Genomic DNA, 50031 nt, shown 5'->3' on the forward strand with positions numbered 1-50031 from the left:
GATCAGGCACCGTTGCTTCGACTTCGTCGTTACGCAACGGCGCCTGATCGACGGGACGGCCGCGACCGCCGCTGACGCGGCGGGACCCTCCTCGGGGTCGGGTCGTGCGGGGCCGGGAATGCGGTCAGCTCGCGGGCCGGGTGTGCCGGTCAGGGGGCCGGTGTGCCGATGGACCACGCTCCGTGGACGCCGGTCTGTTCCTGGCCGGTCGCCGGGTCGGTGTAGATCATCGGCAGTTGCACCTCGAAACCGATGAGGCGCAGGTCCGGTGCGGGCTGGGTGTCGATGCTCAGGGCGCGGACGCCCTCGGGGAAGTCGAGCCAGCTCATGACCCGGTCCTCGCGCTCGCCGCTGGGGCGCTCGAAGCGCTGCAGCACCACCCACGGCGCCTCGGCGATCGCCGACGGCAGCGACACCTGGACCGGATCGCCGGAGGGGACGAGCAGGTAGTAGGTGTGCTCGAAGTTCTCGCAGGCGCCGGTGGCCAGGTTGCAGTAGCCGAAGGGCTCGGCCTCGACCGTCTTGCCGCCGCCGTACACGGTGACCATGGGCGCCGAGTCGGGCGCCTTCGACACCGCGTAGGCGACGATGGCCGCCGTCACGCCGACCACGGCCGCCAGGCCGACCGCGACCAGCGCGACCACCGTTCGTGCGTTGAGCTTGCTCACCAGCTGGGGTCTCCTGTCCCTCTCGGATGTGTGGGCACTTCCTGCTCGGCGTGCTGGGGGCGGTTGCCGCCGAGGCCCGGCAGCAGCGAGTGCCCGGTGTAGCTGACGAAGGTCTGGATCAGGCCGGCCAGCAGGATCACGCTGATCACCGCGAAACCCTTCCAGAACTCGATCGGCAGCAGCACACCGGCCGCGCCGCCGACCACCCAGCTCAGCTGCAACACCGTCTCCGACCTGCCGAAACCGGACGCGATCGACTCCGGCGGCAGATCGTCCTGGATCGCCGCGTCCAGCGACACCTTCGCCAGCGCGCTCGCCGCCGAGGCGACCAGGGTCGCGAACGCGGCGCCGAACAGATTGCCGGTGAACATGGCGAACACCGCGACGCCCGCGCAGGCGGCCGTGCAGCCGAGCACCACCAGCGACGGCCTGCCCAGCTGCAGCCTGGCCCCGGTCGCGTTGCCGCCGAAGTTGCCGAGACCGGCCGCCGCGCCGACCACGCCGAGCATCGCGGCCTGTTCGGTGGGGCTGCCGCCGGAACCCTTGGCGACGAAGGCGATGTAGAAGGTCAGGAAGCCGGTGAGCACGCGGATGGCGCTGTTGCCCCAGAGCCCGGTCACCACCGCCCGCCCCAGCGGTTGACGCCGCTTCTTGGCCGGAATCGAGGACTCCTGCCCCGGCACGAGCACCTCGGTGTGCGCGTCCGGGCCGTGGTAGGTGAGGGTCGCCGGCACCTCGCCCTCGGTCACCTCCACCCACGACGGGATGCGCAGACTCAGATAGGCGCCTGCCACCGCGATGCCGGTGGCGAACACGAGGGCGCCGGTGGAATCGGCGATCAGCGCGGCCAGCGCGGCCAGCGCGCCCGCGCCGATGGTGCCGCCGACCAGGCCGAACACTGTCAACCGGGAGTTGGTGCGGACGAGATCGATGTCGGGCGGGAGTACGCGTGGCGTCACCGCGCTCTTGAGCACCGCGAAGGACTTCGAGCCGACCATCATGCACAGGGCCAGCGGATACAGACCCCAGGTGTCGATGTTGAAGATCAACAGCACCGCGAAGACCGCGCGCAACGCGAAGGTCGTGGCCAGCGCCATCCGGCGGCCGCGCTGCAACCGGTCGAGCATCGGGCCGATCAGCGGCGCGATCACCGCGAACGGGGCGATGGTGATCAGCAGGTACAGCGCCACCTTGGTCTTGGACTCGGCGGTGGCGCTGGCGAAGAACAGGGTGTTGGCCAGCGAGACGGCGATCGCGGCGTCGAGCGCGAAGTTGGCCATCGTGGCGTAGGTGAGCGCGGTGAGGCCGGACTGGTCGGCGCCGTCGGCCTTGGCGGCGCGCTGGAAGGTCGCGAAGCCGCGCTCGGTGAGCTCCCTGCTGCGCATGGCGGCAACCCGGGTGACCGTGAGTTTGCGCGGGATCCGCTGCTTGACCTGGTCGGGTTCGTCCTCGTCGAGGGGCAGCGGGCGGGTGGCCGCCGGGCCGTTCACCGGCGGGTGCTGCGGCGCGGCCGGATGCGGCGGACCTGCTGGTTTGCGGGTGGGGACGGGAGTGGTCGGCGGTTCGTCCGGGCGGCCGCGACGGAAGACCCGCGACCGGACCGTCGGCTGATCCGGCACATCGGGACGGGGGAAGACCTTGCGCGGCCGCGGCGGTTCCTGGCTCGCGCGCGGCGGATAGTGCCCGAAGCCCGGATGACGGTCGGGTGGCGTGTCCGCGTGGTTGCCGCCCCGGCGACCACGGTCGGGACCGGAGGGATCGCGCGGCGTAGTCACAGGTCCAATTCTGTCGTACGCGCCGTCCCTGCGTTCACTCGCGGCGCCGCAGTGTTCGCCACATCGGCCTATTTCGGGACGAACCGCACCTCGAACAGGCGCGGCCAGTACTTGCCGGTGATCAGGAATCGGTCGGTGCCGGGCAGGTGCGCGATGCCGTTGAGCACATCGGTCCCGGCGCGCTCGGCGGGGGAGAGCAGCCCGCCCGCCTCGATCACCGCGAGCACCCGGCCGGTCGCCGGATCGATCCGCAGGATCTCGTCGGTGGGGTAGTTGTTGGCGTACACCGTGCCGTCGGGGGCGCAGTCGAGCTCGTTGGGCTTCGGCCCGTCGTAGCCGGTCACGGTCACCGAGCCGGTTTCGGCGAAGGTCACCGGATCGCGGAAGGTGAGCGTGGCGGTGCCGTCGCTCATGATCAGCCGGTCCGCCTGCGCGCACAGCCCCCAGCCCTCGCCCTCGTAGGCCGCGCGGCGGGTCTCGGCGAGCGTCACCGGGTCGCGCGCGATGGCGACGCCGTCCTTCCAGGTGATCTGCCAGACGGTGTCGCCCGCTCTCGTCATGCCCTCGCCGAACATCTCCTTCGGCAGCTCGACGCGCGCGGTCTCGGCGCCGGTGGCCTGGTCGGCGGTCCGCGCGGTCGACACGCCCCACATGCCGGTGCTCTCGTAGCGGACACCGTCGACCACCTCGAGGCCCTGGGTGAACGCCCGCGGATCGTGCGGTGACGAGCCGATCACCTCGACGCGCAGCCGCGGCGGTCCACCCTCCGCCGGACCGCCGCAGGCGCTCACGCCGAGCAGGCTGACCAGCACTCCGACAGCCAACGAACTCCGATTGCGCTTCATACGGCAAAATGTATGCCGTGAGCGCAGTATCTGTTTCGGAGTCCGGCGTGCGTCCTGTTCTGGCCGATGCGGCCGAAGTCGCACGTCGTGCGCTCGTCGAGTTGGAACCCGACGGGGTAGGAGTCCACCTGGGGGTGACCGCCGAGGACGAGACGGCGGCCACCCACCGGTTCGAGGCGACCCTGGCCGGCTATCGCGGCTGGCAGTGGGCCGTGGTGGTCGCGGCGCCGCCGGAAGCCACATATGCCACGGTCAGCGAGTCGGCGCTGCTGCCGGGGCCCGACGCCCTGATCGCGCCGGACTTCGTGCCGTGGGAGCAGCGGGTGCGTCCCGGCGACCTCGGCCCCGGCGATCTGCTCGCCCCGCCCGCCGACGATCCGCGCCTGGTCCCCGGCTATGTCGCCACCGGCGATCCGGTGGTCGACGAGGTGGCCCGCGAGGTCGGCCTCGGCCGCACCCAGGTGCTGAGTCTCGAAGGCCGCATCGAGGCCGCCGAGCGTTGGTATGCCGAATTCGGTCCGGACACGGAGATGGCGAAGGCCGCCCCCTCCACCTGCGGCCTGTGTGGCTTCTACCTCCCGCTGGCCGGTGCCCTGCGCGAGTCCTTCGGTGTCTGCGGCAATGCCATGGGCGCCGACGGCCACGTCGTCCACGTCGAATACGGCTGCGGCGCGCACTCCGACGTCGTCGCCCCCAGCGGCAACGGCTCGCCCCGCTACGAGGCCTTCGACGACGACGCCGTGGACTACGTCGAGATCACCCGCCCCGAACCGACCACCACGACCAACGGCGCACCCGAGTCCCCCGCCGAGCCCGCCGCCACCGGTGCGGCCGAGCCCGCCGGCGACACCACCGCCGCGCAGGAAACCGCCGAGGCCGAAGCCGTCGAGGCGGCCGCCGCCGAACGCGCCGCCCTCGCCGAGGGCGTACAGCCGGAATCAGCTGCCGAGGTCATCGCCGCGGAATCGGCGAGCCCCGAAGCAGGTACATCCGCGGCCACCGAAGCGCCGGCCGGCGACGCCGGTTCGGCCACCGATGCGGGTCGCGATGCCCGCTCGGCGATTGATGCGGCGCCTCCCGCTGAAGCCGCGGCGAAGTCTGAAGCTGGCCAGTCTCGGGCCACAGCCGAATCTGCATCGCCCGCAACGGATGCCGATGCGGATCGTGACACGGCGCCGACCGACACCCCAGCGGCTGGTGTTTCGGATGCCGATGCGCCCGCCCTTGATGTGGCATCCGAGTCGCCCGCGACAGACGCCGACGTGGATGTCCCCAGCGCGGTCGACACGCCTGGTACCGCCGAGGTGGGGGAGTCTTCGCCTGCGGTCGATGTGGTGTCAGCCCCTGCAATCGACAACGCGCCAGCCGCCGAGCACGGCGCTGACGCCACCACGGCCGAACGTGGTGTGGACGCTGCCGACACTGACACCACGGCAGCCGAACATGGTGTGGACGCTGGTGTCACGTCCGCCGACGCGGTTGCGGCCGAGCGCGGTGCGGACGTAGCCACGTCTGCTGGTGCCGAGGCGGCCGCGGGCGGCGCGGAGGCGGCCACGTCTGCCGCTGACGCCACCACGGCCGAGCGTGATGACGTGACCACGTCCGGTGGGGCGGAGGCTGTCGTGGGTGACGGTGCGGCCGTGGACGAGCGTGGATCGTCGGTGGCGCGCTGAACGGTTCGGCGGATCCCTTCGGGACGGCGGAGCTGCGGGCCGGGGTGCTCGCCGCCTGGCGGGATTCGCCTACGCGGCTGCGTGAGGACAGTGCCGGTGAGGCGGATCTGGTGGCCGCCGGCTATCGGGATCGGGTGCTCACCGAGCTCGCGCAGAACGCCGCCGACGCCGCCGCGAAGGCCGGGGTGGCGGGTGAGCTGAGTGTCCGGCTGGTCGACGGCCGGCTGCATGTCGCCAATACCGGTGTGCCGCTGGATGTTTCGGGGGTGCACGCGCTCACCGCGCTGCGCGCCTCCGGGAAGGCGGGCACGGAGCTGGTGGGGCGCTTCGGCGTCGGGTTCACGGCGGTGCGGTCGATCGGCGACGAGATCGAGGTCAGGTCGACCTCCGGGTCCATCCGCTTCTCCCGCGTCGCGACGCTGAACGCCCTGCACGACACCGGGATCGAGATCCCCGACGACTTGGCGACGATCGCGCCGCCGGTCCTGCGCCTGACCTGGCCGGTGCCGACCACCCCGGTCGCCGGGGCCGACACCGAGGTCGTCGTGCACCTGCGCCCGGACATCGACGGCGACGCCCTGCTCGCCGCGATGCGCGCCGAAGCGCCGGAGCTGCTCCTGGAACTGCCCGCCCTGCACCGCATCCGCATCGGTGCCGACGAATTCACCAGCGCGGCTACCGAACTGGCCGAAGGACTCGCCGAGCTGACCGTCACCCTGCCCGGCGGCGAGCACCGCCGGTGGTGGCAGTACCGCACGGCCCGCGCCCGCTGGCTGCTCCCCGTGCGCCACGGCCGTCCCGTCGCCGCCGCCCCGGATGTCCTGCGCGCCCCCACGCGTTCCGACGAGGAACTCTCGCTCCCCGCGATCCTGGTGGCCGACATCCCGATGCAGCCCGATCGCCGCCGCCTGCTCCCCGGCGCCCGCCTCACCGAGATCGCCGCGGGCTACGCCGATTTCGCCCGGGCACTGCCGCCCCGCGACCGCCTCGTCCTCGTCCCCACTCCGGGTTTCGCCCGCAGCGAGGCCGACGCCCTGCTCCGCGAAGCCGTCACCACCGAACTCCGCACGCACGCCTGGCTCCCCACCTGCCCCGTCACACCTGTGGACAACTCCGCACAGGCCACCGCGGCGTGGCTCACCGACGAGCCGACTCCGCTGGACGCCACCGCGCCCGGCCGTGCAGCCGATGCGCCCAGCTCCGCGCACCCCGGGCCGGACCATGGCGAGTCGGCCCACGATCGGTCTGCCGATGACTGGTCGAGTTCCTCCGCCAGGGCGGTCGACCAGCCTGCGACGGCCCACGGGCACCCGCCCGCCGGTGACGTCACCTCCGCGGCGCCGGGCGCGACCTCGCGGCCGGCTGAGCGAGCGGCATCGAGCGACACGTGGCCGGGCGGCGATGTCCCGGCGAGTCCGACCGCATCGGACTGCATCCCCACCCGCGCGAGCGTGTTCCCCGACCTCACCCCGGAACTGGCCGCCGTCCTGGTGGAATTCACCGGCCCGCTGGTGATCCCCGAACTCTCCGATCGCGCCGCGCAGGAGAAGCTCTCGGTCCTCGACGTGCACCGCCTCGGTCCGGCCGCGCTGGCTGACCTGTCGAGCGGCCTCGAGCGCGAACCGACCTGGTGGCGGCGGTTCTACGCGGCGGTGGAACCGTTCGTCGTCGACACCAGGACCGCCGAGGAGTTCGGCGCGCTGGCCGTGCCGCTGGCCGATGGCAGGCTCGTCACCGGGCCGCGCACGGTCGTCCTGGACGACCAGCTCACCGTCGCGGTGCCGGTGCACTGGGCCCGGCTGGTGCACCCCGACGCCACGCACGCGCTGCTCTCGCGGCTGGGCGCCCGCAGCGCCTCCGCCGAGGACCTGCTCACCGATCCGGGCCTGCGTGACCTGCTCGAGCACGATCCGGCCGACCCGGACACCGTCGACGCCGTCCTGCGCCTCGCCCCGTTCGCGCCCGACGAGTCGCTCCCCAGCTGGCTCGGACTGCTCGAACTACCCGACGACACCGGCGAATCGCGTCCCGCCGACGAACTGTTGCTGCCCGGCGCCCCGCTGGCGGAGGTGCTCGAGCCGGATTCGCCGTTCGGCACGGTCGCCGACTCGGTGGTCGAGGAGTACGGCGCCGAGGCCCTGCGCGCGATCGGCGTCGGCTGGGAGTTCGGCGTCGTCACCGATCCGGATCCGGTGGGCCCCGACCACGACCTCGACGACGAACCCGCCTGGTGGGAAAGCCTTTCCGAGGATCCCCGCGACCTGTCCGCCGTGCGCGACCTCGACCTGGTCGACGAAAACCGCTGGCCCACAGCGCTACGCCACCTGCTGGCCGTCCCGCGCACCCGCGCCCTGCTCGCCGACCGCGACGGCTACACGGCCTGGTGGCTGCACCGGCACGCGCACATCGACGGCGTCGCGCTGGGCAGGCTCCGGCACCCGGACGACGACGAGTTCGCCGGCCTGCTCCCGGCGATCACCGGCTTCGACGCCCGCGATCTCGAGGCCCTGCGCCCACTGCTCGTCCGGCCCGACATCATGTCGGCCGAGCTGGCCGAGGAACTCCTCGACGCACTGGCCGACCAGGCGAAAACCCCTGCGCCCGAAGTCATCGCACGCACGCACGCCCGCCTGGCCGCCGCGGTCGCCACCGGCGCGCTCGACCCGCGCGACCTGGACCTGCCCGAGCAGGTCAGGGCGCTCGACGGCAGTGTCGTCGACGCGGGTACGGCGCTGGTTCTCGACCAGCCCTGCTTCGGCCTGGTGGTCTCCGCGAACCGACTGGTGGCCGGCGAGACCACCCACGCGGAATCGCTGGCGACACTGCTGGATCTGCCGCTGGTGTCGGAGGAGGTCACCGCCGAGGTTCTCGGGACCGGTACCCGAACCACCTGGGCCGCCAGCCCGTTGGGCGTGGTGCTGCGGCAGCTGTGGTCACCGGCCGACACCGCCGGCGCGCTGATCCTGCACGACACGCTGGAAATCCACCTGCGTGGCGCGGTGACGGGTACTGTCACCGTCCCGTGGTGGCACACCCGCGACGCGACGCACGTGCAGGTGCCGCGCGCCTAACCGGCGTGCGCGACGACCATCTCGGCCAGCAGGTCGAGCTGCTTCTGCACCGACTCGCTGTCGTCGTCGACCAGCCAGCGCAGCACGATCCCGTCGATGACGTTGAGGATGAACCTGCTCAGCTCCGTGACCGGCGTGTTCCACTGCGTCCCCGTCGCTTCCCGGCAGTGGTCGATGACATCGGCGACGGTGTTGTCGTTGAACGTGTACTGCTCACGCGCGATCGCGATCTTGGCCGGGGTCGACTCGCCCTCGCGCAGCGCGTAGGTGGTGGTCTCGTAGGTGAGCAGCTGGCGTTCGGGGGTGGCCTCGATGTTGCGCCACATCAGTTCGAGTCCGTCGCGCACCAATTTGTGAAGTGCTTCTTTTCCGGTTCCGGCGTCGGCCCAGATCGAATCCTCGGCGTCGACGGAATCGCGCAATTCCATGGACAACGCTTTGACCAGCTCGGTCATCAGCGCGTCCTTGTTTTCGAAACAGTAATGCACCACACCGAGCGAGACACCGGCCGCTTGCGCGACATCGCGCGTGGTCACGCCCGCCACGCCCTTTTTCTCGGCGAGACCGATCGCTGCCTCGATCAGGTGGGCTCGTCGTTCTTCGACGCTCAATCGGGAGGACACGTGTGCGAGTTAAGCGCTCGCATGGCAAACAGTCAATTCGCCGATCCGCCAGAAATGCTGGACATGTGACCAGTTGATGTGGTTGTCTCCGAACCGGAAGTCGCGAAGGAGTCGTCTGATGTCCGTGTCCCGCCGTACCGTCCTGGCCGCCTCGGCGCTGGGTATGGCCGCTGTGCCCGTCGCCGCCACCCTGCCCGGCGGTAGCCCGGCCGCGCGCGCGAATCCGGGCGGATTCGAATTCGGCCTCGGCATCGCCGATCTCACCGGGCCCGCCGCGGAATGCGGGATGATGGGCTACTCGCAACTCGATCAGGCCACCGCGGGAATTCATCTGCGACCGCGCGCACGCGCCTTCGTGATCGGGTCGGGGGGAAATCGGATCGCGTATGTGGCGGTGGAGAACGGCGCGGTGTTCGGCTCGGTGCACCACGGTGTACTCGACGCGCTCGCGCGGCGATTCGGTGACCGCTATACCGAGCGAAATGTCGTCCTCACCTCCACGCACACCCATGCCAGTTGTGGTGGTTCCGCGCACGACTACGCCTACACGCTGGCGACCCTGGGATTTCAGCAGCAGGTCTACGACGCGGAGGTGAACGGCATCGTCGAGGCGATCGCCGCGGCCGACGCCGATTTCGCGCCAGGCGCCATCGCGCTCGGACGATCGACACTGCGCGATGCCAGCGTGAACCGCTCCCGCGTCGCCTTCGACCGCAATCCCGCGGCCGAGCGCGCCCTGTTCCCCGACGCGATCGACCCGGCGGTGACGACCCTGGTGTTCACCAGGGCGGGGCGCGAGGTCGGCGCGCTCACCTGGTTCGCCACCCACAACACCTCGATGACGAACGCGAACAGCCTGATCAGCTCGGATAACAAGGGCTACGCCAGCTACGCCGCCGAACAGCTCGAGCACGGCGTGCGGCACCTGGACGGCAAGCCGTCCTATCTCGCCGCGTTCGCGCAGACCAACGCCGGCGACATGTCGCCCAATCTCAATCTCGCGCCCGGCGACGGCCCTACCACCGACGAGTTCGAGAACACCAGGATCATCGGCGAACGTCAGTACGCGGCCTCGAAAGCGGCCGCCGCGCAGGCGGTATCGATGCCAGGCGCGGTCGACGCGCTGCTGTGCTACATCGACCTCGCCGACATCACCGTCGACGGCCGTTTCACCCCAGACGGCGCGCCGCGGCGCACCGCTCCCGCCGCGGCGGGCGTCTCCCTGGCGGCGGGCAGCGTCGAGGACGGACCCGGCCTGCCCGGCGGCCCGATCCCCGAGGGCGTGCGCAACCCGCTCGTCGAGTTCCTCGGCGGCATCGACCATCCGAACCCCGCCTGGCTGGCCGACGCGCAGGCGCCCAAGGCGGTCGCGGTGCCGCTCGGGCTGCTGCCGCCGGTGCCGTGGGTGCCGAACGTGGTGCCGATCCAGCTGGTCCGGATCGGAGAGCTCTACCTGGCGGCCGCGGGCGCGGAGTTCACCATCGTGGCCGGCCTGCGGGTGCGCCGCGCGGTGGCGGCGGTGCTCGGTGTCGACGCGGAACAGGTGCTGCTGCAGGGCTACGCGAACGCCTATCACGAGTACGTCACCACGCCGGAGGAGTACGACGCCCAGCAGTACGAGGGCGCCTCGACCCTGTTCGGCCGCTACACGCTCGGCGCCTACCAGCAGGAATTCAGCAGGTTGGCCGCGGCATTCGTGGCGGGCGGCGCGATCGGCCGCGGTCCGGCGCCGCGCGATGTCTCCGCGCTGCAACCGAATCTCGCCACCACACCGGGACCCGACGCGACACCGCCCGGACGTGCCTTCGGCGACGTGCTCGAGCAGCCGCCCGCCCGGTGTGCCGCGGGGACGCGGGTGGCGGTCGAGTTCGTCTCGGCGCATCCGAAGCACAATCCCCGCCGCGGTGACACCTTCCTCGAGGTGCAGCGCCGCAGCGGCGCCGACTGGGTGCGCGTGGCCAACGAGGGGGAGTGGGACGTGCGGTTCCACTGGCGCAAGGAGGGCGAGGCCGTCTCGATCGCGCGCTTCACCTGGGATGTGCCGGCGGGGACCAGCGGGACGCATCGCTTCGTGCACTACGTGGATGTCCTCGGCGCCGACGGCACGCTGCGTCCGGTCAGTGGGACCAGCGCCGAATTCGAGGTGACCGGCTAGTCGGTGGACAGACCCACCTGCGCGCCCTTGTCGCCGCGCCGGGCCGAACGCCGCTGCGCCAGCCAGATCGACACGCCGAGTACACCGACCACCAGGCCCATCACGCACACTGGTCTAGCCGCTGACCAGGCCGGATTCAGCCACGCCAGCGCCGCGGCGACGAGCCACGCGACGAAACCGGCCACCACCACCGGGCGCGGATCGACCAGCCCGCGAGGCAGCTCAGGGATCGATGTTCCGACGCGGCCGATATCCATACCCAAACAGTACCGACCTGAAACCCGTCAGGGTGCGCGGACGTACCGTAGAGTTCTGCACTGTGACAACGCCATCCGACGTCCGTGCCCTGGCCGGTGACCTCTCACTGGCCGTCGTACGGCTCACGCGACACCTGCGCGGCCGCCGTGCCGATGCGCAGATCTCGCTGACTCAGCTGTCGGCACTCGCGACGCTGGCGCGCGATGGCGCGATGACGCCCGGGGTGCTCGCGGGCAAGGAACGGGTGCAGCCCCCGTCGATGACCCGCGTCATCGCCTCGCTGTCCGACCTGGACCTGGTGCAGCGCCGCCCGCATCCGACCGACGGCAGGCAGATCATCGTCTCGCTCTCGCCCGCGGGCCGCGCGCTGATCGCCGACGAGACCCACGCCCGCGAGGCGTGGATGACCGAGCGGCTGGCCAGCCTGACCCCGGAGCAGATCGAGATCCTCGATCAGGCGGTCGCGATCATGAACCAGATCGTCGCCGAATCGGAGTGATCAGCCTGCGTCGGCGTCGACCACCTCGTGGCCGAGCGGGAACAGCGACAGCGGCACCAGCTTGAGGTTCGCCCAGGCGAACGGCAGGCCGATGATCGTCACCGCCAGCGCGAGACTTGTGGCGATATGGCCGATGGCGAGCCACCAACCGGCGAAGATGAACCAGATGATGTTCCCGATCAGCGAACCCGCGCCCGCGCTCGGCTTGTCCACCACCGTGCGGCCGAACGGCCACAGCACGTATCCGGCGAGGCGCAGCGAGGCGATGCCGAACGGGATGGTGATGATCAGGATGAAGCAGATCAGGGCGGCGAGCAGGTAGCCGAGTGCCATCCAGAAACCGCACAGCACCACCCACAGGATGTTCAAGATCAACTGTACGAGTTTCATGTATCCATCATGCCAGGATTGTCCGGTGGCCGAAGTGATCGACATCGACGACCCCGCCGACCCCCGCGTCGACGACTTCCGTGACCTGTCCGCCGCCGACCGCAGGCCCGACCTGCCCGGCCGCAAGGGCCTGGTCATCGCCGAGGGCGTGGTGGTCGTGCAGCGGATGCTGGACTCGCGGTTCACCCCGAGCGCGCTGCTCGGCGTGGCGAAGCGCTACGAGGCGCTCGCCGACGATCTGGCAGGCCGCGACATCCCCTACTACCGGGCGAGCGCCGAGGTGATGGCGGAGGTGGTGGGTTTCCATCTCAATCGCGGCGTGCTCGCGGTCGCGCCCAGGCCCGCCGCGCTGTCGGTCGAGGAGGCCCTCGCGGGTGCCCGCACGGTCGCGGTGCTCGAGGGCGTCAACGATCACGAGAATCTCGGCTCGATGTTCCGCAACGCCGCGGGCCTCGGCGCCGACGCCGTGCTGTTCGGCGACCGGTGCGCCGACCCGCTCTACCGCCGCGCGGTGCGGGTCTCGATGGGGCACGTGCTGCGGGTGCCGTTCGCGCAGCTGCCGCAGTGGCCGGGCGGGCTGGAGCTGCTGCGCGAGCGCGGGTTCCAGATCATCGCGCTGACGCCGAATCCGGCCGCGGTCACCCTCGCCACCGCGATGACGGGCGAGCGCGTCGCCCTGCTGCTCGGCGCCGAGGGGCCCGGCCTGACCGAGGAGGCCATGCGCGCCACCGATGTGCGCGCCAGGATCCCGATGTCGCCGGGCACCGATTCGCTCAACGTCGCGACAGCCGCGGCGATGGCCTTCTACGAACGGGTGCGATCGTCGTGAAGGAGGACGAGGCCGACGGTCCCTATCGCGCGCAACCGGATTCGGTGCCGTGGGCGGCGGGGCTCACGGTGGTGGTGCTGGTGGCCTGGCTCGGCGGCGTGGCGGTGTACGCCTTCGGCGCCGCGCTGGCCGCGGTGCATCCCCTGGTGGCGGTGGCGGTGAACGTGGTCGCGGCGGTCGGCGTGGCGCCCACGGCGTGGCGCTGGCGGTTCACGCCGGTGGTGCGGTGGGTGCTGGCCGGCGCGGCGCTCGGGGTCGTGTTCGGCTGGCTGGCGGTGCTGTTCGATCAGCTGGGCTGACTCACAGCACCCGGTCGGCGCCGCGCAGCCAACCCAGCAGGCCGCGCCTGCGCCGGGTGGCCGCGCCGGGACTGGCCGTCTGGACCGTGCGCTGCCGGGGCGCCTTGCCCTTCGGATACAGGGTGAAGCCGCAGACCGCGAGGTCGCCGGGGCCGGGGTGCCGTGGTTCGGTGTCGCGGTGGCCGAAGCCGAGCCAGGCCCTGTTGGCGGCGTCGGCGAACGCGGGCGGATCGAACGGCAAGGTCTGCGGGCCCGACGCGCCCTCGTGCCACGGCACCGGATGCTCACCGGCCCAGAACGGCCGCTCCCACACCATCGGCAGGCCCTCGTTCTCCAGGATGTCGACGCGCGTGGAACTGAACGAGCGCCGGAACTCCCCGCGCTCCCAGTGCGCGAACGCGCCCCAGTGGACGCGCGCGTCGAACGAGACCAGATAGGTGTGCTCCGACGCCAGCGGCCGCACCAGCAGATCCGGCAGCCGCGTCGGCCGCACCAGCGCGGCCTCGGCCGTGCACACGACCGTCAGCCCCGGATAGCAGCCGATGTACACCTCGTCGCGGTCCGGCGCCGCGCACCCGTTCAGCGTCCCGATCATGATCGGCAGCAGATCGTGGTCGGCGTAGAGCTGCCCGGCCAGCGCCGCCGCGGCGTCGGGATCGGGCTCGGGCCTGCTGCGCAGGACGGCGGCCGGGTCGTCCACATCGGAGTACCACAGTGTGGAAGCCGCCAGCACTCGAACCACCTCCCGCGAACTGATCACGCAAGAACATGGGTAACTCGTCGGGTACGGGCCGACTCGACGCGACCGCCGACGCTTCGTCTACCCGCGCTCGGGTCCGGCCGGAAGACGCGCAGCAGCGGGCGGGGGCTCAGTGTCCGGAGCTGCGCACGCCAAGCAGGACGTCTTCCCAGGACGGCATGGGCGCCTTGCCCCGCTTGGCCCGCGTCTGCTTCGCCGCGGGCTTCTCCGGCGCGGCTTCCTTCGGCTTCGCCTCCGGCTCCGGTTCCTGCTTGGCCGCGGGCTGACTCGGCGTCGCGGGGACGGCCGGAATCGGTGCGGCGGGCGCGGCCGGGATCGCGGCCGCGCCACCACCGGCGGCGACGGCGCGCTGCTCGTAGTACTCGTCCAGGGTGGGCTGGGCGGGCCGGGCCGTCGGGCGCGCGGTCGGCGCGGGCTGCTCACGCGGACGCGGCTCCACCGGGGTCGGCGGTTCCACGACCGGCGCGGCCTGCTGCGCCGGGGTGGGCAGGATGGTGGCAAGGCCGCGCAGCGCACGGCCGAAATCGGGGTCGATCAGGTCGTTGGCCGGATCGTCGAGCGGGGACACCGAGCCGCCGTGCGCGTCGGGCTGATACCGCCAGTGCGCCGCGATCTCGGAGTGTCCGTGCCGCCACTGCAATTGGGCGACCCAGAATCCCTTCTCGTCCTTCCAGGCGTCCCATTCGGCCTGTTCGATGGTGTGGCCGCGCTCGGCGAAGGCCGCGGTGACGATCTCGTGCAGCGTTTCCACGGCCGGCCCGTCGGGGCGCACGGGATGCGCCTTCTGCGCCAGTTCGGCGGCCCGGGCACGTTCCAGCAACACCGGATAGGCGAAACGTTCGACTTTGCTCGCAGGCATGCCGGATTCCGCCGTGACCTGCTCGACGGACGCTCCGGCTCGAATGCGGGCCTGGATATCGCGAGGACGCATAGACGCCTCCGTTTCGATCTCGATCTGGCCGAATCGTGCGAGGTCGCCGCGCGCCGCCGCGCGGAGCTTGTCATCGGCGGGCAACCGGAACTTGGTGCCGGACTCGGTGTCACTGCACACGATGTGCGTGGAGTCGGGCGTCACCCCGATCACTCGAAGTTCACGCACCGTTACCTCCCTATCGCGTCGGCTACGACACCGCCCACTTTCCTAGACAGTAGTGCACATTACTTGCCCGCGGCAGCAGACACGCACGACCGAAATCGCGCACCGAGCGGGCAGGTACCGCTAATCTGATCGGCTTACCGCACGAATCCCACACGTGTGCAGGCGTTTTGGTGATGGATCAACATCAATTGTCCGGGCCGGAACCGCCCGTGTGATGCGAATATTGCGAATCCGTGGCGCGCCTACGCAAAGGGCCGGTGCGCCGCGAACCGGAAATAGTTCGCCGCGCACCGGCCCGATGACCGAATTGTGTCAGAGCTGGCCGACGACCCAGTCGATCGAACGGGTCAGCTGCGAAACGTCTTCCGGATCGATGGCCGGGAACATGCCGACGCGCAGCTGGTTACGACCCAGCTTCCGGTACGGCTCGGTGTCGACGATGCCGTTGGCCCGCAGGATCTTCGCCACCTGGGCGGCGTCGACGGCGTCGTCGAAGTCGATGGTGCCCACGACCTGCGAGCGATGCGCCGGGTCGGTGACGTACGGGGTGGCGAAGGAGCTCGACTCGGCCCACGAGTACAGCCGCGAGGACGAATCCAGGGTGCGCTTCACGGTCCAGTCGAGGCCGCCGTTGGCGTTCATCCACTCGATCTGGTCGGCGAACAGCAGCAGGGTGGCCAGCGCCGGGGTGTTGTAGGTCTGGTCCTTGGTGGAGTTGTCGATGGCGATCGGCAGCGACAGGAACTCCGGGGTCCAGCGGCCCGAGGCCTTGATCTCCTCGACGCGGGCCAGCGCGGCCGGGCTCATGATCGCGATCCACAGGCCACCGTCGGCGGCGAAGCACTTCTGCGGCGCGAAGTAGTACACGTCGGAGTCGGCGATGTTCACCGGCAGACCGCCCGCGCCCGAGGTGGCGTCGATGGCGATCAGGGCGTTCTCCGAGCCGGCCGGGCGCGACACCGGGATGGAGACACCGGTGGAGGTCTCGTTGTGGGCCCAGCCGATGAGGTCGACGGTCGGGTCCGAGACCGGCTCGGGCGCGCTGCCCGGCTCCGACGAGACGACGATCGGGTCACCGATGAACGGGTTGCCCTTGGCGACCGAGGCGAACTTCGAGGAGAACTCGCCGTTGGTCAGGTGCAGCGAGCGCTCACGGATCAGGCCGAAGGCGGCGGCGTCCCAGAACGCGGTGGTGCCGCCGTTGCCGAGCACCACCTCGTAGCCCTCGGGCAGGGAGAACAGCTCACGCAGGCCGTTGCGCACCCGCGCCACCACGTCCTTGACCGGCTTCTGGCGATGCGAGGTGCCGAACACGGAGGCGCCCACAGTCACCAGGGACTGCAGCTGCTCCGGGCGGACCTTGGACGGGCCGCAGCCGAACCGTCCGTCGGCGGGCTTGAGGTCGGCGGGAATGGTCGGGAACGCACTGGTCATGGGGGCGAGTTTAGTGGTGCGCGGATGGTCCGGCGCGCACGGGGGCGGGGTCGCTGAGGCGCTGTGAGGCGGCCCACTCGGGCTGGACACTCGCCCAGCGAGCGCGCGTTGTCGCGGTGGGTCATGGACGCACCGTGGGTGCGGCGGTCCGTGCTGCTCGCGACCCGCACGCTGCGGCGCCCGGGGGAAGTGCGGGGAATTCGCCCTTGCCCGTACGGTGTTCGCATTACTCTTTCGCTATGAGCCTCGCCGCGGCCGACTCGGGTCGGACCCTGCTCGACCGGTTCGTGTGGACGTTCGGGAGGCGGCCGGGATTGCTGGCCGAGAGCTCCCGGCGGGAACTGCTGATCAGGGGCTTGCCCGCCACCGCGACGGTGTTGTCGGTGCGGTCGCGCCGTGGCGAAGGCGGCTACCGCTTCGCGGTGCGGGTGCAGGTGCCCGGCGAACTGGCCTACGACGCGCGGGTGCGGCAGCGGGTTCGTAGCCAGGACCTGGAATGGATGCAGCCCGGCGACACCGTGGGCTGCCGGGTCGACCCCGGCGACCGCGACCGCGTGGCGCTGTATGTCCCCGACGTGCCGCAGTCCGGCCGCAGCGCCGCCGCCAAGATCCTGGCCAACGGCCGCCGCGCCGAGGCCACCGTCCTCGCCGTCGCCCCCATCGCCGCCGACTACACCGGCCGCGACGACCCGATCCTGCGCCTCGATCTGGAACTGCGGGCCTGGGACGAACCCACCCCGTGGCGAGTCCGCCTCATCCAGCCCGTCCCCCTCGCGGCCGTCGGCCAGATCGACCTCGGCACCCGCCTGAACGCCGCCTTCTTCACCGTCGACCGAGGAACCTCCGTCGCCATCGATTTCTCGACCCTGACCTGACCTCGCGGCCTGGTCACCGCCGACGGGCGCCGGCGGCTCGGAGCAGTCGACGCCCGGTCGGATGTCCTTGTGCGCAGGGCCCTCAGTCGGCCGGTTGGGGTGCGAGCGCCGAGGGGCGGGATCGGTGTTGCGGTGTGGGGACCGGGCGGGGCGGCATCTTGTGGTGCACGCTGTGCAGGGCGTGTTTGACCACGCCGGGGACGAGCAGATTCAGCCAGGCGCCCGCGATACCGAGCAGGTCCTGGACATCGTCGGGGCGGCGGATGATGGCGTCGACCATCATGTCGACCGCGGTCTCGACGGGGAGCTTGGTGTAGGCGTGCAGGCCCTCGGGCGCGGCCATGGCGGTGTCGATCATCGGCAGGTGCACGCGGGTGAAAACCACTCCGTCGGAGAGGGTTTCGATCGCCGCGATCCGCATGACCGCGTCCAGGGCGGTCTTCGATCCGACATAGGCGGCGAACTGCGGCGGGAAGGTGAGGGTGCCGACCGACGAACTGGTGATGATCTGGGCGCCGCGCCGCTCGCGCATGTCGGGCAGCAACCGGAGGATCAGCCCGACAGCGCCGAAGTAGTTGACGCGCATGGTGCGTTCGAAATCGTGGAGTCGGTCCGCGGACCGGTCCAGCGGCCGCCGGATCGAGCGGCCCGCGTTGTTGACCAGGATGTGCGGTGCGCCGAATTCGACGAGCACGTCGTCGGCCAGCTTCTCGATGCCCTCCGCCGTCGACAGGTCCGAGGTGATGGCGAAGGCGCTGCCGCCCTTGCCGCGGATCTCGGCGACCAGCTGATCCAGCTCCGCCGTCCGCCGCGCGGTGACGACGGTGATCGCCCCGGCCGCGGCGACGCGCGCGGCGAGCCCCCGCCCGATCCCGCTGGACGCGCCGGTGATCAGCACGGTCTTGCCCGCGACCTGCTCGCGCAGGCTGGGACGGAACGGGTTGGGGAGCCGAACGGGTCCGGTCAACGCGTTGCTGACGAGCCGCATGAGCTCGAATTCGGCCCTCTGCAGAGCCTTACCGGTATCAATCATCGTCGAGCGACCCTTCGGTTATCCAGCCAGAGCCCAACTGACCATACCGTGAGTCAGAATCCACTGCCTGGCAATGGATTCCGACATATCGGGTCGTTCACATCGAGGATTCGCCGAATCAGCTCCCGGCGATGGTGGACCAGCCGGCGACTTCCTCCGGCTTGCGGGGGCCGGGGCCGGTGTAGATGGCGGCGGGGCGGACGAGCTTGCCCAGCTGCTTCTGCTCGAGGATGTGGGCGCACCAGCCCGCGGTACGGCCGCAGGTGAACATGGCGGGCATCATGTGGGCGGGGACCTCGGCGAAGTCCAGGATCACGGCGGCCCAGAACTCGACGTTGGTCTCGATGGCGCGGTCGGGGCGACGCTCGCGCAGCTCGGCGAGCGCGGCCTGCTCCAGCGCGGCGGCGACCTCGTAGCGCGGGGCGTCGAGGCGCTTGGCGGTGGCGCGCAGCACGCGGGCGCGCGGGTCCTCGGCGCGGTAGACGCGGTGGCCGAAGCCCATCAGCTTCTCTTTGCGGTCCAGGATGCCCTTGACCAGGGCGCGCGCGTCACCGGACTGCTCGACGGCCTCGATCATCGGCAGCACGCGAGCGGGGGCGCCGCCGTGCAGCGGGCCCGACATGGCGCCGATCGCGCCGGACAGCGAGGCCGCGACGTCGGCGCCGGTGGAGGCGATGACGCGGGCGGTGAAGGTGGAGGCGTTCATGCCGTGCTCGGCGGCCGAGACCCAGTAGGCGTCGATGGCCTCGGTGTGGCGCGGGTCCGGGTCACCCTTCCAGCGGGTCATGAACCGCTCGGTGACGGTCTCGCACTCGTCGATCTTGCGCTGCGGAACGGCGGGCTGATAGATGCCGCGCGCCGACTGCGCCACGTAGGACAGTGCCATCACCGAGGCGCGCGCGAGGTTCTCGCGGGCGGTCTCGTCGTCGATGTCGAGCAGCGGCTCGTAGCCCCAGATGGGGGCGAGCATGGCCAGGCCGGCCTGCACGTCGACGCGCACGTCACCGGTGTGCACCGGCAGCGGGAAGGGCTCGGCGGGCGGGAGGCCGCGACCGAACTGACCGTCGACCAGCAGGGCCCACACGTCACCGAAGGTCACCCGGTTGGTGACCAGGTCCTCGATGTCGACGCCGCGGTAGCGCAGGGCGCCGCCGTCTTTGTCCGGCTCGGCGATGTCGGTGGTGAAGGCCACCACGCCTTCCAATCCGCTGACGAAATCCTGGGGTACCGAGCTGGTAGTCATGGTGACTCTCCTTGCGGGGGCATGCCGATCACCGCAACCATAGTCCCGCCGATACCCCGGAGTAACCTCGCCCCTATGCGTGACCAGGACCCTTCCACGGCCGCTTCGCCCGACCTCGCCCGCATGCGCGTCGACTACGGCGACCCGCTCTCGGCCCCCGCCGTCGAACCCGACCTGGACGAGACCTGGGTGGCCGGTGGCTGGGAACCGTTGCTGCGCAACTGGATCGAGCAGGCCACCATGCTCGGTGTCGCCGAGCCCAACGCGATGGTGCTTGCCACCGTCTCCCTGGCCGGTCCGGTGCCGCGACCGGTCGCGCGCACGGTCCTGTGCAAGGGTCTCTCGCCCGAGGGCGTGACGTTCTATACGAACTACGACTCGGCCAAGGGCGGCCAGCTCGCCGCCGACCCGTACGCGGCGGCGACCTTCGTCTGGCCCGCGCTGGCCAGGCAGGTGCACGTGCGCGGGGTGACCGAGCGGGTCCCCGCCGAGGTCACCGCCGCCTACTGGCAGGCGCGGCCGCGCGAATCGCGGCTCGGCGCCTGGGCCTCCACGCAGTCGAAGCCGGTCGCCTCGCGCGCCGAACTCGACCGCACGCTGGCCGAGACCACGGCCCGCTTCGCCGACGTCGACGACATCCCCGTGCCGCCGTTCTGGGGTGGCTACCTGTTGCGCCCCGACGAGGTCGAGTTCTGGCAGGGCAGGCGCGGGCGCCTGCACAACCGCATCGTGGTGCGGATCGACGGCGAGCACACCAGGGTGGAGCGGCTGCAGCCGTAGGTGGCCTATGTCACCAAAAAAATCGTGGGATCTTTCCGCGGCGATCGCTAGCGTCCCGTGAGTGAAACTGCTCGCCGACACCGAACCACTGCGGAATCCGGATTACCGCAGGCTCTGGACGACCAACATCGTCACCGTCATCGGCGCGCAGCTCTCGGTCGTCGCGGTGCCGCAGCAGATCTTCCAGATCACCGGCAGCTCGGGGTATGTCGGCCTGGCCGGGCTGTTCGGGCTGGTGCCGCTGATCGTGTTCGGGCTGTGGGGCGGCGCGCTCGCCGATGTGATGGACCGGCGCACGCTGCTGATCATCACCACCGCGGGCACCGGCGCCACGGCCGTCGCGTTCTGGGTCCAGGCCGCGCTCGGACTGAACAACGTGTGGCTGGTGCTCGGGCTCTTCGCCGCGCAGCAGGCCTTCTTCGCGGTCAACCAGCCCACCCGCAGCGCGGCCATCGCCCGCCTGCTGCCGCCGGAGCAGATCGCGGCGGCCAGCTCGCTGAGCATGACGGTGCAGAACGTCGGCATGATCGCCGGACCGGTCCTCGCGGGCATGTTGATCCCCGTGCTCGGGCTGCCGACGCTGTATCTGCTCGACGCGATCGCCCTGCTCGCGACGCTGTGGGCGGTGTGGAAACTGCCCGCCTTCCCGCCCGCCGGTGACCAGCGCAGGGCCGGTCTGCGCGCCGTGCTCGACGGCTTCCGCTATCTGACCGGCCAGCGGATCCTGCTCGCCTCGTTCGTCGTCGACATCATCGCCATGGTGTTCGGCATGCCGCGCGCGCTGTTCCCGCAGATCGCGCACGAGACCTTCCACGACCCGGCCGAGGGCGGGGTGGCCCTCGGCCTGCTGTTCGCCGCGATCTCGGCGGGCGCGGTGCTCGGCGGCGTCTTCTCCGGCTGGGTGCCGCGCATCCGGCGGCAGGGGCTCGCGGTGATCGTCTGCATCGCGGTCTGGGGACTGGCGATGGTCGGTTTCGGGGTCGCGGTCGGGCTCGCCGGGCACGTGTTCGGCCTGGGGGTGTGGTTGTGGATCGCGGTGGCGTTCCTCGCGCTCGGCGGCGCGGTCGACATGATCTCGGCCGCCTTCCGCACCGCGATGCTGCTCAACGTCTCCACCGACGAGATGCGCGGGCGGTTGCAGGGCGTGTTCATCGTGGTCGTAGCGGGTGGGCCGCGGGTCGGTGATGTTGCCCACGGTTTCGCGGCCGCCAGTCTGGGTACCGCTGTAGCTGCCGCGGGTGGCGGCGTCCTGGTCGTGATCGGGGTGCTGCTGGCCGCGCTGGCCTTCCCGGCGTTCGTTCGCTACCGGGTGGCGCGTGCGCACACGGATTCGATGGTCAATTGAGCTGTGCGGGAAGGGATTACATGTCGTGAACCGGTACGGGTCGCCACGGCGGCGAGTCGGGCATCGGCGCAGGTCGCCGCGCGACCGCCGACCTCACCGCCTCGGCGTCCTGGTGTGAGGGCAGCTCAGGGCAACCCTGATTGCCTATGTCGTCCGAACAACAGCTAGCGTTAGCGCAAGTGCACCGCGTGCCGACCGCACCGGTGCCGACGGTTCTAGCCTGAGAGGGATCCTTCCGTGCCCGCTGAGAACATCACCAACGTCGCCGAAGACGCCAAGGCGGTACTGCAGTACCCCGGTGGCGAGTTCCCGATCTCGGTCACCAAGGCCGCAGAGGGCAACGACGGACTCGACTTGGGCAAGCTGCTGGCCAGCACCGGCTACGTCACCTACGACCCCGGTTTCATGAACACCGCGTCGACCAAGTCGGCCATCACCTACATCGACGGTGAGGCGGGCATCCTGCGCTACCGCGGGTACCCGATCGACCAGCTGGCAGGCCGCTCGACCTTCATCGAGGTCAGCTACCTGCTCATCTACGGCGAGCTGCCCACGCAGGCCCAGCTCGACGACTTCACCGATCGCATCCGCCGCCACACCCTGCTGCACGAGGACCTGAAGCGGTTCTTCGACGGCTTCCCGCGCAACGCGCACCCGATGCCGGTGCTGTCGTCCGCGGTGAACGCGCTGTCGGCGTACTACCAGGACTCGCTGGACCCGCGCGACCCCGAGCAGGTCGAGCTGTCCACCATCCGCCTGCTGGCCAAGCTGCCCACCATCGCGGCCTACTCGTACAAGAAGTCGGTCGGCCAGCCGTTCCTCTACCCGGACAACTCGCTGAGCCTGGTCGAGAACTTCCTGCGGATGACCTTCGGCTTCCCGGCCGAGCCCTACGAGGTCGACCCGGAGATCGCGGCCGCGCTCGACATGCTGCTGATCCTGCACGCCGACCACGAGCAGAACTGCTCCACCTCGACCGTGCGCCTCGTCGGCTCCTCCGACGCCAACCTGTTCACCTCGGTGTCCGGCGGCATCAACGCCCTGTGGGGCCCGCTGCACGGCGGCGCCAACCAGGCCGTGCTCGAGATGCTCGACGAGATCAAGGCCAACGGCGGTGACGTCAAGGAATTCATCCGCAAGGTCAAGAACAAGGAAGACGGCGTGAAGCTCATGGGCTTCGGGCACCGCGTCTACCGCAACTACGACCCGCGCGCCACCCTGGTCAAGCAGGCCGCCGACAAGATCCTGTCGAAGATCGGCGGCGACGACCAGCTGCTCGACATCGCCAAGCAGCTCGAAGAGGCCGCCCTCACCGACGACTACTTCGTCTCGCGTCGCCTGTACCCGAACGTCGACTTCTACACCGGCGTCATCTACCGGGCCATGGGCTTCCCGACCCGCATGTTCACCGTGCTGTTCGCCATGGGCCGCCTGCCCGGCTGGATCGCCCACTGGCGCGAGATGCACTCCGAGCCGCTCAAGATCGGCCGCCCGCGCCAGATCTACACCGGCTACGGTGAGCGTGACTACCTCGATATCGGCACCCGCTGATCTCGACACTCGTCTGGCGACTACTCAACTATCGAAGGGGATAGCCGAATGACCAAGCCGGAGATCGAATTCCAGGAGGGCCCCGCGCCCACCGAGCTCGTGATCAAGGACCTCGTCGAGGGCGAAGGCAAGGAAGCGGTGCCCGGTGGCACCGTGGAGGTGCACTACGTCGGCGTCGAGTTCGAGACCGGCGAGCAGTTCGACTCCTCGTGGGACCGTGGCGAATCCATCACCTTCCCGCTGCGCGGCCTGATCCAGGGCTGGCAGGACGGCATCCCCGGCATGAAGGTCGGCGGCCGTCGCCAGCTCACCATCCCGCCGGAGCTCGCCTACGGCCCCGCAGGCGCGGGCCACCACCTCTCCGGCAAGACCCTGGTCTTCGTGATCGACCTCCTCGAGGCGCACTGACCGAAGCCCGACACCCGCGGCCCGCCTCCCCAGGGAAGGCGGGCCGCGGTCGTCTGGGGCGACTCAGCGGGTGAGGTCCGCGAAAGCGATGTCGCCGACGATCACATGTTCCAACCGGAGCAGCCCGTCCCGGTGGATCTGGTGCAACCGGTATTCGCGGGCATGCGCGTCGAGCCGGAACTCGAGCACCTCCGCGATACCGAATTTCGTGTCCAGCATGACGACGAGATAGAGCGGGATCCCGACGCGCGCGTACTGCGCCTTCTTGTCGAGCAGGTCCTCGGCCGCGGTCGAGGGTGACGACACCTCGACCACGATCAGCGCGTCGCCCGCTTCCGGTTTGTCGCCCGGCTGATCGAGGCATCGGTACACCGTGACATCGGGTCGCCGGAACGTGAACTTCGGAACCCGCCAGAGCACGACGTCGATATCGGTTTCGGCCCGGATGCACTGCTCGGTGCTCGGCAGGTCCTCCATGGCGCCCGCGAGCCGGCGGGCCACACGGTTGTGTTCGGGCGCCGGCGATTCACTGACGATGACGTGCCCGTGTACCACCTCGATCTCCCGCGAGACGTCCTCGGGGAGCTGACGGTACTGCTCTTCCGTCATCTGATGCGGGAGCGAGTCCACAGCCTGGATCGTCATGGGCCGAGCCTACCGACCCCGTCGTCCCCCTGACGCTATTCGTGGACGACCTCGACGGGGTCGGTGAGGGCGAGGGCGAGGGCGGATTGCTGGGCCTGGCCCAGGGGTGGGAGGGCTTCGATGGCCTTGCCGGTCTGGGTGTTGAGGTTGCCGACGATGTTCTGCAGGGCGCCGACGCCGGTGGTCATCTGTTCGATGGCGGAGGCGACCTGGGCGCCGCCCTGGTCGGCGAGGGCGGGCAGGCCCTTGGCGAGTTCGGCGCCCTGGCTGAGCTGCACGCGGGCGCTGTCGAGGCGGGCGACCACGGTGCGCAGCAGGGTGCCCAGGTCGGTGCCGGGATCAACGGCGGCCCCGGTCAGTTCGGCGAGGCCGGTGAGCTGGCTGCCCGCCTGGCTCGAAATACCGCGCAGCGCTTCGAGTTTGGTGATGATGTCGGCCAGCTGCGGATCGCCGGCGAACGGCAGGGCGCGCAGCAGCGGCAGGATCTGGTCGAGACCGGCGCTCATGGCGCCCGCGCTGCGCTCGACCTCGGCGATGGTGACGCCGGTGGCGCCCAGCGCGTCGGCGAGCTGATTCGCCTGCGTGGTCGCCCCGTCGACGGTCTGGTTGAGCAGCTCGATGGCCGAGGTGAGCTCGCCCGCACCCTGTTTCGCGAAGTCGAGGAAGCCGAGCATCTCCTCGGCGCCGCCGCTGAACTGCGCCGCGCCGTCGGCGGCCGCGTTCACCCCGGCGCTGAGCAGCTGCGCGGTGAACTGCACCGACGTCATCTGGTTGCGCGCCTGCGCCACGGCCGCCAGCGCGGCATCCACCCCGGACGCGCCGATCCGGTGGGTGACGGCGGCGACGGCCCCGTTCACCTCGCCCTCGTCGGCGCCGTCGTGCGCGGCGACGGTGACCTTGGCGCGCTGGGGTTGCGGCGTGGCCAGGGTGGCCATCGACGCCGTGAGGTTCTCGGGCAGGGTGATCACCGCGGCGTAGTCGGCCGGATCGATCTCACCGGGTTTCGCCACCGTCCACTCGTAGCCGCCTGCCTCCTCGACGGCCTTGGCGACGCGCGCTCCGGTCGGCCCGGCGTCGGCGTTGACCAACGCGTATCCGGTCGGCGCCGCACCGCCGCCTGCGCACGCGGCGATTCCGCCCGCGGTGAGTGCGACAGCGGCGACGAGACAGGCCACTCGGGCACGTTTTCCGATCATGGCGGCGACGCTATCGGGGCAGTGCGCAGCGCGGATTGGGAGAGGTCTGAGAGTTCGGTGAGGATGCCGTCGCGGCGTTAACTGCCGGTGTGCCGGGGGAAGGCTCTTCCCGGTGAGCGGGACAACCAAACCTCCACGCGATATGTGGTGCGTCACATCTGCTTTCGTGGTCCCGGTACATCCGGTACAAATCTCGAGTCAATCGACATCGAGAATTTTTTCGATTCGTCCGGGGGTTGCGGGGATTCACCGGGGGCATCGGGAGGGAGACATCGAACATGGGCAACCACAACATCATTCGTTCCGCGCGTCGCGCGCTGGTCGCGGCGCTGCCGCTGGTCGTCGCCACCTCGCTGGTCACCGCGGGCACCGCGGTGGCCGACGTCGACACCGAGCGGCAGGCGCAGATCGCCACCGGCCTGTCGAGCGCGGGCACCGCTGACGGCGTCGACTTCCGCACGGTCGTCGCGCCGGATCTGCGCAGCATCTCCGCGACCGTGGACAACGGCCGGTTCGTGATCACCCCCGACGCCGTCACCGTGGTCTCGGGTACCGGCGCCGTCGTCGGCCAGGTGCCGCTGAAGTTCACCACGGCCACCGGCAACGCCGTCGCGATCGCCTCGGTGGTCTCCGAGGACGGCAAGAGCCTCGCGATGGCGCCGCAGCTGTCCACCGACACCAGCGCGGAGCTGAAGAACATCGCGACCGATCCGTCGGCCGCCAACCACGATCCGGTGCAGAACGGCGCCGCCGCCGGCGCCACCGTCGGTGCGATCGCCGCCGCGATCCTGTGCATCCCGGCGCTGGCCGCGTTCATCATCGGCTACGTGTTCTGTGCTGTGCCCGGCATCATCAACATGGCGCTGACCGGTGCCGTGATCGGCGCCGTCATCGGCCTGGTGATCCCGGAGTCGGTGCCGCAGGTCCTGCCCTGACGCTGAGCGTTAGCTGAACGGCCCCGTCTCCGCTTCGGAGGCGGGGTTTTTCGCTGTCCGGTCGGGCCTGCGGATCGGCAGATCGAGCACCAGCCGGGCCCCGCCGAGCCCGCTGGCCTCGAAACGGGCACTGCCGCCGTGCAATTGGGCCTGCTGGGCGACCAGCGCGAGACCGAGGCCGGAGCCGCCCTTGCTGGCATTGACGCCACGGGCGAAGCGGGCGAACACGGCCTCGCGTTCGGCGGGCGGCACGCCGGAGCCGTTGTCGTCGACGGCGATGACCATGCGGTCGGCGCCGGTGCGGTGCGCCGAGACGACCGCGCGGGTCGCGCCACCGTGCCTGACCGAGTTGGTGAGCGCGTTGTCGACGGCCAGCCGCAGCCCGGCGGGCAGGCCGAGAGTGATGAGCTCGGCGTCGGTCTCGATGCGCACCGACAGGCCCGGATAGTGCCGCATCGCGTCGTGCGCGGCCTGGTCGCAGAGGTCGGCCACATCGGTGGGCACGTGGTCGGCCTCGGCGGTGAGATCGCCGCGGGCCAGGCGCTCGAGCGCGGTGAGCGTGGTCTCGATCCTGGTCTCGTTGCGGGCGAGGTCGTCGAGGATCTCGCGGCGCTGGGCCTCGGTGAGGTCGAGAGTGCGCAGGACCTCGAGGTCGGTGCGGATCGCGGTCAGCGGGGTGCGCAGTTCATGGGCCGACACGGCGGCGAAGTCGCGGGCCGTCTCCAGTGCCGCGGCGGTCTCCGCCTGCGCCTCGTCGACGCGGGCCAGCATGGTGTTCACGGCGTCGGCCAGTTTCACCGCCTCGTCGACGCCGGAACCGTCGACCGGCTGGGCCGAGGTGTCCGGGTCGCCGAATCCGCTGCGCGCCGAGACCTGTTCGGTGAGTTTCACGATCGGCCGCACGGCCCGCCCGGCGAGCAGCCAGCCCAGCGCCGCCGCGGCCGCAACGGCGATCGCCGCGCCGGCGAGCACCCAGCGCTGCTGGTCGGCGGTGGCCTTGGCGGCCTCGGTGGTCGGGATGGCGAGGGAGACGGTGCGTCCAGCCGGCTGGTTCTCGGTGGAGGTGAGCACCCGGTAGGGCTGATCGTTCACCTCGACGGTCTGTGAGCCCGGCGGCAAGTCGGGGAGCTGGGTGGAACTCGACGCGGTCACCTGGCCGTTGTCGCGCACGGTGAGCGCCATGGTGTTCTGCAGCCCGGTGAGGTTGACGAATCCCGTCGCGAGCACCGGTTCGATCAGCACGATCCGCGAGGCGATCTCGAGCTGCTGATCGGTCTGGGTCACATTGTTGCGTTCGATGGCCTGGAATCCGACGAGCGCGGCGATCGTCACGATGATCACCGCGCCGGCGGCGGCCGCCCCCGCGACGCGAGAGCGCAACGAAAACGATTGTCTCCGATGAACTTTCGATGAAAGCTCGGGACTCATTTGGCTTCCCGGAGCACAAACCCCACGCCCCGGATCGTGTGCAGAATCCTTGGCGTGTCATCTATTTCGAGTTTGCGGCGCAGATATCCCACGAACACGTCGACGACATTCGTATCGGCGACGAAGTCGTAACCCCACACCAATTCGAGCAGCCGCTCCCTGGTCAGCACCACACCCGCATTCCTGGCGAGCGTCGAGAGCAATTCGAATTCGCGTTTGGTGAGCTCGATTTCCCGGCCGTGCAGCAGCGCGCGATACCCGGCCACATCGATCTGCAGCGGGCCGACGGTGATCGTGCCGGGCGCCGCGGGCTCCGCGGTATCGGTGCGCCGGCGCAGCAGAGCGCGGATCCTGGCCACCAGCTCGGCCAGTTCGAACGGCTTCACCAGATAGTCGTCGGCGCCGGACTCGAGTCCGGCGATCCGGTCGTCCACCGAGGAGCGGGCGCTGAGCACGCAGACCGGCACGTCGTTGCCCATCGCGCGCAGGGCCGTGACGACCCCGGCGCCGTCGAGCACCGGCATGTTCATGTCGAGGACCACCGCGTCGGGCGCGTGCTCGGAGACCGAGCGCAGCGCCGCGGCGCCGTCGCGGGCGACGAGCACCTGGAAGCCGGACAGCCGCAGCCCGCGTTCGACCGAGGCGAGGACATCGGGATCGTCGTCGACGACGAGGACGGTGGCGGCGGCGCGTTCGGTCACGGACGCCATGGTATTTCGCCGTGGACCCCGGCGGCGTCAGGGCGTCGGCGCCACCGGGTCACCGTCGCGCTCGCCCGCCTCCTGCCCTGGCGCGGCGGGCGCGCCGAGCGGGGGATTGGCCAGGATGCGATCGGCCAGCGCGGTGAGCACGGCCGGGTCCTCGATGGTGGCCGGCGTCTCCACGTGCTCACCCGCGGTGAGCTGGCGGATGGTCTTGCGCAGGATCTTGCCCGAGCGGGTCTTGGGCAGACCGGTGACGATGATCGCGCTGTGCAGGGTCGCGATGGCGCCGATCTGGGTGCGCACGCGCTCGGCCAGCTCCTCGCGCAACTGCTCCGGGTCGACCTCCACACCCTGCTTGAGGACCACGTACGCCAGCGGAAGATGGCCCTTGAGCTCGTCGGGAACGCCGATGACGGCGCATTCGGCGATCGCCTCGTGCCCCGCGATCGCGGCCTCGATGCTGCCCGCGGAGAGCCGGTGCCCGGCCATGTTGATCACGTCGTCGCTGCGGCCGAGGACGTAGAGGTAGCCGTCCTCGTCGAAGTAGCCGGAGTCGCCGGTGAGGTAGTGGCCGGGGAACGCCGACAGATAGGAACGGACGAACCGGTCGCGGTCGCGCCACAGGCCGGTCAGCGCGCCGGGCGGCAGTGGCAGGCCGATGACGATGTTGCCCTCGACCCCGGTGGCCACCGGATTGCCGTTCGCGTCGAGCACCCGCAGCCGGTAGCCGGGCACCGGCACGCACGACGAACCGGGCTTGACCGGCAGTTCCTGCAGGCCGAGCGGGTCGGCGCAGATCGGCCAGCCGGTCTCGGTCTGCCACCAGTGATCCACCACCGGCGTGTCCGGGTGCTCGGCGAGCAGGGTGTCCGACGCCCACTCGAAGGTGGCCGGGTCGAGCCGCTCGCCCGCGCAGAACAGCGCGCGCAGCCGGGACAGGTCGTAGCGGTGTGCCGCGGCGGCCTCCGGGTCGGCGCGGCGGATCGCGCGTAGCGCGGTCGGTGCGGTGAACAGCACCCGCACGTCGTGCTCGTCGATGATCCGCCAGAACACGCCCGCGTCGGGGGTGCCGACGGGTTTGCCCTCGTAGAGCACGGTGGTGGCGCCGACGAGCAGCGGCGCGTAGACGATGTAGGAGTGGCCGACGACCCAGCCGACATCGGAGGCCGCCCAGAACACCTGGCCGGGCCCCACGTCGTAGATGTTGCGCATCGACCAGGACAGCGCGACCGCGTGGCCGCCGTTGTCGCGCACCACGCCCTTCGGCTTCCCGGTGGTGCCCGAGGTGTAGAGGATGTAGAGCGGGTCGGTCGCGGCGACCGAGACCGGCTCGGCCGGCTCCACCCCGGCCACGGTGGCGTCCCAGTCGACCCAGCGAGCCGCGACGGTCTGCTCCGAGGACGGCAGCACCTCGGTCGCGGGCTGCGGGGCGGCGAACTCGATGGTCGGGAAGTCGGCCCGCTGCTTGACGATCACCGTGCGCACCGAGGTGGTCTCGGCCAGATCGAGCGCCTGCAGCACGATCGGCGGGTACTCGACGCGCCGGTTCGGCTCCAGCCCACCGGAGGCCGTGACGACCAGCACCGGCTCGGCGTCGTCGATGCGGGCGGCCAGCTCGGGCGCGGCGAAACCGCCGAACACCACCGAGTGCACGGCCCCGATCCGCGCGCAGGCCAGCATCGCGATCACGGCCTCGGGGATCATCGGCAGGTAGATCACCACCCGATCGCCCGCCGTGACACCGAGATCGCGCATGGTGCCCGCGAACCGGGCGACCTCGTCGAGCAGTTCGGCGTAGGTGTAGACGGAGGTGGTGTCCGTCATAGCGGAGACATATATGAGAGCGGCCTGATCGGCGCGCCCGCCCTCGGCGACGGGGCCGGTTCGCACATGCCGGTCGAGCGCGTTGACGCTGGTATTGAGGCGGGCGCCGGGGAACCAGCGGGCGGCGCGCTTGTCGGCGGCGTCGAGGATCTGCTCCGGCTCCACATCCCACTCGATGGCCTGAGCTGCGACGGACCAGAAGTCGGCGGGATCGACCAGACTGGTCTGATAGACCGGTCTGTACTCGTGTTCGGTGTCCAAACCCGTGACTCCCTAGCCTCGCTTCGATGCCCGCTCGATAGATCCAGATGATTGTGGCAGACTTCACGCGACACCCGATGGGGTGCCGCGACCTTTGGTTTTGCCTGGAACGGGCAGGTCATCGCGCGGACCTCGACCGGGAGTCAGCCAAGAAGTTATTGATCCGTTAGAATCTGTTGTCACTTATTCGGGCAGTCGTAGACGCAATTTCTCGGCCAGCCGCAGTTCTCGGCCAGTCACTCTGGCGAGCCACCATTGCGCCTGTGGAGGTTCGCTGATGGCGCCAAGGCACGAGGCCAGTTTGGAAAGTGAGTGGGAGATGCGTGACGCCGCTAGGTCCGGCAGCAAGCGCTGGGCGCTCGGCAACTGGGACCTGCGTTGGAAGGTTACGGCCGTGCTGGCCGTGCCGCTCGCGGTCGCGGTCGGGCTCGGCGTGTCGAGAATTACCTCGGAGTTCTCGGAAGCCAACCGGCTGTCGAGCATCAATGAGCAGGTAGACACGATTCCGTCGGTCACCGGGCTGAGCGCGATGACCGCGAAGGTCGCCGGTAGCCAGATGGTGCCGGCCGGTGGCGGCGCGACCCTGGTCACCGACCAGGACCTCACCGACCTCGACACCGCCATCGGCGCGGCCGAGACCTCGCTGGGTCGCCTGGTCGACCTGCCGGAGGCGCACTCCTCGCTCGAACGCATGGTCAAGCAGGCCAAGGCGGTGCGCGCGCAGGGCAAGGCGCTCACCTCCTCGGCCGAACCGGCGCTGGCCGGGGTCGACCAGATGCGCCGCGACAGCGTCAGCGTCGTGGAGACCACCGTCGCGCAGGTCAGCGACCCGGTGATGGACACGGCCAAGCTGCGCCTGGTCGACACCCTGAACACCCGCTCCGTGCTCGTGAGCCAGCTGGCCGCGATCTCCGAGATGCTGCGCGGGCTGCCGAACGGCCCGCAGGACTACCTCACCGGTGTCGCCACCGAGCGGCACATGCTCGACGTGCTGGCCAACCGCCTGCCCGACGGCGATCCGGTGATCGCCGAGCTGAAGGCACAGGCCGACACCAGGCAGAACCTCGTCACCGGCCCGGACGTGCAGGCGGGCAAGCTGCCCATCGGTGAGATGCGAACCTCGCTCTACACCAGCCTCGCGGCCTACCAGGGCGTCGTCGACGAGTCCAGCAAGGCCATCGAGGTCCTGATGGACGACCTCACGTCCTCGGCCGCCACCGGCGCCTGGACCTACACCGGCGTCGTCATCGCGACCATCCTCGCCGCGCTGTTGCTCGCGGTGTTCGTCGCCCGCTCGATGATCGTGCCGCTGCACCGCCTGCGCCTGGCCGCGCTGCGCGTCGCCGAATCCGATCTGCCGCACGAGGTCGCCCAGCTCCGCAACGGCGCCGCCCCCGAGGACGTGCCGCTCGAGCCGATGCCGGTGCGCTCGGCCGAGGAGATCGGTCAGCTCGCCCGCGCCGTCGACGACATCCACGGTCAGGCACTGCGCCTGGCGAGCGATCAGGCGCAGATGCGTTCGCAGGTCAACGACATGTTCGAGACCCTGGCCCGGCGCTCCAAGTCGCTCGTCGACCATCAGCTCACCCTCATCGAGGCGATGGAGTACGACGAGAAGGACCCGCGCCTGCTCGAGAACCTCTTCCGCCTCGACCACCTCGCGGCCCGCATGCGCCGTAACGGCGACAACCTGCTCATCCTCGCCGGTACGAAGCAGCGCAGGACCAAGTCGGCCCCGGTCGAGATCGCCGACGTGCTGCGTGCCGCGATCTCCGAGGTCGAGGACTACGAGCGCGTCAAGCTCGGCGCCACCCCGCGCGGCTCGCTGGTGGAACCGGCCGCCTCCGACATGGCGCACCTGTTCGCCGAGCTGCTCGACAACGCGCTGCGCGCCTCCCCGCCGGAGACCGACGTCAAGTTCACCTTCGCCCAGGCCCACGATCAGGGTCTGCTGATCGAGGTCGCCGACCGCGGTATCGGCATGCCGCCCGCGGAGATGTCCGACATCAACCGCAGGCTCGAGCAGACCGCCGAGCCCGGTCCCGACACCGCGCGCCACATGGGTCTGTTCGTGGTCGGCAGGCTCGCCGAGCGGCACGGGCTGACCGTGCGGCTGCGGCCGACCTTCGACACCGCGCGCGATCCCGGCGTCACCGTCACCGTGCACGTGCCGGTCGGCCTGATCGTCACCGGCGCCGGTGGCCCGGCCCTGGCCAAGCAGCAGCCGCAGCCGAGCGCGCCGCAGCAGCCGCAGCGGCCGAACCCGCAGAACCAGCCGAGCACGATGCAGACCCGTGCCATCACCCGGACGCCGGGCGGCAACATGATGGTCACCGTCGATCCCGGCGTGAGCAGCGGCCCGATCCCGAACGGCGCGGGCGGCCTGCCGCAGCGTCAGCCGGGCAACTCGATGGCGCAGGGCCTGCAGCAGGACGCGGCCGAGCAGTCGTCGCCGACGCTGCGTCCGGCCGCGCCCGGCCAGGGCAATGTGCCGCAGCGCGGCAAGCTCGCCGCCGCCGCGCTGCCCAAGCGCAATGTCACGCCCGGTGGTCCTGGTGGCCCCGGTGGGCCGCAGCGTCCCCAGGGCCCGCAGGGTGCCGCGCCGGGTCAGCCCGGCGATCCCAAGCCCGCCGGTGCGCCGCAGTCGCTGGCCGGTGGCCTGCCGCAGCGTCAGCCGGGCGCCAACGGCGCTCCGGCGCGCGATCAGGCCCAGCCGCCGCGTGACACGGCGCCGCCGCAGCGCGACAGCGCCGCGGGTGGTCTGCCGCAGCGCTCGCCCGGTGCCAACGGCGCGCCGCCGCGTGACCCGTCCGCGGGCCTGCCGCAGCGCGATCCGTCCAACCGCCTACCCCAGCGGGACCAGACCGGTGGTCTGCCCCAGCGTGACCCGTCGAGCGGGCTCCCGCAGCGCGAGCAGACCGGTGGTCTGCCGCACCGTGACCCCGCGAACGGCCTGCCGCAGCGCGAGCAGACCGGCGGCCTCCCGCAGCGCGACCCGGCCACCGGGCTCCCGCAGCGCGACCCGGCGGGCAACGGTGCGCCGCAGCGCGATTCGGGCCCCGTGCCGCGTGATCCGTCGACCGGCCTGCCCCAGCGCTCGCCGTCCAACGGCCTGCCGCAGCGTGATCCGGCGCCGCGTCTGCCGCACCGCGAGCAGACCGGCGGTCTGCCGCAACGTGATCCGTCGAGCGGGCTTCCGCAGCGGGACCAGACCGGCGGCTTGCCGCAGCGCGATCCCTCGGGTGGCCTGCCGCAGCGCGAGCAGACCGGTGGTCTGCCGCAGCGTGATCCGTCGACCGGCCTGCCGCAGCGCGGTGGCCAGCCGGGTGGTCTGCCGCAGCGTGAATCCGCCGCAGGCCAGCGTCCGGCCAACGGTCTGCCCCAGCGCGGTGAGTCGGGTGTTCCTGCGCCGCAGCGTGATTCGGGCGATTCGGGCCTGCCGCAGCGCGCCCCGGCCGCCGGATTGCCGCAGCGTGAGGCGCCCAACGGCACACCGTCGCGTCCGGCAGGCCCGATTGGGCTGCCGCAGCGCGATCCCGGCGCTACTGTGGTACCGCAGGCGACAGCCGGCCCAGGAGTGGCTCTGCCGCAACGGGATCGGGATCCTGCGGAGCCGGATAACGCTGCGTCGGCAGGGCGTGATCCGGGTCGGCACAGTTTCCGGTCCAACCCGGCCAAGGCTGCGTCGTTCTTCCAGACCAGGTTGCAGCCGGCACCGGAGGGCGATTCCGTGATGGGCGGAACGCCGATCTTCGCGGAGATGATGTCTGCGTGGCTCTCGGATGAGAATTCCGACCGGTCCCAGATGGCCGCTGCCTTCGAATCACCCGGTGACGAAGGATGGCAGGCCGCTCGCCGGGCCAGCGAGGCGCAAGCAGAGGTGCGAACCGCTGCCGGCTTGCCTCAGCGCAATCCGGGCGGCAGGCTCGTGCCCGGTGGTGTCAGCGGTAAGGCAGGCAGCACCCCGCACCGTGATCCCGAAACGATCAGGTCCAGCTTGAGTCGTCACCAGCAGGGCGTCCGGGATGGCCGCGCAATGAAGGCAATGAACCTAACCGGAGATAAAGGAGACCGATGAACCCCGATCTAGGTGGTACGAACCGTCAGCTGGATTGGCTGGTTTCGAACTTCGCCAACGAGGTTCCTGGCGTAGCCCATGCCGTCCTGGTCTCGGCTGACGGCCTGCTGATGGCCGCGAGTGCCCAGCTCCCGGTGGACCGCGCGGAGCAGCTCTCCGCCGTGACCGCCGGCCTGGCAAGCCTTTCCGTCGGCGTGTCGAATCTGTTCGAAGGCGGTACGGTACTGCAGTCCGTCGTCGAGATGGAGCACGGCTACCTGCTGCTCATGGCAGTCGGTGACGGGTCCTACTTGGCGGTCCTGACCAACACGTCGTGCGACATCGGTCAGGTCGGCTACGAAATGGCTCTGTTGGTCGAGCGTGTGGGCCAGACCGTCCAGGCCACGCCACGCGTCACGATGGGTTCCTGATGGTGGGATGGACATAGACGATCACCGCATGGGGAGCGCCGAGCCGAGTCTCGTTCGCCCGTACTCGCTGACTGCCGGCCGCACCAGGCCGGCGGTCGAGTTGGCGTTGGAGGCCCTCGTTGCATCGCATCCGGTCGCCATGGAGCGGCAGTTCGAACTGAACAACCTCGAGACGTCCATCGTGGAGTTGTGCAGGCAATCGCCGTCCGTCGCCGAGATAGCCGCCCAATTGGGTATCCCGATCGGGGTGGCGCGAGTACTCGTGGCCGACCTCATCGAGGCCGGTCATGTCCGGGTCTCGGCGACTTTGAAAGACGATTCCAGCGACGATGAACGTCGCGAGCTGATCGAAAGGGTTCTCAGTGGACTCCGGCGTATTTGATTCGACGGCGCAGGTCGACACCCGCACGAGCAAGCCGACTTCGGCGAAGATCGTTGTCGCCGGTGGCTTCGGTGTCGGTAAGACCACGTTGGTCGGTGCGGTGTCGGAGATCGTTCCGCTGCGCACCGAGGCGTTGGTCACCAACGCCAGTACCGGAATCGACAACCTGACCGGCATTCCGATGAAGTCGACCACCACGGTGGCGATGGACTTCGGCCGCATCAGCCTCGCCGACGACCTGGTCCTGTACCTGTTCGGTACGCCGGGCCAGTACCGGTTCTGGTTCATGTGGGACGACCTGATCCGCGGCGCCATCGGCGCCGTGGTGCTCGTCGACACCCGCAGGCTGGAAGACAGCTTCGCCGCTGTCGACTACTTCGAAGCGCGCGGCCTGCCGTTCCTGGTCGCGCTCAACGAGTTCGACGACGCGCCGAAGTATCCACTCGAGGACATCCGCCAGGCCCTGGCCGTGCCCGCCGACGTGCCGATCATGTCGATCGACGCCCGCCGCCGGGAACCCGCCAAGCAGGCGCTGGTCTCCCTCACCGAGTACGCCCTCCGCAAGGTGATGCAGGGCTACTGAGGCGAGCCGGGGCTGCCGCGATGAAGGCCGCAGCCCCGCACTCGTTCGGTGTGGTGGATCAGGGTTCCGGATCCGGGTCGGGTCGTGTCCAGCCGAGAATCATGGCCGGGGCGCAGCCGCCTGCCATGATGGCCGCCAGCAGCATCAGCCCGCCCGCGTAGGCGGTGCGATAGGCGTCGGCCTCCGGGGCGAACGCGCCGGCGAAGATCAGGAAGAACAGGCCGGGCATGGTCAGGGACTGGGTGAGTGCCAGGCCGATCGAGCGTGCCTTGTTGCGTTCGGCGATCTCGAATTCGTCGAGCATTTCCGCGGGCGCGTGGTCCTGACCGTCGCCGGCGATGCGGAGCATGGTCCAGGCGGGCAGGAAGAGCAGCAGGGAGATCATCGCGACCGTGATCGACACGGTCCGCAGGTCGAACGCGCACAGCACGCCCGCGACGGCGAGCCCGGTCAGCGCCACGACCACTCCGACCACGAGCCTGCGCCGACGACGTTGCGGCCGCCAGTCTTTCAGCATGCCCGCGGTCCGCTGCTCCTGCACGAGCCAGCGCTTGACCCGGTAGTTCTGGTAGCGGTCCAGCAGTCCGGTCGTGCTCGTCATGGCGTGCCGCCTTTCGTCCGTGGGTACAGCTCGGCCGAGAGCGGGCCGAATTCGGTGCGGGAGAAGACCGCCTCCACCGGGAGCTCGAACACATCGCAGATGCGCAGGGCCAGGTCGAGGCTCGGATAGTGGTCGCCGCGTTCGAGTGCGCCGATGGTCTGAACGTTCACGTTGACGGCCTCGGCGAGTGCCGCCCTGCTCATCCGATGTTCGGCGCGGAGCACCGCGATGCGATTGAAGATCGGGAGGGTTTCCCCTCGTCTGACTGGGCTCACACAATGAAGTGTTGTAAAAACCCAACAAGATGTCAAGAATCTCGAACAGATCGCCGTGCTGTCGTCACCGTGCGTCCGCACCGCGGCGGTTACGCTCACCGCGTGCGCATGTCGGCGAATGACCTGATCGGGCAGCTGCTCGACCCCGATTCGTTCCTGAGCTGGGACCGTCCGCCGGTCGAGCCGCCGGTCTCCCCGCGCTACCGCGCGGAGCTGGCGGCGGCGGCCGAGCGCGCCGGTGTCGACGAGTCGGTGCGCACGGGGGAGGGGCTGCTGCGGGGGCGCCGCGTCGCCGTGATCGCCTGTGAATTCGCGTTTCTGGCCGGTTCGGTCGGGGTGGCGGCGGCCGAGCGGATCGTGTCGGCGGTGGAGCGGGCGACCGAGCTCGGCCTCCCGCTGATCGCCTCGCCCACCTCGGGCGGTACCCGGATGCAGGAGGGCACAGTCGCTTTCGTGCAGATGGTGAAGATCGCCGGGGCGGTCGCGGTCCACAAGGCGGCGGGCCATCCCTACCTGGTGTACCTGCGTGATCCCACCATGGGCGGGGTGTTCGCGTCGTGGGGCTCGCTGGGGCACATCACCTTCGCCGAACCCGGTGCGCTCATCGGCTTTCTCGGCCCGCGCGTATACGAAGCCTTGTACGGCAGGCCTTTTCCGCCCGGCGTGCAGACCGCCGAGAATCTGTATCGCAACGGCGTGATCGACGGCGTCGTCCCGGTGGAGGTGTTCCGCCGCATCGCGAATCGGGCGCTGAGTGTCGCGAGCGGTGTCGTCCTGCCGACCGAGGCGGAGCCGGGTTGGGCCGCGCCGGTGCGCAATCCGCGCCACGTGACCCGAGGCGAGACCACCGCGTGGGACGCGGTGCTCAGTACCAGGCGGCCCGGCCGCCCTGGCATCCGCGACCTGCTCCGTCATGTCACCCAACGGGTTCCGCTCAGCGGCACCGGACAGGGCGAGTCCGATCGCACGGTGGTGCTCGCTCTGGCCAGATTCGGCGGACAGCCCTGCGTCGTCTTCGGGCACGACCGCTCCGGCCAGGAGGGCGAGCACACCATGGGTCCCGCCGCGCTGCGGGAGGCGCGCCGGGCGATGGCGCTGGCGGGCGAACTGCGCCTGCCGCTGGTGCTGGTGATCGATACCGTCGGTGCCGCACTGTCCAAGGAGGCCGAGGAACGCGGTCTCGCCCCGGAGATCGCCCGCTGCCTGGCCGACCTGGTCACCCTCGACACCCCGACCGTCTCGATCCTGCTCGGCCAGGGCACCGGCGGCGGCGCGCTGGCGCTGCTGCCGGCCGATCGGGTACTCGCCGCCCGGCACGGCTGGCTGGCGCCGCTGCCGCCCGAGGGCGCGAGCGCCATCGTCTTCCGCGACACCGAGCACGCGCCCGAACTGGCCGCCGCGCAGCGCATCGGCGCCGACGACCTGCGCGCCGACGGCGTGGTCGACCGGATCGTCGACGAATACCCCGACGCCGCCGACGAGCCCGTCGCGTTCGCCCGGCGGATGGTGCTCGCCGTCACCGAGGAACTGGCAGGCCTGCGCGCCACGCCGACGGCGGAGTTGCGCGCGCTGCGGCACGCCAGATACCGCCGAATCGGCCTGATAGGGGTCGCTCCCTGACCCGCGCCCCGGTTCCTACCCGATTCGGCACCTGGGGAAACACGCGAGTGAGCCGTCATTGACGGTACGGCGAAGCACTTCTACCGTCGGAAGGGTGACCTTCCGAAGCGCAGGCAGCCCTGTTCCCACCATCGTGCTCAACGACGGGAACGTCATCCCACAGCTCGGCTTCGGCGTCTTCCAGGTACCGGAGGACGACGTCACGCCCGTGGTGGCCGAGGCATTGCGGGTCGGCTACCGCAGCATCGACACGGCAGCGGTCTACGGCAACGAGGAAGGCGTAGGCCGCGCCATCAAGGCCTCGGGGATCCCCCGCGACGAAATCTACGTCACCACCAAGCTGTGGAACGCCGAGCAGGGCTACGACAGCACGCTGCGCGCCTTCGACGCCAGCATGGACCGCCTCGGCCTGGACTATCTCGACCTGTACCTGATCCACTGGCCGGTGCCCTCGGCGGGCCGCTTCGTCGACACCTTCCGCGCCTTCCAGGCGCTCAAGTCGCAGGGGCGCGTCGGCTCGATCGGGGTGTCGAACTTCCGCGTGATCGACCTGGAGACCCTGATCGCGGAGGCCGGCGAGACCCCCGCGGTCAACCAGATCGAACTCCACCCCACCCTCGGCCAGCGTGAACTGCGGCAATACGACGCCAACCACGCGATCGCGACCGAGGCGTGGAGCCCGCTTGGGCAGGGCACCCTGCTGGACAACCCGACGATCGTCACCGTCGCCAAGGAGCTCGACCGCACGCCCGCGCAGGTCATCATCCGGTGGCATCTGCAGCTGGGCAACATCGTGATCCCGAAGTCGGTGACGCCCTCGCGCATCGCCGAGAACTTCGACGTGTTCTCGTTCGAACTCGACGGGCCTGCGATGGAGGCGATCAGCCGCCTCGACGCGGGCACCAGGGTCGGCCCCGACCCGGCCACCTTCAGCGCCGGTCTGGACTGATCCCCAGGTATTCGGTCAGTTCCACGGCCGCGGCCCGGCCCGCCCGGTTCGCGCCGATCGTGCTCGCCGAGGGCCCGTAGCCGATCAGGTGCACCCGGGGGTCGACCTCGACCTGGGTGGCCAGCCGCCCGGTCATGGTGATGCCGCCGCCCGGTCCGCGCAGTCGCAGCGGCGCGAGATGATCGAGCGCGCTGCGAAACCCCGTGGCCCACAGGATGACATCGGCCGCCTGGAACCGGCCGTTGGCCCAGCGCACCCCGGCGGGCTCGATCCGTGCGAACATCGGCTGCCGGTCGAGCACGCCCCGGTCGCGGGCCGCGCGCAGGCGGGCGTCGAGCGGCAGACCGGTCACCGAGACCACCGATCCGGGCGGCAGCCCGCGGCGCACGCGGTCTTCCACGATCGCCACGGCGGCCCGTCCGTCCTCCGGCCGGAAGGGCTCGGCGCGGAACACCGGCTCGCGCCTGGTGACCCATGTGGTGGACGTCACCTGAGAGATCTCGTCGAGCAACTGCACCGCCGAGATGCCGCCGCCGACGATCACCACGTGTTTGCCCGCGAACTCCGCCGCCGACCGATAGTCGCGGGTGTGCAGCTGTCTGCCCGTGAAGGTGTCCGCGCCCGGGTAGACCGGGATGAACGGGTGCTCCCAGGTGCCGGTGCCGTTGATCAACCCGCGCGTGCGCAGGGTCCCCGCGCCCTCGGTCTCGACGTGCAGCACCTCGCCACGACCGTCGCAGGCCTGCCCGTCCGCGGTGCGATCGCAGACCACCTGTACCGTCACCTGCCGGTGCACGCGCAGGTCGAAGCGCTTTTCGTAGAGTTCGTAGTAGTGCGGTACGGCGGTGGCGGCCGGCGCGGACTCCGAGCCGGGCGGCAGCGTCTCCGCGAACGACATTCCGGGCAGGTCGTGCACCCGGTTCACGGTCGTGAGCGTCAGTGAGGGCCACCGGAACTGCCAGGCGCCGCCGGGGCCGGGCGCGTGGTCGACGATCAGGAAGTCGCGTTCGGGCACGAGTCCGAGGCGGCGCAGGTGGTAACCGGCCGAGAGTCCCGCCTGGCCCGCGCCGATCACCAGGATGTCGAAGTCGGTCGCCACAGCCGCCGATGGTATCGCCTTGCCGGGCGTTGTCAGCTGCCTGTGGCAGAGTGAAGACATCCATGGTGTCCGGTACTTCTGGGGAGGATGCATGCTCGGCGTGACTCGCGATGGTGACGTGATCACCATCGAAATGCGGCGCGAGGAACGGCGCAACGCGCTCAACGAGGAGCTGGTCGGTCAGTTGCGCGCGGCCATGCTCGACGCCGTCGATCAGGGCGCGCGCGTCATCGTGCTCACCGGCCGCGGCCCGATCTTCAGCGCGGGCGCGGATCTGTCCGGGGTCTACTCCGAGTCGTTCCTCGACGGCCTGCTCGACATGCTGCACACGATCGAATCCCTTCCGGTGCCGGTGATCTCGGCGATCAACGGCGGCGCGCTCGGCGCGGGCGTGCAGCTCGCGCTGGCCTCGGACCTGCGGGTGATCGAGCCCGACGCGTTCATCGCGATCCCGGCCGCCAAGCTCGGCATCTCGGTGGACCGGTGGACGATCTCGCGCCTGGTCTCGCTGATCGGCGGCGGCCCGGCCCGCACGATCCTGCTCGCCGCCGACCAGGTGAGCGCCGCCGACGCCTACTCCTTCGGCTTCGCCAACAAGCTCGGCACCCTCGCCGACGCGCAGGACTGGGCGAAGTCGATCGCCGCGCTGGCGCCGCTGTCGCTACGCGCGATGAAGCTCATGCTCAACGACGACGGCACCCGCGACCCGGCGAGCGCCCAGCAGCGCGCCGCCCTCGAGGCGGCCTGGACCAGCGACGACGCCAAGGAGGCCCGGTTGGCTCGACAGGAGAAGCGCCCGGCGAAATTCGTGGGCCGCTGATGCGGCTCGCACGCGTGGCCGGGTCGGTGGCGAGCACGCTCGGGCTCGCCTGGGTGGCGCGCGCGGTGTGGGGTCTGCCCACCGCGCTCGGCGCCGGACCGGCCGAGATCGCGCCGACCGCGCTCGGCAAGTCGTCCTATCGCGACGGCCGTTTCCACAACACCGAGCCGAGCAGCATGGTCGCGCCAGGCGCGGCCCCGTCGCTGCTGTGGTCGGGGCTCACCAAGGGCCGCGTCGGCAGGCCGTCGCGGCCGGTCCCGCTGGTGACGCCGGCGCCGCCGGAAGAGGCGGCGACCCTGGCCGTCACCTGGTACGGGCACGCGAGCGCGCTCGTCGAACTCGACGGCTATCGCGTGCTGGCCGACCCGGTGTGGAGCGAGCGGGTCTCGCCGTCGCCCGCGATCGGTCCGGCGCGGCTGCATCCGCTGCCCGGTGATCCCGCGGCGGTGCCCGCCGTCGACGCGGTGATCATCTCGCACGACCATTACGACCATCTCGACAAGCCCACCGTCGACCAGCTCGTCCGCGACCAGCGCGCGCCCTTCGTGGTGCCCACCGGTATCGGCGCGCATCTGCGCCGCTGGGGTGTGCCCGAGGACCGGATCATCGAGCTCGACTGGGGCGGTTCGGTCTCCCTGGGCAAGGACGACGACGATCGCGGCCTCACCATCACCTGCGCCGAGGCACGGCACTTCTCCGGTCGCGGCCTGATCCGCAACACCACGCTGTGGGCGTCGTGGGCGCTGGCCGGGCCGACCAAGCGCGTCTATTTCGGCGGCGACACCGGCTACACCAAGGCCTTCGCGCAGGCGGGCGCCGTGCTCGGCCCCTTCGATCTGACGCTGCTGCCCATCGGCGCCTACGACGAACGCTGGACCGATGTGCACATGAATCCCGAGGAGGCGGTGCGCGCGCACGCCGATCTGTGCCTCGGTGACGCCGGCTACGGACTGCTGGTCCCGATCCACTGGGCGACGTTCAATCTCGCGTTCCACGGCTGGTCGGAGCCGGTGCGGCGGCTGCTGGCGGCCGCGGCCGAGGCCGGTACGCGCACAGTTGTCCCCAAGCCGGGTGAGCGGGTGGTTCCGAATGACCTCCCACCACGGGTTTCGTGGTGGGAAGATGTGGAGTGACTGACCCAGCTCGGGAAAGGAACATCGGCAGATGAGTCTCGTGGACACCTTGAAGGGCTTGCTCGGCAAGGGCAAGGAAACAGTCGAACAGAACGCCGACAAGATCAACGAAGCGGTCGACAAGGCCGGGACGTTCATCGACGAGAAGACCGGCGGCAAGTACAGCGACAAGATCGAGAAGGGCAAGGACGCGGCCAAGAAGGTCGTGCCTCCGCAGTCCGGCACCGATCAGGGCACCGGCGGCGCGGCCCCGAAGACCGACCCGGGCGCCACCCCCGGCGGCACGGCTCCGACAGATCCGGGACCGCAGGCCTGATTCGGTGCGCGGGGGCCGGAGCTGAACGGTCCCCGCCGCCGAAGCATGTCGATGGTCCGCCGGGAGTTCCGGGGTCCGCCGGGTGAGCCGGAGATCGAGGTTGAGCTCAGCAACCTCGACAAGGTGCTGTACCCGGAGACCGGGACGACCAAGGGTGAGGTGATCGCCTACTATTCGGCGATCGCCGAGGCGATGCTGCCCCACATCGCGGGACGCGCGGTCACCAGGAAGCGGTGGCCCAACGGCGTCGAGGCCGTCGACTTCTTCGAGAAGAACCTGCCCGAGCACGCGCCCGCCTGGATCCAGCGCCGTGCGATGGAGCATTCCAGCCGCAAAGTGGTGTATCCACTGATCGACTCCGAGGCGGGGATGGCCTGGCTCGGCCAGCAGGCGGCGCTGGAAGTCCATGTGCCGCAATGGCGTTTCGACGGCGATCAGCGCGGCCCGGCCACCAGGATCGTCTTCGATCTCGACCCTGGGCCCGGCGCCGGGCTCGTCGAATGCGCGCGCGTCGCGCTCGCCGTGCGTGACATGGTCGCCGAGATCGGAATGCGGGCCTTTCCGGTGACCAGCGGTAGCAAGGGAATTCACCTCTACGTGCCGCTGGACCGGGAGGTGAGTTCGCGCGGCGCCTCGACGGTCGCCAAGCAGGTGGCGACGAATCTCGAAGCGCTGCACCCGGATCTGGTGACGGCCACCATGGCGAAGGCGGTGCGCAAGGGCAAGGTCTTCCTCGACTGGAGCCAGAACAACGCCGCCAAGACCACCATCGCCCCGTACTCGCTGCGCGGCCGCGCCGAGCCGAACGCCGCGGCGCCGCGCACCTGGGCCGAGATCGAGGACGCGAAGTCGTTGCGCCAGTTGCGGTTCGACGAGGTGCTCGCGCGCTGGCGCGCCGACGGCGACCTGCTGGCCGAGCTCGACCCGCCGCTGCCGAGCGGCCCGGACGCGCTCACCAAATACCGCAGCATGCGCGATCCCGCGCGTACCCCGGAGCCGGTGCCCGCCGGGTCGCCGGAACCCGGTCCCGGTGACCGCTTCGTCGTCCAGGAGCACCACGCGCGCCGCCTGCACTACGACGTCCGCCTCGAACGCGAGGGGGTGCTCGCCTCGTGGGCGGTGCCCAAGGGGCCGCCGACCGAGCCCAAGCACAATCGCCTGGCCGTGCGCACCGAGGACCACCCGCTGGAGTACCTGCACTTCCATGGCACCATCCCCAAGGGCGAGTACGGCGCGGGCGAGATGACCATCTGGGATTCGGGCACCTATCTCACGGAGAAGTGGCGCGAGGACGAGGTGATCGTCGAACTCGACGGCGAGCGCCTGCACGGTCGCTACGCGTTCATCCGGACCAACGGCGACCAGTGGCTGATGCACTACATGCGCGATCAGACGCGGCGGGAACCCATGGTGGACAAGGGTTCCGGCGCGCTGCCGCGTGGCCTGTCGCCGATGCTCGCGACCGCGGGCGAGGTGGAGCCGCTGCCCGCCGACGAGTGGGCCTTCGAGACCAAGTGGGACGGTTTCCGGGTGATCGTCGAGGTCGACGACGACGGTGTCACGGTGCGCAGCCGCGCGGGCAACACCGTGACGGCCAGATACCCGCGGTTGGCCGCGCTCGGCACGGAACTGGCCGGGCACCGGGTGGTGCTCGACGGTGAGGCGGTGGTCTTCGACGACCGGGGGATCTCCGACATCTCCGCGCTGCAAGCGGATTCGGCGCGGGCGGTGTTCATCGCCTTCGACGTGCTGCACCTGGACGGCACCTCGCTGCTGCGCAAGAAGTACAGCGACCGGCGCGCGGTGCTCGAGGCGCTGGGCAGGCTGGCGCCGTCGCTGAATGTCGCTCCGCTGCTGGCGGGTTCGGGAGCGGAAGCCCTGCGGGTGAGCCGTGAGCAGGAGCAGGAGGGCATCGTCGCCAAGCGCAGGGACTCGGTGTATCAGCCGGGCAAGCGCGCGCAGACCTGGCTCAAGCAGCGCAACTGGCGCTCGCGGGAGGTCGTGCTCGGCGGCTGGCGGCGCAGCGACAAGCGCGAGTTCAAGTCGCTGCTGCTCGGCATCCCGCACGAGAACGGCCTCGTCTACGTCGGCCGGGTGGGCACCGGGTTCGATGCCGAGCAGTCCCGCAGGCTCGCGACGGAACTGCGGCGCCTGCGTCGCGAGACCTCGCCGTTCGTCAACGAGATGACCGCCGAGGAGCGCCACGACGCCGAGTGGGTGACCCCGAAACTCACCGGCACCGTGCGCTTCCAGGCGTGGACCGACACCGGCCGGCTCTGGCATCCGGTGTGGGACGGTCTGACCCGCCCGTGAAAGCTGCGCAGTTGCTAGGCTGATCGCGTTGGACGCGGTTCGAATCAGCGAGGAGTGCACGGTGGATTTCAAGAACCTGGCGGGCAAGGCGATGGACATGGCTGCCCAGCACGCGGACAAGGTCGACAACGTCATCGAGAAAGCCGGTGACGTGGTGGACGAGAAGACCGGCGGCAAGTTCGCCGGACAGGTCGACTCCGCGCAGGAGGCGGCGAAGAACGCCGTCCGTAATCAGGCTTGAGTTGCCCCGGCGGGCCGGTCGTCCCCGGCCCGCCGATTCGGCACGCTGAGAATTTGCCCGTCCGTCATTTCCCGGCCATCAGGCCGGTGATCGTCGCGACGTCGGTGACCAGTGCGTTGCCCTGGAACGCGAACTCCTCGTAGGCCCTGGCGATCCCCGGCTCGTCGCGGCCGCCGCAGGCGTCGCTGATCACCACGGGGATGAAGCCCAGGTCGGTGGAATGCGCCACGGTCGGCGCGATGCCGATCTCCAGTGCCACTCCGGCGATGGCGTAGGCGCCGATCCGCAGGTCGCGCAGCAGACTCGCGAGCGGGGTGCCCTCGAACGCCGACATCGTCATCTTGTCCAGCACGAGTTCGTCCGCGCGCGGCACCAGTTCCGGCACCAGCTCGAAGGGCGGGGTGTCACGCTGCAGGATGAACTGCACGTCGTCCAGGGATTCGGCCTGCTGCCAGCCCATCAGCAGCCGCATGGCGTACACGCCGGAGAGGCGGCGCGGCGGGAAGAAGTGGCGCAGGAAGATGATCGGATACCCGGCGGCGCGGGCGGCTTCGACGACGCGCACCACCCGATCGACGATCGGCTTGCCGCCGTCGGGCAGTTGGCCGAGCACGCCGACCTGCATGTCGTAGACGATCAGCGCCATCCGGTCGGGGGCGCACAGATCGCCGAGTTCTACCGGGATGTCGAGTCCGTTGCCTTGTCGCACCGGCGCCAGTGTAGGCGCCGATGCGACGGCAATCCGGTTCTCGCGCAGACTAGTTGGCCTGCTGCGCCCACCGGGTGGTGCCCGGCGGCGCGGCGAGGGTGTTGATCAGATCGATGCCGGCGACCACCAGGGTGGGGCCACCCGCGACGATGGTGCCGATGATCCCGCCGACGGTGGCGCCGGTGATGAAGCCGGGCAGAGCGCCGATGCCGCCCGCCGCGGCGCCGACCACGAGGCCGATCACAGCGCCGATGGCCATGCCGACGAAGCTGCCGATCGCGGTGGCCAGCCCGAAGGTGGACGCGAAATTGGCCTGCGCGGCGTAGTTTTCGGCGGGGGAGGCGACCGGCGTCAGGTTCGGCCGCGCGGCGGCGACGTCTTTGACCGCGGTCAGCTCGAGCACCCGGCTGTCCTCGCGCAGCTTGTGCGGGAGCGGGTATTCCAGCGCGCCGTCGCGCACCGACAGCGGCAGCGAGACCAGCGTGGCGCCCGCCTGATCGCGGACATCGACCTTGCCGCCGTCGATGGTGAAGGTGCCGTTGGTGAGGGTGGTGACGACCGTGTTGCCGATGAGTTCGGTGCGGAATTCGACGTCAGGGGCGACCGGCTCGGCGTGTGCGACTCCGGTACCGACCAGTGCCGCCGCGAGGATCGGGATCGCCGCGGCGGCGATCTTGCGGATGATCATGTGAACGTTCCCATCTGGTTCATCAGGTGTATGACATGCCCAAACGAAGGCGCCGAAGATCGTGTGGCTTCCCCCGAGAAGCGTTGCGGCGGCGCGTGAAGCGGTCCAGCTCGGTTTCCGAGTTGAACCATAGTCGCCTCGAGGGTTGCCGAACAGTGAATTTGAATTTTAAACCTAAAATTATTGAGAGTTATTCGCTATGGTTCGCTGTGTGCTGTCACAGCGCGACGCTCAGGGCGATCGCGCCGGCGCACACTGCGATCACCACGCCGAGCGCGACCGCATCGCGCCTGGTCGGGGCGCTGGGGTGGGCCGTGAGCATGCCGGTGCCGCCGCGGGCGGTGATCGCCTCGCCGAGTTCGCCCGCGCGCCGGGTCGACACCGCCATGCAGGCGGTGAGGATGTCGATGAGCGGGTTGTCGGCGGCGCGGTGCAGCAGGTCGTCCTTCGGGCGCAGCTTGCGCGCCGCCCGCAGCACCCGGATCTCGTCGAGCAGCAGCGGCAGCCCACGCAGGGTGAGCGCGACGACCACGGCCCACTCGTCCACCGGAAGGCGCAACTTACGCAGGGGCGCACCGAGTTTCGCGAGCGCGGGCGCCACCTCGCCCATGGGCGTCGTGTAGGCGATCAGGAACGACGCGGCCACCAGCACCATGCCGAAGACGAAGACCTGGGCGTAGCCGAGCACCGCCTTCGTCCCGATCGGCGCGTTGATCAGGCCGCCGAGCACCACCAGGCCCCAGAACCACCAGGGCAGGCGGGGCAGCGCGCCGAACGGCAGCCGGGCCAGCACCCAGATCACGACGAGGAAGCCGATCATCACGCCGAGCACCGGCCACGACGGCAGGAACATCAGCAGCAAGCTGATCAGGAACGCGGCGATCATCTTGGTGCCCGCCCACAGGCGGTGCACGACGCTGTCGACGGGAACCTCACGGAGCAGGACCGTGCTCATCACCGACCACCTTCCGGCATCGCCCGGTCGATCGGGCTCGCGGGCGCCGGGCTCGGGCCCTCGTCGCCGAACCCGCGCCTGCGTGGCGCCGCGGCGCCGAACGGCGCCTGCTCCGCGCGGACTCCGCCGCGCACCGCGCTCGCCTCCAGCACACCCGCGTTGAGGTGCACCGTCCGGTCGCACACGGCGGCGATGTCGGCGACGTCGTGCGAGATGACGATGAGGGTCAGCCCCGAATCCCGGAGCCGGGCGAGCAGCTCGACGATCTCGGCGCGCCCGTGCGGATCGAGCCCGGCCAGCGGCTCGTCCAGCACCACCACCTGGGGACGGCTGGCCACCATGGCCGCGAGGACGACCCGCTTGGCCTGGCCACCGCTGAGCGTCTCGATCGAGCGTGCCGCCAGCCGCCGGTCCAGGCCGACCGCGTCCAGCGCCTGGCCGACCGCGCCGGAGCCGGTGGCGCGGCCGCCCCAGTCGGCGATCTCGGCGCCGACGGTCTGCTTCTGCAACTGCAGCCGCGAGTGCTGGAAGGCCAGCGCGACCCGGCCGATCTGCTTGTCGACCGGATCGCCACGCAGCTCGCAGCGCCCGGAGCTCGGCGCGATGAGCCCGGCCATGATCCAGGCCAGCGTCGATTTGCCGGAGCCGTTGCCGCCGACGATCAGCAGGGCCTCGCCGTGGCGCACCGACAGGTCGACGCCGTGCAGGGCGGGCGCCTCCCACGGCGTGCCGCGGTTGTAGGTGTGGCGCACCTCGGTCAGTTCCAGGATCGGTGGGCCCATCGGGCGGCGGCGCGGGTCGCGGGCGGGCTGCGGCCAGCTCGCCAGGTGGTCGACCACGCGGCCACCGGCCAGGTGGATCACCCGGTCGGCGGCGTCGGCGTCGGCCTCGTGGTGGGTCACCAGGACCACCGCGGTCCCGTGCTTGCGCGGCAGCTCGGCCAGCAGGGCGACGAGGTCGCGGCGGCCGTCGGGATCGATCATCGAGGTCGCCTCGTCGGCGATGAGCAGCGCGGGCCGCCGGGCCAGCGCGGCCGCCACGGCGAGACGCTGCTGCTGGCCGCCGGACAGGGTCGCGGTCTCGAACCGGCCCATGCCGTCGAGGCCGACCTCGGCCAGCAGCGCGTCGACGTCCACCTCGGAGGCCCGTTCCGCCGCCAGGCCCCAGACGACGTCGTCGGCCACGGAGACGCCGAGGGTCTGGCTCTCCGGCCGTTGCAGCACCAGCGCGGTGCCGCCCACTTCACCGAGCCCGGCCGAGCCCGGCCTGCTGACCGCGCCCGTCGTGGGCGGCCTGCCCGCCAGCACCCGCGTCAGCGTCGACTTGCCCGAGCCGTTGTGCCCGACCACGGCGACGAATTCGCCGGGCCGGATGGTCAGGTCGATGCCGGACAGTGCGTCGGCGCCCGCGCCCTCGTACCGGTAGCCCACGCCGTGCAGGGTGACCGGCAGCGGGCCGACCGCGCGGTCGTCGGCAGGCGCGTCGAGCCGGTCGCTGCCGGGTAGCCAGGCCAGCCGATCGAGCACGGAGCCGAGCACGAACCAGGACACCAAGCCGCTCGCGACGACGCCGAGCGCGACCGAGCCGCCCAGATAGACCCACCACCAGCGCAGGAACGCCTCGGTGAGGTCGGCGGCCGCCCGGCCGAGCGGTTCCAGCGCCGCCTGGCGCGCGGCCAGGTTCTGGATGCCCTTGGCGGTGTTGCGGATGGCCTCGAAGAACAGCTCCCGCGTGCGGGCGAAGACCAGCAGCATGCCCACCGAGAACAGCCCCCACGCCACCCCGGCCACGATCGAGAGCGCCAGCACCGCGAGCAGCCCGCCCCCGCGCCGCTTCACGATGCCGATGATGCCCGCGATCGTGGCGGCCCCGAACACCCCGAGCGCGGGCATGATGCCCGCGGCGACGAACGTGACCAGGCCCGCGGCGATGGTCGCGGTGACCAGCGCGCGCAGGCGGTAGCGGTGCGCGAGCAGTCCGAGCGGGACCGCAGCGACCAGCTGCAGGGCCGCCGCCATCGGCACCAGGGAACCGATGGTGATCAGGCCGACGGTCAGCCCGGCCATGACAGCGCCGGTGGCCAGCTCGATGGGGCGTAGTGGTCCGCGGGGGAGAACCGCGGGCTTTTCTCTCACGGTCCCAGTCTGCCAGTGTTGGTTGGAGCGCTGGCGCGCTCGAGGTCGCGGCCCCTTGGTCCCGCCGATCAGGCACCGTGGCTTGCTCCTTCGTGGGCAGCGCCACGCCCCCGGGTAG

The 50031-nt window shown here is 70.6% G+C and carries 45 protein-coding genes and 2 pseudogenes; 24 read left to right on the top strand and 23 right to left on the bottom strand.

The genetic code is table 11. The annotated features are described in order from the left end of the window. Positions 1 to 149 precede the first annotated feature (149 nt). The 3 genes from AB0H56_RS30440 to AB0H56_RS30450 form a co-directional block, all read right to left on the bottom strand. On the bottom strand, positions 150 to 668 hold the full coding sequence (locus tag AB0H56_RS30440) for a DUF2771 family protein (RefSeq protein ID WP_357169790.1): 519 nt from the start codon (positions 666 to 668) through the stop codon (positions 150 to 152). Next, on the bottom strand, positions 665 to 2443 hold the full coding sequence (locus tag AB0H56_RS30445; protein ID WP_357169793.1) for an MFS transporter: 1779 nt from the start codon (positions 2441 to 2443) through the stop codon (positions 665 to 667). The genes AB0H56_RS30440 and AB0H56_RS30445 overlap by 4 nt, the downstream gene beginning before the upstream one ends. Before the next feature lie 68 nt (positions 2444 to 2511). Then, complete coding sequence (locus AB0H56_RS30450; protein WP_357169796.1) at positions 2512 to 3288, bottom strand: glutaminyl-peptide cyclotransferase; 777 nt, start codon at positions 3286 to 3288, stop codon at positions 2512 to 2514. An 8-nt stretch (positions 3289 to 3296) separates the two neighbouring features. Between AB0H56_RS30450 and AB0H56_RS30455 the strand changes: the two are divergent. Both AB0H56_RS30455 and AB0H56_RS30460 read left to right on the top strand, forming a co-directional pair. Further along, positions 3297 to 4043, top strand: a pseudogene (locus AB0H56_RS30455) (DUF3027 domain-containing protein); the annotation flags it as partial. A 962-nt stretch (positions 4044 to 5005) separates the two neighbouring features. Continuing rightward, a complete protein-coding gene (locus AB0H56_RS30460; protein WP_357169799.1) occupies positions 5006 to 8032 on the top strand; it encodes an ATP-binding protein in 3027 nt (1008 codons plus the stop codon). On the opposite strand, the gene AB0H56_RS30465 is transcribed toward AB0H56_RS30460, so the two are convergent. After that, positions 8029 to 8577: a TetR/AcrR family transcriptional regulator gene (locus AB0H56_RS30465; RefSeq protein ID WP_357169893.1), complete on the bottom strand. Its 549-nt coding sequence runs from the start codon at positions 8575 to 8577 to the stop codon at positions 8029 to 8031. The genes AB0H56_RS30460 and AB0H56_RS30465 overlap by 4 nt on opposite strands. Here AB0H56_RS30465 and AB0H56_RS30470 point away from each other — a divergent pair. Both AB0H56_RS30470 and AB0H56_RS30475 read left to right on the top strand, forming a co-directional pair. After that, on the top strand, positions 8515 to 8724 hold the full coding sequence (locus tag AB0H56_RS30470) for a hypothetical protein (RefSeq protein WP_233001795.1): 210 nt from the start codon (positions 8515 to 8517) through the stop codon (positions 8722 to 8724). The genes AB0H56_RS30465 and AB0H56_RS30470 overlap by 63 nt on opposite strands. A gap of 49 nt (positions 8725 to 8773) precedes the next feature. After that, positions 8774 to 10810 carry a neutral/alkaline non-lysosomal ceramidase N-terminal domain-containing protein gene (locus AB0H56_RS30475; RefSeq protein WP_357169802.1) on the top strand — a complete coding sequence of 679 codons (2037 nt, stop codon included), beginning with the start codon at positions 8774 to 8776 and terminating at the stop codon, positions 10808 to 10810. On the opposite strand, the gene AB0H56_RS30480 is transcribed toward AB0H56_RS30475, so the two are convergent. Beyond that, entirely contained in the window at positions 10807 to 11067 is a 261-nt protein-coding gene (locus tag AB0H56_RS30480; RefSeq protein ID WP_357169805.1) for a DUF2530 domain-containing protein, read from the bottom strand. The genes AB0H56_RS30475 and AB0H56_RS30480 overlap by 4 nt on opposite strands. 62 nt (positions 11068 to 11129) lie before the next feature. On the opposite strand from AB0H56_RS30480, the gene AB0H56_RS30485 reads away from it, so the two are divergent. Continuing rightward, positions 11130 to 11567 (top strand): MarR family transcriptional regulator, encoded by a 438-nt coding sequence (locus tag AB0H56_RS30485; RefSeq protein WP_110037321.1) that lies wholly within the window; start codon positions 11130 to 11132, stop codon positions 11565 to 11567. Here AB0H56_RS30485 and AB0H56_RS30490 read toward each other — a convergent pair whose 3' ends face one another. Next, positions 11568 to 11957 (bottom strand): YccF domain-containing protein, encoded by a 390-nt coding sequence (locus AB0H56_RS30490; RefSeq protein ID WP_357169808.1) that lies wholly within the window; start codon positions 11955 to 11957, stop codon positions 11568 to 11570. It lies immediately after the preceding gene. A 25-nt stretch (positions 11958 to 11982) separates the two neighbouring features. Between AB0H56_RS30490 and AB0H56_RS30495 the strand changes: the two genes are divergently transcribed. Next, positions 11983 to 12786: an RNA methyltransferase gene (locus AB0H56_RS30495; protein WP_357169811.1), complete on the top strand. Its 804-nt coding sequence runs from the start codon at positions 11983 to 11985 to the stop codon at positions 12784 to 12786. Then, positions 12783 to 13085, top strand: a complete 303-nt coding sequence (locus AB0H56_RS30500) for a DUF2537 domain-containing protein (protein WP_357169814.1) — start codon at positions 12783 to 12785, stop codon at positions 13083 to 13085. The genes AB0H56_RS30495 and AB0H56_RS30500 overlap by 4 nt, the downstream gene beginning before the upstream one ends. A gap of 1 nt (position 13086) precedes the next feature. Here the strand turns inward: AB0H56_RS30500 and AB0H56_RS30505 are convergent, their stop codons facing one another. The 3 genes from AB0H56_RS30505 to serC form a co-directional block, all read right to left on the bottom strand. After that, positions 13087 to 13818 carry a hypothetical protein gene (locus tag AB0H56_RS30505; RefSeq protein WP_357169817.1) on the bottom strand — a complete coding sequence of 244 codons (732 nt, stop codon included), beginning with the start codon at positions 13816 to 13818 and terminating at the stop codon, positions 13087 to 13089. Between the two features lie 136 nt (positions 13819 to 13954). Then, the gene (sepH, locus tag AB0H56_RS30510; RefSeq protein WP_357169820.1) at positions 13955 to 14944 is read right to left on the bottom strand and encodes a septation protein SepH; all 990 of its coding nucleotides are present in this window, start codon (positions 14942 to 14944) and stop codon (positions 13955 to 13957) included. Between the two features lie 312 nt (positions 14945 to 15256). Then, complete coding sequence (gene serC / locus AB0H56_RS30515) at positions 15257 to 16378, bottom strand: phosphoserine transaminase (protein WP_019044935.1); 1122 nt, start codon at positions 16376 to 16378, stop codon at positions 15257 to 15259. A 239-nt stretch (positions 16379 to 16617) separates the two neighbouring features. On the opposite strand from serC, the gene AB0H56_RS30520 reads away from it, so the two are divergent. After that, positions 16618 to 17253 carry a hypothetical protein gene (locus AB0H56_RS30520; protein ID WP_357169823.1) on the top strand — a complete coding sequence of 212 codons (636 nt, stop codon included), beginning with the start codon at positions 16618 to 16620 and terminating at the stop codon, positions 17251 to 17253. 82 nt (positions 17254 to 17335) lie between these two features. On the opposite strand, the gene AB0H56_RS30525 is transcribed toward AB0H56_RS30520, so the two are convergent. After that, on the bottom strand, positions 17336 to 18286 hold the full coding sequence (locus AB0H56_RS30525; protein WP_357169826.1) for an SDR family NAD(P)-dependent oxidoreductase: 951 nt from the start codon (positions 18284 to 18286) through the stop codon (positions 17336 to 17338). A gap of 118 nt (positions 18287 to 18404) precedes the next feature. Then, positions 18405 to 19529: a citrate synthase 2 gene (locus AB0H56_RS30530; RefSeq protein ID WP_357169829.1), complete on the bottom strand. Its 1125-nt coding sequence runs from the start codon at positions 19527 to 19529 to the stop codon at positions 18405 to 18407. A 75-nt stretch (positions 19530 to 19604) separates the two neighbouring features. On the opposite strand from AB0H56_RS30530, the gene pdxH reads away from it, so the two are divergent. The 4 genes from pdxH to AB0H56_RS30550 all read left to right on the top strand — a co-directional run bounded on the left by pdxH (position 19605) and on the right by AB0H56_RS30550 (position 23613). Continuing rightward, positions 19605 to 20309 carry a pyridoxamine 5'-phosphate oxidase gene (gene pdxH, locus AB0H56_RS30535; protein WP_357169832.1) on the top strand — a complete coding sequence of 235 codons (705 nt, stop codon included), beginning with the start codon at positions 19605 to 19607 and terminating at the stop codon, positions 20307 to 20309. Positions 20310 to 20370: 61 nt separating this feature from the next. Continuing rightward, entirely contained in the window at positions 20371 to 21654 is a 1284-nt protein-coding gene (locus AB0H56_RS30540; RefSeq protein ID WP_357169835.1) for an MFS transporter, read from the top strand. A gap of 237 nt (positions 21655 to 21891) precedes the next feature. Beyond that, positions 21892 to 23205 (top strand): citrate synthase, encoded by a 1314-nt coding sequence (locus tag AB0H56_RS30545; RefSeq protein ID WP_280345846.1) that lies wholly within the window; start codon positions 21892 to 21894, stop codon positions 23203 to 23205. Between the two features lie 48 nt (positions 23206 to 23253). Further along, complete coding sequence (locus AB0H56_RS30550) at positions 23254 to 23613, top strand: FKBP-type peptidyl-prolyl cis-trans isomerase (protein WP_110037305.1); 360 nt, start codon at positions 23254 to 23256, stop codon at positions 23611 to 23613. A gap of 63 nt (positions 23614 to 23676) precedes the next feature. On the opposite strand, the gene AB0H56_RS30555 is transcribed toward AB0H56_RS30550, so the two are convergent. Next, a complete protein-coding gene (locus tag AB0H56_RS30555; RefSeq protein ID WP_357169839.1) occupies positions 23677 to 24258 on the bottom strand; it encodes a Uma2 family endonuclease in 582 nt (193 codons plus the stop codon). 35 nt (positions 24259 to 24293) lie between these two features. Further along, complete coding sequence (locus tag AB0H56_RS30560; protein WP_357169842.1) at positions 24294 to 25454, bottom strand: hypothetical protein; 1161 nt, start codon at positions 25452 to 25454, stop codon at positions 24294 to 24296. A 278-nt stretch (positions 25455 to 25732) separates the two neighbouring features. Between AB0H56_RS30560 and AB0H56_RS30565 the strand changes: the two genes are divergently transcribed. Next, positions 25733 to 26389 carry a hypothetical protein gene (locus tag AB0H56_RS30565; RefSeq protein ID WP_357169845.1) on the top strand — a complete coding sequence of 219 codons (657 nt, stop codon included), beginning with the start codon at positions 25733 to 25735 and terminating at the stop codon, positions 26387 to 26389. Positions 26390 to 26398: 9 nt separating this feature from the next. Here AB0H56_RS30565 and AB0H56_RS30570 read toward each other — a convergent pair whose 3' ends face one another. The 3 genes from AB0H56_RS30570 to AB0H56_RS30580 are packed head-to-tail and all read right to left on the bottom strand — an operon-like array spanning position 26399 to position 30606. Continuing rightward, the gene (locus tag AB0H56_RS30570) at positions 26399 to 27769 is read right to left on the bottom strand and encodes a HAMP domain-containing sensor histidine kinase (RefSeq protein ID WP_357169848.1); all 1371 of its coding nucleotides are present in this window, start codon (positions 27767 to 27769) and stop codon (positions 26399 to 26401) included. Between the two features lie 44 nt (positions 27770 to 27813). Then, complete coding sequence (locus AB0H56_RS30575; RefSeq protein WP_357169851.1) at positions 27814 to 28527, bottom strand: response regulator transcription factor; 714 nt, start codon at positions 28525 to 28527, stop codon at positions 27814 to 27816. Positions 28528 to 28554: 27 nt separating this feature from the next. Next, positions 28555 to 30606, bottom strand: coding sequence for an AMP-binding protein (locus AB0H56_RS30580; protein WP_357169854.1), 2052 nt, complete (start codon positions 30604 to 30606; stop codon positions 28555 to 28557). A gap of 319 nt (positions 30607 to 30925) precedes the next feature. Between AB0H56_RS30580 and AB0H56_RS30585 the strand changes: the two genes are divergently transcribed. From AB0H56_RS30585 to AB0H56_RS30600, 4 genes are read left to right on the top strand one after another with little or no spacing between them, the layout of a single operon-like run. Next, positions 30926 to 34684: an ATP-binding protein gene (locus tag AB0H56_RS30585; protein ID WP_357169857.1), complete on the top strand. Its 3759-nt coding sequence runs from the start codon at positions 30926 to 30928 to the stop codon at positions 34682 to 34684. Beyond that, positions 34681 to 35094: a roadblock/LC7 domain-containing protein gene (locus AB0H56_RS30590; protein WP_011207200.1), complete on the top strand. Its 414-nt coding sequence runs from the start codon at positions 34681 to 34683 to the stop codon at positions 35092 to 35094. Before AB0H56_RS30585 ends, AB0H56_RS30590 begins: the two co-directional genes overlap by 4 nt. A 7-nt stretch (positions 35095 to 35101) precedes the next feature. Continuing rightward, positions 35102 to 35476: a DUF742 domain-containing protein gene (locus AB0H56_RS30595; RefSeq protein WP_019044950.1), complete on the top strand. Its 375-nt coding sequence runs from the start codon at positions 35102 to 35104 to the stop codon at positions 35474 to 35476. Then, on the top strand, positions 35457 to 36059 hold the full coding sequence (locus AB0H56_RS30600; RefSeq protein WP_019044951.1) for an ATP/GTP-binding protein: 603 nt from the start codon (positions 35457 to 35459) through the stop codon (positions 36057 to 36059). The genes AB0H56_RS30595 and AB0H56_RS30600 overlap by 20 nt, the downstream gene beginning before the upstream one ends. A gap of 58 nt (positions 36060 to 36117) precedes the next feature. On the opposite strand, the gene AB0H56_RS30605 is transcribed toward AB0H56_RS30600, so the two are convergent. Beyond that, positions 36118 to 36660 (bottom strand): hypothetical protein, encoded by a 543-nt coding sequence (locus AB0H56_RS30605; RefSeq protein ID WP_357169861.1) that lies wholly within the window; start codon positions 36658 to 36660, stop codon positions 36118 to 36120. Further along, positions 36657 to 36935 (bottom strand): helix-turn-helix transcriptional regulator, encoded by a 279-nt coding sequence (locus AB0H56_RS30610; RefSeq protein WP_357169864.1) that lies wholly within the window; start codon positions 36933 to 36935, stop codon positions 36657 to 36659. Before AB0H56_RS30610 ends, AB0H56_RS30605 begins: the two co-directional genes overlap by 4 nt. 108 nt (positions 36936 to 37043) lie before the next feature. Between AB0H56_RS30610 and AB0H56_RS30615 the strand changes: the two genes are divergently transcribed. Together AB0H56_RS30615 and AB0H56_RS30620 are read left to right on the top strand one after the other, a co-directional pair. Next, positions 37044 to 38555, top strand: coding sequence for a carboxyl transferase domain-containing protein (locus AB0H56_RS30615; protein ID WP_357169896.1), 1512 nt, complete (start codon positions 37044 to 37046; stop codon positions 38553 to 38555). Positions 38556 to 38649: 94 nt separating this feature from the next. Beyond that, positions 38650 to 39504, top strand: a complete 855-nt coding sequence (locus AB0H56_RS30620; protein WP_357169867.1) for an aldo/keto reductase — start codon at positions 38650 to 38652, stop codon at positions 39502 to 39504. On the opposite strand, the gene AB0H56_RS30625 is transcribed toward AB0H56_RS30620, so the two are convergent. Continuing rightward, complete coding sequence (locus tag AB0H56_RS30625; RefSeq protein ID WP_357169870.1) at positions 39485 to 40603, bottom strand: NAD(P)-binding domain-containing protein; 1119 nt, start codon at positions 40601 to 40603, stop codon at positions 39485 to 39487. The two genes, AB0H56_RS30620 and AB0H56_RS30625, sit on opposite strands and share 20 nt — an antisense overlap. A gap of 91 nt (positions 40604 to 40694) precedes the next feature. Between AB0H56_RS30625 and AB0H56_RS30630 the strand changes: the two genes are divergently transcribed. From AB0H56_RS30630 to AB0H56_RS30650, 5 genes and pseudogenes are all read left to right on the top strand, one after another. After that, on the top strand, positions 40695 to 41423 hold the full coding sequence (locus AB0H56_RS30630) for an enoyl-CoA hydratase (protein ID WP_357169873.1): 729 nt from the start codon (positions 40695 to 40697) through the stop codon (positions 41421 to 41423). Next, positions 41423 to 42556 carry an MBL fold metallo-hydrolase gene (locus tag AB0H56_RS30635; protein WP_357169876.1) on the top strand — a complete coding sequence of 378 codons (1134 nt, stop codon included), beginning with the start codon at positions 41423 to 41425 and terminating at the stop codon, positions 42554 to 42556. Before AB0H56_RS30630 ends, AB0H56_RS30635 begins: the two co-directional genes overlap by 1 nt. A 31-nt stretch (positions 42557 to 42587) precedes the next feature. Beyond that, positions 42588 to 42773, top strand: a pseudogene (locus AB0H56_RS30640) (antitoxin); the annotation flags it as partial. 150 nt (positions 42774 to 42923) lie between these two features. Continuing rightward, entirely contained in the window at positions 42924 to 45185 is a 2262-nt protein-coding gene (locus AB0H56_RS30645; protein WP_357169879.1) for an ATP-dependent DNA ligase, read from the top strand. A 61-nt stretch (positions 45186 to 45246) separates the two neighbouring features. After that, complete coding sequence (locus AB0H56_RS30650) at positions 45247 to 45426, top strand: antitoxin (RefSeq protein WP_110037289.1); 180 nt, start codon at positions 45247 to 45249, stop codon at positions 45424 to 45426. Positions 45427 to 45490: 64 nt separating this feature from the next. On the opposite strand, the gene AB0H56_RS30655 is transcribed toward AB0H56_RS30650, so the two are convergent. From AB0H56_RS30655 to AB0H56_RS30670, 4 genes are all read right to left on the bottom strand, one after another. Continuing rightward, complete coding sequence (locus AB0H56_RS30655; protein ID WP_357169882.1) at positions 45491 to 46135, bottom strand: isochorismatase family cysteine hydrolase; 645 nt, start codon at positions 46133 to 46135, stop codon at positions 45491 to 45493. Positions 46136 to 46184: 49 nt separating this feature from the next. Next, on the bottom strand, positions 46185 to 46823 hold the full coding sequence (locus AB0H56_RS30660) for an ammonium transporter (protein WP_357169885.1): 639 nt from the start codon (positions 46821 to 46823) through the stop codon (positions 46185 to 46187). Positions 46824 to 47040: 217 nt separating this feature from the next. Beyond that, a complete protein-coding gene (locus AB0H56_RS30665) occupies positions 47041 to 47778 on the bottom strand; it encodes an energy-coupling factor transporter transmembrane protein EcfT (protein ID WP_357169888.1) in 738 nt (245 codons plus the stop codon). Continuing rightward, entirely contained in the window at positions 47778 to 49913 is a 2136-nt protein-coding gene (locus tag AB0H56_RS30670; protein ID WP_357169890.1) for an ATP-binding cassette domain-containing protein, read from the bottom strand. Before AB0H56_RS30670 ends, AB0H56_RS30665 begins: the two co-directional genes overlap by 1 nt. Between the last annotated feature and the right edge of the window lie 118 nt (positions 49914 to 50031).

Origin of the sequence: Nocardia sp. NPDC050717, from assembly GCF_040654275.1 — a bacterium.
GTDB lineage: Bacteria > Actinomycetota > Actinomycetes > Mycobacteriales > Mycobacteriaceae > Nocardia.

What these genes read in the sequence shown, in the direction of transcription:
- AB0H56_RS30605 (WP_357169861.1), bottom strand. Translation starts at nt 36,660, where the DNA reads ATGACGAGCACGACCGGACTGCTGGACCGCTACCAGAACTACCGGGTC.
- AB0H56_RS30555 (WP_357169839.1), bottom strand. Translation starts at nt 24,258, where the DNA reads ATGACGATCCAGGCTGTGGACTCGCTCCCGCATCAGATGACGGAAGAG.
- AB0H56_RS30635 (WP_357169876.1), top strand. Translation starts at nt 41,423, where the DNA reads ATGCGGCTCGCACGCGTGGCCGGGTCGGTGGCGAGCACGCTCGGGCTC.
- AB0H56_RS30490 (WP_357169808.1), bottom strand. Translation starts at nt 11,957, where the DNA reads ATGAAACTCGTACAGTTGATCTTGAACATCCTGTGGGTGGTGCTGTGC.
- serC (WP_019044935.1), bottom strand. Translation starts at nt 16,378, where the DNA reads ATGACCAGTGCGTTCCCGACCATTCCCGCCGACCTCAAGCCCGCCGAC.
- AB0H56_RS30590 (WP_011207200.1), top strand. Translation starts at nt 34,681, where the DNA reads ATGAACCCCGATCTAGGTGGTACGAACCGTCAGCTGGATTGGCTGGTT.
- AB0H56_RS30475 (WP_357169802.1), top strand. Translation starts at nt 8,774, where the DNA reads ATGTCCGTGTCCCGCCGTACCGTCCTGGCCGCCTCGGCGCTGGGTATG.
- AB0H56_RS30470 (WP_233001795.1), top strand. Translation starts at nt 8,515, where the DNA reads ATGCACCACACCGAGCGAGACACCGGCCGCTTGCGCGACATCGCGCGT.
- AB0H56_RS30585 (WP_357169857.1), top strand. Translation starts at nt 30,926, where the DNA reads ATGCGTGACGCCGCTAGGTCCGGCAGCAAGCGCTGGGCGCTCGGCAAC.
- AB0H56_RS30660 (WP_357169885.1), bottom strand. Translation starts at nt 46,823, where the DNA reads ATGATCATCCGCAAGATCGCCGCCGCGGCGATCCCGATCCTCGCGGCG.
- AB0H56_RS30575 (WP_357169851.1), bottom strand. Translation starts at nt 28,527, where the DNA reads ATGGCGTCCGTGACCGAACGCGCCGCCGCCACCGTCCTCGTCGTCGAC.
- AB0H56_RS30630 (WP_357169873.1), top strand. Translation starts at nt 40,695, where the DNA reads ATGCTCGGCGTGACTCGCGATGGTGACGTGATCACCATCGAAATGCGG.
- AB0H56_RS30520 (WP_357169823.1), top strand. Translation starts at nt 16,618, where the DNA reads ATGAGCCTCGCCGCGGCCGACTCGGGTCGGACCCTGCTCGACCGGTTC.
- AB0H56_RS30560 (WP_357169842.1), bottom strand. Translation starts at nt 25,454, where the DNA reads ATGATCGGAAAACGTGCCCGAGTGGCCTGTCTCGTCGCCGCTGTCGCA.
- AB0H56_RS30645 (WP_357169879.1), top strand. Translation starts at nt 42,924, where the DNA reads ATGGTCCGCCGGGAGTTCCGGGGTCCGCCGGGTGAGCCGGAGATCGAG.
- AB0H56_RS30595 (WP_019044950.1), top strand. Translation starts at nt 35,102, where the DNA reads ATGGACATAGACGATCACCGCATGGGGAGCGCCGAGCCGAGTCTCGTT.
- AB0H56_RS30615 (WP_357169896.1), top strand. Translation starts at nt 37,044, where the DNA reads ATGTCGGCGAATGACCTGATCGGGCAGCTGCTCGACCCCGATTCGTTC.
- AB0H56_RS30530 (WP_357169829.1), bottom strand. Translation starts at nt 19,529, where the DNA reads ATGACTACCAGCTCGGTACCCCAGGATTTCGTCAGCGGATTGGAAGGC.
- AB0H56_RS30565 (WP_357169845.1), top strand. Translation starts at nt 25,733, where the DNA reads ATGGGCAACCACAACATCATTCGTTCCGCGCGTCGCGCGCTGGTCGCG.
- AB0H56_RS30525 (WP_357169826.1), bottom strand. Translation starts at nt 18,286, where the DNA reads ATGATTGATACCGGTAAGGCTCTGCAGAGGGCCGAATTCGAGCTCATG.
- AB0H56_RS30450 (WP_357169796.1), bottom strand. Translation starts at nt 3,288, where the DNA reads ATGAAGCGCAATCGGAGTTCGTTGGCTGTCGGAGTGCTGGTCAGCCTG.
- AB0H56_RS30665 (WP_357169888.1), bottom strand. Translation starts at nt 47,778, where the DNA reads ATGAGCACGGTCCTGCTCCGTGAGGTTCCCGTCGACAGCGTCGTGCAC.
- pdxH (WP_357169832.1), top strand. Translation starts at nt 19,605, where the DNA reads ATGCGTGACCAGGACCCTTCCACGGCCGCTTCGCCCGACCTCGCCCGC.
- AB0H56_RS30480 (WP_357169805.1), bottom strand. Translation starts at nt 11,067, where the DNA reads ATGGATATCGGCCGCGTCGGAACATCGATCCCTGAGCTGCCTCGCGGG.
- AB0H56_RS30550 (WP_110037305.1), top strand. Translation starts at nt 23,254, where the DNA reads ATGACCAAGCCGGAGATCGAATTCCAGGAGGGCCCCGCGCCCACCGAG.